Here is a 57,671-nt window from a genome sequence, read left to right as displayed (position 1 = left end):
TCACGCACGCGGGGAATCGCGATGTAAACCAAACGGTCCAAGAAGTCCCACATACGCTCAGCGCGCAGTGTTACCTTGATGCCGATTGGCCAACCTTCGCGCACCTTGAAGCCCGCGATGGACTTACGTGCCTTGGTCACCAACGGTTTTTGACCAGAGAGTTTCTCTAGGTCGCCGATGGCATTGTCAATCAACTTTTTATCGTTGACTGCTTCGCCGATACCCATATTCAGAGTCACTTTCGTGATCCGGGGTACCTGCATAACGTTGGCATAGCTGAACTCTTCTTTGAGTTGAGCTGCTACCTCGTTTTGATAACGTTCTTTCAAGTTCGCCATTTTGCTACCCGACTCGCGTTAGGCGTCGATCTGCGTCTGCGTCGACTTGTAGATACGTACCTTGGTACCGTCTTCCTTCACTTGGAAGCCGACGCGATCCGCCTTACCGGTCTCCGAATTGAAGATGGCTACGTTGGACGCGTGAATCGGAGCCTCACGCTCGACGATACCGCCCTGATTACCCGCCATGGGATTTGGCTTGGTGTGACGTTTAATCATGTTCACACCGGACACCAAAAAGCGGTTATCTAATACCCGCTTAACGGTGCCACGCTTGCCTTTATCCTTCCCGGCGATGACGATGACTTCATCGTCACGTTTGATCTTTTGCATATCCGCCTCGCTCCTTACAGCACTTCAGGCGCTAAGGAAATGATCTTCATGAACTTTTCATTACGAAGTTCACGAGTCACCGGCCCAAAAATACGGGTACCGATGGGCTGTTCGTTGGTGTTATTCAACAAAACTGCCGCATTTCCATCGAAACGGATGAGCGAACCGTCGGGACGACGGACGCCACTACGGGTCCGGACCACGACCGCTTTTAGCACCTGGCCTTTTTTGACCTTGCCACGCGGAATCGCTTCCTTAACCGTGACCTTGATGATATCACCAACGCGAGCGTAACGACGATGTGAACCGCCTAACACCTTGATGCACTGCACCCGGCGCGCTCCGCTGTTGTCGGCGACATCCAGCATTGTCTGAGTCTGAATCATCGGTTTTCTCCAAACCTAATCTGACTGCACTGATTGACAAGCCCAGGGATTAACCCTTGGCGTGTTCAACCACCTCGACCAGCGTCCAAGCTTTTTTCTTGGAAAGCGGACGGCACTCTTGAATAGAGACCGTATCGCCAGCCTTAGCCTGGTTCGCCTCATCATGGGCGTGCAGCTTGGTGGAGCGCTTAACGTATTTTCCGTAGATCGGGTGACGCTCGCGCCGCTCGATCATGACGACGATGGACTTGTCCATCTTATCGCTCACCACTTTACCGGTGAGCGTACGCTTTGTGTTTTCTTCGGCCATCTCAATCACCTGCCTTCTCGTTGAGCAAAGTCTTAACGCGGGCGATATCCCGGCGGACCTGCTTGAGCAGATGAGTCTGGCTCAGTTGGCCAGTGGCCTTCTGCATGCGCAGGTTAAACTGCTCGCGGAGGAGTTCGAGGAGTTGCTCCTGGAGCTCTCCTGCGGACTTTTCACGAATTTCCTGGGCTTTCATCACATCACCGTCCGTTTCGCAAAGGTGGTGGATAAGGGCATTTTCTGTGCGGCAAGCTCAAACGCTTCACGTGCGAGCTCTTCCGACACGCCTTCAATTTCATACAGGACCCGACCCGGTTGGATCTGGGCAACCCAGTACTCAACAGAACCTTTACCTTTACCCATACGAACTTCGAGCGGCTTCTTGGAGATCGGCTTATCAGGGAAGACGCGGATCCAGATTTTACCGCCACGTTTTACGTGACGTGTGATCGCACGACGGCCTGCTTCGATCTGACGCGCAGTGATGCGGCCGCGACCAGTAGCTTTAAGGCCGTATTCCCCGAAGCTGATCTTGCTTCCGCGATGCGCCAGGCCACGGTTGCGGCCTTTCATCATCTTGCGGAATTTCATACGCTTGGGCTGTAACATCGACTCGCTCTCCCCTTACCTGGAACCTTTCTTCTTGGGCGCGTTGCCGGTAGGCTGCTGCTGCTTAGCCTTGGCACGTACTTCCTCGATACCGCCGAGGATTTCACCCTTGAAGATCCACACTTTGACGCCGATAACGCCATAGGTGGTGTGAGCTTCGTAAGTGGCGTAGTCGATATCCGCACGCAGTGTGTGCAGCGGAACGCGACCCTCGCGGTACCATTCGGTACGTGCGATTTCAGCGCCACCAAGACGACCTGACAGCTGAATCTTGATGCCACCAGCGCCAAGACGCATTGCGTTCTGTACCGCGCGCTTCATCGCACGACGGAACATGACGCGACGCTCAAGCTGACCCGCTACGTTAGCAGCGACTAGCTTGGCATCCAGCTCCGGCTTGCGAACTTCTTCGATGTTCACATGCACGGGAACACCCATCATCTGGGTGAGATCGCGACGCAGACGGTCGACATCTTCACCTTTCTTACCGATCACGATACCCGGACGGGCAGTGTGAATGGTGATGCGGGCATTGTTTGCCGGACGCTCGATGTGGATGCGGCTTACGGAAGCGCTTTTAAGCCGCTCTTCCAGGAAGCTACGCACTTCGAGATCGTTATTGAGCTTATCGGCGTAAGCGCCGCGCTCAGCATACCAGACAGAAGCATGGTCTTTGACGATGCCCAGTCGAATGCCTGTTGGATTGACTTTCTGACCCATCGGTCGACTCCTACTTCTCGGCTACCTTGACGGTGATGTGGCACGTGCGCTTCAAGATACGATCCGCACGCCCCTTGGCACGCGGCTTGATACGCTTGAGCGTCATGCCCTCATCGACGCAGATGGTCGAGACACGCAGCTCGTCAATATCCATGCCGTTATTTTCTTCCGCGTTTGCAATCGCGGATTGCAGCACCTTCTTAACCAGCTTGGCAGCCTTCTTCGGTGAGAAGGTCAGCAGGTCGAGTGCCTCGGCGACAGGTTTACCGCGCACCTGGTCAGCCACCAAACGGGCCTTCTGGGCGGATAAACGAGCGCCAAGCAGCTTAGCTGTGACTTCCATCTCTCAATCCTCTCTGGCTTACCGTTTGGCTTTCTTATCCGCCGCATGCCCGCGATAAGTGCGAGTAGCAGCGAATTCGCCCAATTTGTGGCCAACCATTTCCTCGGATACGTGCACCGGGACGTGTTGGCGACCGTTATGGACCGCGATAGTGAGGCCTACCATATTGGGCAGGATCATAGAACGACGCGACCAAGTCTTGATCGGTTTGCGATCGTTCTTCTCCACTGCAGCCTCTACCTTCTTCAAAAGATGAAGGTCAATGAAGGGACCTTTCTTTAGTGAACGTGGCACAGCCGTTACCTCTTAATGTCTTGGCAATTTAGATCAACGCGTCTTATTACGACGACGAATGATCAGCTTGTCGGTGCGCTTGTTCTTACGCGTCTTATGACCCTTAGTCGGCACACCCCATGGGGATACCGGGTGACGACCACCACTGGTGCGGCCTTCGCCACCACCGTGCGGGTGATCGACTGGGTTCATCGCGACACCGCGAACAGTCGGACGCACACCTCTCCAGCGCTTCGCACCGGCCTTGCCAAGTTGACGCAGGCTGTGCTCAGAGTTGCTCACTTCACCCAAGGTCGCGCGGCACTCGGCCAACACTTTACGCATTTCGCCAGAGCGAAGACGCAGGGTGGCATAGTTACCTTCACGAGCAACCAACTGGGCGCTTGTACCGGCACTGCGAGCAATCTGCGCACCTTTACCCGGCTTGAGTTCGATGCAGTGCACCGTAGAACCCAACGGGACGTTACGCAGCGGCAAGGCATTGCCTTTCTTGATTGACGCGTTTACACCAGATTCCAGCACGTCACCCGCGCTGACACCTTTCGGTGCAATGATGTAACGACGCTCACCATCGGCATACTTCAGCAGCGCAATGTGCGCACTGCGGTTGGGATCGTGCTCAAGACGCTCAACTGTGGCAGGAATGCCATCCTTGGTGCGTTTGAAATCGATCAACCGATAGTGGTGACGATGACCACCGCCCACGTGGCGGGTGGTGATACGACCGTAGTTGTTACGGCCGCCGGACTTGGACTGTTTTTCTAACAGCGGTGCATAGGCACGGCCTTTAAACAGTTCCTCACCAACGATCTTGACGACGTGGCGACGACCGGCGGAAGTGGGTTTGGTCTTGACGATTGCCATTATCCGTACTCCTGCCCTTATTCGGCGCCAGAGAAGTCTTCGAGCGTTTCACCCGCAGCCAGGGTCACATACGCTTTGCGGTAACCCTTACGCAGGCCAACGCCGTTCGCAGTACGCTTCGTTTTACCCTTCATGTTCAGTACCTGAACACTGCCGACCTTCTTGCCGAAAAGTGCTTCAACGGCTTTCTTGATCTCGGGCTTGGTAGCATCAGATGCCACCTTGAAAACGTACTGGTTGCGCTCGGCTGCCATTGCGGCCTTTTCGGTCACGTGCGGCCCAAGCAGAACCTTAAATACGCGTTCCTGGTTCATGCCAGCTTCTCCTCGAATTTACGCAGGGCGGAGACGGTAATCAGCACCTTATCAAAGGCGACCAGACTTACCGGGTCAGCTGCCGCGACATCCACCACGTCAACGTGGGGAAGGTTGCGTGCGGCCAAATAGAGCTTTTCGTCAACTTCTTCAGTGACGATCAACACTTTCTCAAGGTTGAGCTCTTTTAGCTTGGCAGCTACCTGCTTGGTCTTAGGCGCATCGACGACGAACTCTTCAATCGCGACCAAACGCTCTTGACGTACCAGCTCTGACAAGATGGAGCGCATCGCTGCACGGTACATCTTGCGGTTAACCTTCTGGGTGTAGTCTTGCGGACGCGCCGCGAAGGTTACGCCGCCGCTACGCCATAGCGGAGAGCGGATGGTACCGGCACGTGCACGACCGGTGCCTTTCTGACGCCATGGCTTTTTACCACCACCACGAACGTCGGAACGACTCTTTTGTGCGCGGGTTCCCTGACGACCAGCCGCCAAATAGGCAGTGACAACCTGGTGAACGAGCGCTTCGTTGAATTCTTTGCCAAAAGTGGCGTCGGCTACTTCAACGGTACCCGCGCCTGCAGCAAGATTCAGATTCATTGGTAATTATCCCCTTCAGCCTGCTTTCACGGCGCTGCGAACGATAACGTCACTACCGGGAGCACCCGGTACGGCGCCTTTAATCAGCAGCAGGTTACGCTCGGCGTCGACACGGACGATCTCAAGGCTCTGCACGGTGCAACGGGCGTTACCCATTTGACCGGCCATCTTTTTGCCTTTGAAAACGCGACCCGGTGTTTGACACATGCCGATAGAACCCGGCGCGCGATGCGACAGAGAGTTACCGTGAGTCATATCTTGGGTACGGAAGTTCCAGCGCTTAACAGCACCCTGGAAGCCTTTACCCTTAGAGGTGCCAGTCACGTCAACCATTTGACCAGCTTCGAAGAGGGATACGGTGATTTCGCCGCCCACTTCAGGAATCTCTTCGCCTTCTGCAAGACGAAACTCCATCAGTGCACGACCAGCTTCAACACCCGCCTTGGCAAACTGACCAGCCTGCGCTTTGGTGAGGTGCTTAGCTTTGCGAGAGCCAGATGTGACCTGAATCGCTGCGTAACCGTCAGACTCGACAGATTTAACGCGTGTAACACGATTAGGATCAACTTCAATAACGGTTACGGGCACAGACGCGCCGTCTTCGGTAAAGACACGGGTCATCCCGGCCTTTTTACCGACTAAACCGATAGTCATACTCAGTCTCCTATAGTGTACGGGGCTATCACCCGCTATGGCTGCCCTTTCCAGAGCATTCCACTAGCACATTGTATGGCGCCTCACGGCGCGGCGGCTGCTGCTCATGCTAACTCTTTACGAAGAGCGATGAACGCTGGGCCGCAAAGTGACTAGTGTAATTAGTTGAGTTTGATTTGCACGTCTACGCCTGCGGCGAGATCAAGCTTCATCAAAGCATCAACAGTTTTTTCGGTCGGCTCAACGATGTCGAGCACACGCTTGTGCGTACGAATCTCATACTGGTCACGCGCATCTTTGTTGACGTGCGGCGAGATCAGAATGGTGTAACGCTCGCGATTGGTCGGCAGCGGAATCGGACCACGAACCTGAGCACCAGTACGCTTAGCGGTTTCAACAATCTCCGCTGTAGACTGATCGATCAGGCGATGGTCGAAAGCTTTCAACCGAATGCGAATCTTTTGGTTCTGCATTTGCCCTAAACTCCAATGGATGTCGACGGCGCGAGCCGTCTACCCACGCATTCAAAGGATGCGCATTATAGGCACGCCAAAAGCCCATGTCAAACATTTGCTGTTGGTGCGCAGAAAAGGGGGCTCATCAGAGCCCCCCTTCTTCATTCAAGCATGCACCTTACTTGATGATCTTGGCTACAACGCCAGCACCAACAGTACGGCCGCCTTCACGAATGGCGAAGCGCAAACCTTCGTCCATTGCGATCGGAGCGATCAAGGTAACAACCATTTGTACGTTGTCACCCGGCATGACCATTTCAACGCCTTCCGGCAGCTCACAGGTACCGGTTACGTCAGTGGTACGGAAGTAGAACTGCGGACGGTAGCCCTTGAAGAAAGGCGTGTGACGACCACCCTCTTCTTTGGACAGGATGTAGACTTCTGATTCGAAAACGGTGTGCGGAGTAATGGTACCGGTTTTCGCCAGAACCTGACCACGCTCAACGTCATCACGCTTAGTACCACGCAGCAGGGCACCAACGTTCTCGCCTGCACGACCTTCGTCAAGCAGTTTACGGAACATTTCAACGCCAGTTACGGTCGTCTTGGTGGTGTCGCGGATACCCACGATTTCCACTTCTTCGCCCGCTTTAACGATACCGCGCTCTACACGACCGGTAACAACAGTACCGCGGCCAGAGATAGAGAATACGTCCTCGATCGGCATCAGGAACGGCTGGTCAATAGCACGCTCAGGCTCAGGGATGTACTCATCCAGCGCTTTGATCAGATTGGCAACGGCGGTGGTTCCCATGCCTTTATCATCTTCACCGTTCAGAGCCATCAGCGCTGAACCAGTGATGATCGGCGTGTCGTCACCCGGGAAGTCGTACTGGTCGAGAAGCTCACGAACTTCCATCTCAACCAGCTCGAGCAGCTCTTCGTCATCGACCATGTCCGCTTTGTTCAGGAACACAACGATGTACGGTACGCCAACCTGACGAGACAGCAAGATGTGCTCGCGCGTTTGCGGCATCGGGCCGTCAGCGGCAGAACACACCAGGATTGCGCCGTCCATCTGCGCAGCACCGGTGATCATGTTCTTGACGTAGTCAGCGTGCCCCGGGCAGTCAACGTGAGCGTAGTGACGCTCTTCAGACTGATACTCCACGTGGGAAGTAGCGATGGTGATACCGCGCTCACGCTCTTCAGGAGCGTTATCGATGGTATCAAACTCACGCCAGTCGCCGCCGAAAACCTCAGCAGACACGCGGGTCAGGGCCGCAGTCAGGGTCGTTTTACCGTGGTCGACGTGACCAATGGTGCCGACGTTGACGTGCGGTTTGGAACGTTCAAATTTTTCCTTAGCCACTGCTATAACCTCTTTACGTTAGCTAACGGTTAACCGTTTTGATTGATGACGGCTTCAACGACGCTGGAGGGCGCCTCGTCGTACTTCGAGAACTCCATAGAGTAGCTCGCACGGCCCTGGGTTTGTGAGCGCAGATCGGTTGCATAACCGAACATCTCACCCAATGGCACCGTCGCACGGATGACTTTACCAGAAGAGGAGTCATCCATACCCTGCACCAGGCCGCGACGACGGCTCAGGTCACCCATGACGTCACCCATAAACTCTTCGGGGGTCACGATTTCGACCTTCATCACCGGCTCCAGCAGCACGGCCTTGGCCTTCCTGGCACCTTCTTTTACTGCCATAGAAGAAGCAATCTTAAACGCAGTCTCGTTAGAGTCCACGTCATGGAAGGAGCCATCAAACAGCGTTACTTTAACGTCGATCATCGGGTAACCCGCGATGACACCGTTTTTGAGCTGCTCAAAAGCACCCTTTTCAACCGCAGGTACGTATTCCTTGGGAACCGTGCCACCCACGATTTCTGAGTTGAACTTGAAGAACAGTTCTTCTTCGCCTTCACCCTTCTCTTCTGCTGTCAGCGGCTCGATACGCAGCCAAACGTGACCATACTGACCACGGCCACCGGACTGACGTACGAACTTGCCTTCTTGCTCAATGCTGCCGCGAATGGTTTCACGGTAGGCAACCTGCGGCTTACCGATATTGGCTTCAACCTTAAACTCGCGACGCATACGGTCAACGAGGATATCCAGGTGAAGCTCACCCATACCAGAAATAATCGTCTGGCCGGTTTCTTCGTCGGTTTTGACCTGGAAAGAGGGGTCTTCTTGAGCAAGCTTGCCCAGGGCAACACCCATTTTCTCTTGGTCAGCCTTAGATTTAGGCTCTACGGCAACCGAGATAACCGGATCCGGGAACTCCATACGCTCGAGAACAATCTTGTTATCGATGTCGCACAGGGTATCACCGGTAGTCACGTCTTTCAGACCGATACAAGCGGCGATGTCGCCCGCCAGTACTTCTTTGATCTCTTCACGGGAGTTGGCGTGCATCTGAACGATACGACCAACACGCTCTTTCTTCTGCTTAACGGAGTTGTACACACCGTCACCAGATTTTAGAACGCCCGAGTAGACGCGGATAAAGGTCAATGTACCAACGAAGGGGTCAGTGGCGATTTTAAACGCCAAGGCCGCAAAGGGTGCGCTGTCGTCAGCTTCACGGGTATCGACGGTACCGTCTTTATCGTCGAGCTCACCTTCAATCGCTTTAACTTCCGTCGGCGAAGGCATGTATTCGATAACGCCATCCAACACTGCCTGAACGCCTTTGTTCTTAAAGGCAGAACCACAGGTCACCAGAACGATATCGTTAGCCAGGGTGCGCGCGCGCAAGCCAGCTTTGATCTCTTCAATCGAGAGCTCACCGCCTTCGAGGTACTTCTCCATCAGCTCGTCAGAGCCTTCGGCAGCGGCTTCGACCATCTCTTCGCGGTACTTTTCTGCTGTTTCTTGTAGCTCAGCAGGAATATCCACGAGATCAAAGTTCATGCCCAGGCTTTCTTCGTCCCACAAGATAGCTTTCATCTCGATCAGGTCGATAACGCCCTTAAAGTCTTCTTCAGTGCCCCAGTTGATCTGGATCGGCACTGCGTTGGCACCCAAGCGTTCTTTTAGCTGATCAACAACCATGAAGAAGTCAGCACCGGTACGGTCCATCTTATTGACAAAAACCATACGTGGCACTTCGTACTTATTGGCCTGGCGCCACACTGTTTCGGTCTGTGGCTGAACGCCGGAAGAACCGCACAGAACAACGACTGCGCCATCAAGTACGCGCAGAGAACGCTCAACTTCAATCGTGAAGTCAACGTGCCCAGGCGTATCAATAATATTAATACGATGCTCGTCAAACTGGTGACTCATCCCTTTCCAGAAGGTAGTAACAGCAGCGGAGGTAATAGTAATACCACGCTCCTGCTCCTGCTCCATCCAGTCAGTTGTTGAAGCACCTTCATGCGTTTCACCAAGCTTGTGATTCAAGCCGGTGTAGAACAGTACACGCTCGGTCGTCGTGGTTTTACCCGCGTCAACGTGAGCGACGATACCGATATTACGGTAGCGATTTAGTGGAGTCTTGCGTGCCACGGTGAAACTCCCGTTTGTTGGCGATGCTCGTTAATTTAGCGGCGTATGCAAGCGAGGCTTATGCGACCGCCGCCACCCCACAAGGGTAGCGGTTAGGTATTACAACTAATCTGTTGTAACGACGCGACTCAGCAAACACTTCGCCATGCTGAACAACGCGCATATAAAAACCATAAAGCCGTACTTAAAAACGCCGTACTCAGGAACGCCGATCTTAGAAACGGTAGTGCGAGAAGGCCTTGTTGGCTTCTGCCATACGATGCACGTCTTCGCGCTTCTTAACGGCAGAACCTTTACCTTCAGCGGCATCCAGCATTTCACCCGCCAGACGCTGCACCATGGTTTTCTCACCGCGACGACGCGCCGCGTCTACCAGCCAGCGCATTGCCAGCGCTTGACGACGAGACGGACGTACTTCAACCGGCACCTGATAGGTCGCACCACCTACACGGCGCGACTTCACTTCGACCATTGGCTGGATCGCTTCCAGCGCCTTGTCGAAGATCTCCAGCGGATCTTCTTTACTACGCTCGGCAACCTTGTCCAACGCACCGTAGACGATACGCTCAGCTATGGACTTCTTGCCGCTGACCATCAGGTGGTTCATGAACTTCGCCAGACGCTCACTTCCGAACTTAGGATCCGGCAGAATCTCGCGTTTAGCTACTACTCTTCTTCTAGGCATGATAAGCCCTCAATTAAGGATCTTTCAGGTAAACCCGGAACTCCTGCAACCTGTGTACGCTTCTCAAACTCCACAAGCGCTGCCCGACCTTACTCTTATCAGACCGTCAAATTCGTAAAAATCGTTACTCAGCATGCCCGATCGATGGGCGACGCTGTACAGCCGACCTAGCCCCAGGACTTAAAACTTAGGACTTAGGACGCTTAGTACCGTATTTAGAACGACCCTGACGACGATTCTGAACGCCGGAGGTGTCAAGGGCGCCACGTACGGTGTGATAACGCACACCTGGCAAATCCTTTACACGACCGCCGCGAATCAAAACGACAGAGTGTTCTTGAAGGTTGTGACCTTCACCACCGATGTACGAAGAGACTTCAAAGCCGTTGGTCAGGCGCACACGGCAGACCTTACGCAGGGCCGAGTTAGGCTTCTTCGGGGTGGTGGTGTAAACGCGCGTACATACGCCGCGTTTTTGCGGACAGGCCTGCAGCGCTGGCACGTCACTTTTGGTGACGGGGCGCTTGCGCGGCTTGCGCACTAGCTGATTAATCGTTGCCATGGTGTTTAGCTGACTCCAATGGTTGCCTTGGCCTTTTAACAAATACATGCAGTGGATGCGGGCGCACCCACCCCACTGTTAAAGGCTGCGCATTCTAAAGGCTGACCCTAGGTTTCGTCAAGCCTTGCCGGCGGTTTTACCGGCAAGGTGACGCTTTTTCAGGTCAGCTACTCATTTTACTTACTCATGCTACCTACTGCGTTGGGTGCCAGACCTACAGCTCATCGTCAGAGTCGAGAGCGGTCAACTGAGCACCCAGCTCCTGTTCGACTTCGGTAGCCGAAGGATTGAACAGTTGCTCTACGTCTTCGCGCTTGCGACGACGCTCTGCGTGGTGAGTCAAGCCCGTACCCGCCGGTATCAGACGACCAACCACCACATTCTCTTTCAGGCCGCGCAAGTAATCGCGTTTGCCTGTCACCGCTGCTTCGGTCAGTACGCGGGTTGTCTCCTGGAAGGAGGCCGCGGAAATGAACGACTCGGTGGCCAGACTGGCCTTGGTGATACCCAGCAGCATACGCTGATACTTGGCCGGGAATTTCTTCTCTTTTTCAAGCCGCTCGTTCTGCTCCAGTACGCGAACCAGTTCTGCCTGATCACCAGTAATGAAGTCAGAGTCGCCCGAATCGGTGATCTCTACCTTGCGCAGCATCTGACGCACAATCACTTCGATATGCTTGTCATTGATTCCTACACCCTGCAGACGGTAAACGTCTTGCACTTCGGCAGTGATGTACTTGGCAAGTTCCTCAACACCCAGCAGGCGCAGGATATCGTGAGGATTACTCGGGCCATCGGAAATCACTTCGCCCTTCTCGACAGTTTCGCCTTCGAAGACGGCGATTTGACGCCACTTCGGAATCAGCGCCTCAAACGGATCGCCAGACTCCGGGGTAATCGTCAAACGACGCTTACCTTTGGTCTCTTTACCGAAGCTGACCACACCGCTGATCTCGGCCAGGATCGAGGACTCTTTCGGCTTACGTGCTTCGAACAAGTCAGCAACCCGCGGCAGACCACCGGTGATATCTTTGTTCGCCGACGCTTCTACCGGGATACGGGCAACCACTTCACCCACACCAATAGTGACACCATCGTCGACCGAAATAATCGAGTTGCCCGGAAGCAGGTACTGAACCGGGGTGTTGGAGCCCGATACAGAGACGTACTCGCCCGAGCTGTCTTGCAGCATGACCATCGGGCGCTTGTCGCGACCGGCCATGGGACGTGCTGCAGACTCGATCACCTCGATAGAGGAGAGGCCGGTCATCTCATCGACGCTGCGGTGCATGGTGACACCCTCGTCGAGATCGATGAACTGCGCCTTACCTTCTACTTCGGCAACGATCGGGTGAGTGTGCGGATCCCATTTGGCGACCGTCGCACCAGCGTCGACCACGTCGCCGTCGCGTACAGAAAGCTCAGCACCGTAAGGGAGCTTATAGTACTCACGCTCACGACCATGGTCGTCAGCAACGGCCAGGGCGCTAGAGCGGGACACCACTACCAGCTTCCCGTCGGCACGCTCAACGTGCTTAATGTTGTGCAGGCGAACTTTACCGCCGTGCTTAACCTGTACGCTATCGACCGCAGAGGAGCGCGATGCCGCACCACCGATGTGGAAGGTACGCATGGTCAACTGGGTACCCGGCTCACCAATGGACTGCGCGGCGATAACACCGACGGACTCACCGATGTTGACCTGGTGGCCACGAGCAAGGTCACGACCATAACAGGACGAACACACGCCGTGCGGGGTATCACAGGTAATGGTCGAGCGCACAATAATCTCATCCACGCCCATGGTATCGAGCTCAGCACACCACTTCTCGTCGAGCAGCGTATTGCGCGGAATCAAGACTTCCTCGCTGCCTGGATCGACAACATCCTGGGCCACGACGCGACCAAGCACACGCTGGGAAAGCGGCACGATAATATCGCCGCCTTCGATGATCGGATGCAGGGTCAAGCCATTTTCGGTACCACAGTCGACTTCCGTGATCACCAGATCTTGCGCCACGTCTACCAGACGACGAGTCAGGTAACCGGAGTTGGCGGTTTTCAACGCCGTATCCGCAAGACCTTTACGTGCACCGTGGGTCGAGATGAAGTACTGCAGTACGTTCAGGCCTTCACGGAAGTTGGCGACGATTGGCGTTTCGATGATCGAGCCATCCGGCTTGGCCATCAGACCACGCATACCCGCCAACTGGCGGATCTGGGCGGCACTACCACGGGCACCGGAGTCGGCCATGATGAAGACGCTGTTGAACGAGTCCTGCTCAACTTCGTTACCATCACGATCGACGACAGTCTCTTTAGAGATACCGACCATCATCGCTTTGGCGACTTTATCATTGGCCTTGGACCAGATATCGATAACCTTGTTGTACTTCTCACCTGCTGTTACCAGGCCAGAGGAGAACTGGTCTTCGATCTCTTTAACTTCCGCTTCTGCCGCGTCAACGATCTCGGTTTTTGCTTCGGGGATAACGAAGTCGTTAACACCGATTGAGGCGCCGGACCAGGTCGCCAGACGGAAACCGGTATACATCAGTTGGTCAGCGAAGATGACGGTCGGCTTAAGGCCAGCGCGACGGTACACTTCGTTGATCAGGCTGGAGATCGCCTTCTTCTTCATCGGCTGATCGATCAGCTCGAAGGGCACGCCTTCGGGCAGAATGCGGAACAGCAGCGCACGGCCGACGGTGGTATCGTAAATACGGCGGTGGAAGCTGCGCTCGCCACTCTCTTCTTCAATATCGATCTCGTCTAGACGCACTTTAACCCGTGCGTGTAGCGATACTGACTGGGTTCCAAACGCACGCTCAACCTCGTTGAGATCAGAGAACACCATGCCCTCGCCTTTGGCGTTGATCTTCTCGCGGGTCATGTAGTACAGACCCAGAACAACGTCTTGCGACGGCACGATGATCGGCTCGCCGTTAGCGGGCGACAGCACGTTGTTGGTGGCCATCATCAGCGCACGCGCTTCAAGCTGCGCTTCCAGGGTCAGCGGTACGTGTACCGCCATCTGGTCACCGTCAAAGTCGGCGTTATAGGCGGCACATACCAGCGGGTGCAGTTGAATGGCTTTACCTTCGATCAACAGCGGCTCAAACGCCTGGATGCCCAAACGGTGAAGTGTGGGTGCGCGGTTAAGCAGTACCGGGTGCTCGCGGATAACATCGGCAAGGATGTCCCACACTTCCGGCAGCTCGCGCTCGACCATCTTCTTGGCGGCTTTGATCGTTGAGGCGTAGCCCAGCGACTGCAGCTTGGAGTAGATAAACGGCTTGAACAGCTCAAGGGCCATTTTCTTGGGCAGACCGCACTGGTGCAGGCGCAGGGTCGGGCCCACGGTAATCACCGAACGGCCAGAGTAGTCAACGCGCTTACCTAGCAGGTTTTGACGGAAACGACCCTGCTTACCTTTGATCATGTCGGCGAGCGATTTCAGCGGGCGCTTGTTAGAGCCCGTGATCGCCCGGCCACGACGACCATTGTCGAGTAGCGCATCGACGGCTTCCTGAAGCATACGCTTCTCGTTGCGCACGATAATATCCGGCGCATTGAGATCGAGCAGACGCTTCAGGCGGTTGTTACGGTTGATCACACGACGGTAAAGGTCGTTAAGATCCGAGGTCGCGAAGCGGCCACCGTCCAGCGGTACCAGCGGACGCAGATCCGGCGGCAGCACAGGCAGCACTTCCATGACCATCCACGCCGGTGCGTTACCGGAGTGGTAAAAGGCTTCAAGCAGCTTCAAGCGCTTGGAGAGCTTCTTGATCTTGGTTTCGGAGTTAGTCTGCGGAATCTCTTCGCGCAGGTGGTTAATCTCTTCTTCCAGATCGATATCTTTGAGCAGCTCTTGAACGGCTTCGGCACCCATGCGGGCATCGAAGTCATCACCGAACTCTTCCAGTGCTTCAAAGTACTGCTCATCGTTCATCAGCTGACCACGCTCCAGCGTGGTCATGCCTGGATCGATAACGACAAAGCTTTCGAAATAGAGCACGCGCTCGATATCACGCAGGGTCATATCGAGGAACATGCCGATACGCGACGGCAGTGACTTCAAGAACCAGATGTGCGCTACCGGTGAAGCGAGCTCAATGTGCCCCATGCGCTCACGGCGCACGGCGGCTTTGGTCACTTCAACGCCACACTTTTCGCAGATGATACCGCGGTGCTTCATGCGCTTATACTTGCCGCACAGGCACTCGTAGTCTTTAACCGGGCCAAAGATCTTGGCGCAGAACAGGCCGTCCCGCTCCGGTTTAAAGGTACGGTAGTTGATGGTCTCAGGCTTCTTCACCTCGCCAAACGACCAGGAGCGAATCATGTCCGGCGACGCCAGGGTAATCTTGATCGCGTCAAACTCTTCGGACTGAGACTGCGATTTGAGTACTTTCACCAAATCTTTCATGGGACGGCTCCTAGCTCTCTAACTCGATATCGATGCCCAGCGAGCGGATTTCCTTCACGAGTACGTTGAAGGATTCCGGCATGCCTGCCTGCATGGTGTGGTCGCCATCCACGATGTTTTTATACATCTTGGTGCGGCCTTCGACGTCGTCCGACTTGACGGTGAGCATCTCTTGTAGCGTGTATGCGGCGCCGTAAGCTTCCAACGCCCACACTTCCATCTCACCGAAGCGCTGACCACCGAATTGCGCCTTACCACCCAAGGGCTGCTGGGTAACCAGCGAGTAAGAACCGGTAGAACGCGCATGCATCTTGTCGTCTACCAAGTGGTTAAGCTTCAGCATGTACATGTAGCCAACGGTGACCGGACGGTCAAAAGCGTCACCGGTACGGCCATCGAACAGGGCCATCTGACCCGATTCTGGAATGTCCGCCAGCTTCAACAGGTGCTTGATTTCGTGCTCTTTGGCACCGTCAAACACCGGTGTTGCCATCGGCACACCGCCTTTTAGGTTCTTCGCCAGGGCGATGATTTCGTCGTCGCTCAGGGAGTCAAGGTCTTCAACACGCGTACCTTGCGTATTGTAGATCTGCCCCAGGAAGTCACGAATCTCGGCCACTTGCTGGCCGCGTGCATCGCGCAGCATCGCTTCGATCTTGACGCCCAAGCCACGTGCCGCCATACCCAAGTGAGTCTCAAGGATCTGACCGACGTTCATACGCGACGGTACGCCCAGCGGGTTAAGCACCACGTCAACCGGCTCGCCTTTCTCGTCAAACGGCATGTCTTCGATAGGCATAATCGCTGAGATAACACCTTTGTTACCGTGACGACCAGCCATCTTGTCGCCCGGCTGGATGCGACGCTTAACCGCCATGTAGACTTTGACGATTTTTAGCACGCCCGGTGCGAGATCATCGCCCTGGGTCAGCTTGCGCTTCTTATCTTCAAAGCGCTCGTCCATCTCTTTGCGACGGGTTTCCAGCTGTTCGTCGGCCTGAGCCAGCAGCTCGTTGTAGGACTCATCCTGCAGGCGCAGTTTGAACCACTGCTGACGCGGCAACTCATCCAGGTACGCCTCGTCGAGCACATCACCTTTCTTGAGGTTCGGGCCGCCGTTAACGGCCTGGCCTTCAAGGGTGCGCTTTAGACGCTCGAAGGTGGCATCTTCAGCGATACGATAGGTCTCCTGAAGATCCTTACGTACCTCGTCAAGCTGGGTGCGCTCGATTGACAGGGCGCGTGAATCCTTCTCAACGCCGTCACGGGTAAACACCTGAACGTCGATGACCGTGCCTTTCATGCCGGTGGGGGCACGCAGCGAGGTGTCTTTAACATCAGACGCTTTCTCGCCGAAGATGGCACGTAGCAGCTTCTCTTCGGGCGTCAGCTGGGTTTCACCCTTCGGTGTTACCTTACCGACCAGAATATCCCCGGGGCCAACTTCAGCACCGATGTAAACAACGCCCGCTTCATCCAATTTGGAGAGCGCGGACTCGCCCACATTAGGGATATCAGAGGTAATCTCTTCTGAGCCCAACTTGGTGTCGCGAGACACACAGGTTAGTTCCTGAATGTGGATGGTGGTGAAACGATCTTCTTGAACGACACGCTCGGAGAGCAGGATCGAGTCCTCGAAGTTGTAACCGTTCCAGGGCATGAACGCGATGCGCATGTTCTGACCTAGCGCCAGATCGCCCATATCCACCGACGGGCCGTCAGCGAGAATATCGCCACGTGCCACGTTGTCGCCAGGCCGCACGATGGGGCGCTGGTTCATACAGGTGTTCTGGTTCGAGCGGGTGTACTTGGTCAGGTTGTAGATATCAACACCGGCTTCACCGCCGATAATTTCATCTTCATTAACCCGCACAACAACACGACGCGCATCAACGGAATCAATCACGCCGCCACGATTGGCTACCGCACAGACACCGGAGTCACGGGCAACAAAGCGCTCCATGCCGGTACCTACCAGCGGCTTATCGGCACGCAGGGTCGGTACCGCCTGACGCTGCATGTTCGAACCCATCAAGGCGCGGTTGGCGTCATCGTGCTCCAGGAACGGAATCAATGCCGCTGCAACAGATACAACCTGACGTGGAGATACATCCATCAGCGTCACCTGCTCAGGACGCATGAAGGTCGTTTCACCGCGGTGACGTACCTGAACCAGGTCATCACTGAGCTTGTTGGACTCATCCACCGCTGCTGACGCCTGGGCGATAATGTAGTCGCCCTCTTCAATCGCTGACAGATGCACAATATCGTCAGTCAACTGACGGTCAACCACTTTACGGTACGGCGTCTCAAGGAAGCCGTAGCTGTTAGTGTGGCTGTAAGTCGCCAGGGAGTTGATCAGACCGATGTTCGGGCCTTCCGGCGTTTCGATCGGGCATAGACGCCCGTAGTGCGTGGCGTGAACGTCACGTACTTCGAAGCCAGCGCGCTCACGGGTCAAACCACCGGGGCCGAGTGCAGACACACGACGCTTGTGGGTAACTTCCGAAAGCGGGTTGTTCTGATCCATAAACTGCGAAAGCTGGCTGGAACCGAAGAACTCTTTCACCGCCGCCGCAACCGGCTTGGCGTTGATCAAGTCTTGGGGCATTAGACCTTCACTTTCGGCCATGGAGAGACGCTCTTTGACGGCACGTTCTACACGCACCAGGCCAACGCGGAACTGGTTCTCGGCCATCTCGCCAACACAGCGAATACGGCGGTTACCCAGGTGATCGATATCGTCAACGTCACCGAAGCCGTTACGAATATTGATCAGTTCGCGCAGCACGTCGAGGATGTCTTTGCGATCCAGCACACCGGAGCCCGTGTCGGTATCACGACGCAGGCGACGGTTGAACTTCATGCGGCCAACGCCAGAGAGGTCGTAGCGATCCTCAGAGAAGAACAGGTTGTTAAACAGCGTCTCGGCAGACTCTTTGGTGGGCGGCTCGCCGGGGCGCATCATGCGGTAGATTTCCACCAGGGCTTCAAGCGCGGAGTTCGTCGCGTCCAGCTTCAAGGTGTCGGAAATAAAGGAACCGCAGTCAAGATCGTTAGTGTAGAGCGTTTCCACCAGGGTAATGCCACCCTGAGCCATACGCTCAAGCACTTCAGGCGTGATCTCGGTATTGCAGGGGCAGATCAGCTCGCCGGTCTTAGAATCAATCTGATCTTTGGCCAGGGTTTTGCCGAACAGGTATTCCATCGGCACATCCAGACGCTCAAGGCCGGCTTTTTCAAGCTGACGAATGTGCTTCTGGGTAATCCGACGCCCCTCTTCAACGATCACATTGCCTTCGCCATCCTTGATGTCGAAAGTGGCCGTTTCGCCGCGCAGGCGCGACGGTACCAGCTCCACAGAGAAACCGGATTTCTCAATGTGGAAGACGCTGGTTTCAAAGAACTCGGCGAGGATCTCTTCGGTGTTCATACCCAGCGCACGCATCAATACCGAGGCCGGAAGTTTGCGGCGACGGTCAATACGTACGAAGACGTTGTCTTTGGGGTCAAACTCGAAGTCTAACCAGGAGCCACGATAAGGAATTACGCGAGCTGAGTAGAGCAGCTTGCCGGAAGAGTGGCTCTTGCCTTTATCGTGATCGAAGAACACACCGGGCGAGCGGTGGAGCTGGGACACGATTACCCGCTCAGTACCGTTGATTACAAAGGTACCGTTCTCAGTCATCAGGGGGATTTCCCCCATGTAGACTTCTTGCTCTTTGATATCTTTGATTGCTTTGTTCGAGGAGTCGCGATCATAGATGATCAAGCGAACCTTGACGCGCAGCGGGGCGGAGTAAGTCACGCCGCGCAGCTGGCACTCCTTAACATCGAACGCCGGCGTACCAAAGCGGTAGCTGACATACTCAAGCGCTGCATTGCCGGAGAAGCTCTCAATCGGAAACACGGACTTGAATGCCGCGTGCAGACCGACCTCGTGACGCTCGTCGGGCGAACGATCTTGCTGGAGGAAGTCGTAATAGGAATCAAGCTGGATCGCCAGCAAGTAAGGCACATCCATCACTTGGGGCAGTTTGCCGAAATCCTTGCGGATGCGTTTTTTCTCAGTATATGAGTAAGCCATCTGTATTCCCCAGCTTGTTCACCATGGGTGACCGATGCGTGGTCATCTGCCCTTCGAGCTTCGTCAGACACAGACAGCAAGCTCCTAAATCGGTAGCTCGCCGTCGAAAATCTAGTTCGATAACTCAGTCGTCGATAACACTGTAGTCGATAACACTATCTTCAATAACGCCATCTTCAATAACGCTTTTACGTTTCTGTCGTGGCCACTCTCAATGAGCAGTACTGCTGTCGTTCAATATCACCGAGTGTTCGACACCAGCTACAACAGAAAAAGGCCGGCAGCGGGATATCCCGCCGCCAGCCGTGGAAGCTTACGCAGCGCGTAAAGCCGTCCGCACAAGAATTACTTGAGCTCGACGGTTGCGCCCGCTTCTTCCAGCTTGGCTTTAGCTGCTTCAGCGTCGTCTTTAGACATGCCTTCTTTGATGGTCGCCGGAGCGCCGTCAACAGCACCTTTAGCTTCTTTCAAGCCAAGGCCGGTGATCTCACGAACCGCTTTGATCACGTTAACTTTCTTGTCGCCAGCAGACGTCAGAACAACGTCAAACTCAGTCTGCTCTTCAGCAGCTTCGCCAGCAGCAGCCGGACCAGCCATTACAGCAGCAGCGGCAGAAACGCCGAACTTCTCTTCCATTGCTTCGATCAGCTCGACAACTTCCATTACGGTCATGTCGGCTACAGCATTGATGATATCGTCTTTAGACAGTGCCATTGTTTCATTCCTAACTTTGCGGGAGTCTCGGTCAGCCGAGGACTCAGGATTCATTGCTCGGTTCAGGCAGCGCACTGGTTAAACCATTGACGCCACCTGCAAGAAAACCTGCTTAGGCGGCTTCTTGCTTCTGGTCGCGCAGTGCGGCCAGAGTACGAACCAGCTTGCCAGCGGAGGCTTCTTTCATTACCGACATCAACTTGGCAATTGCTTCGTCGTGAGTCGGTAGGGTTGCCAGACGGTCGATGTCAGCAGCCGGAATCAGCTCACCTTCGTAGGCCAACGCTTTTACTTCGAAGTTCTTGTCCGTTTTAGCAAACTCTTTGAACAGACGAGCGGCAGCGCCCGGATGATCAGTAGAGAAGGCCAACAACGTAGGACCAACGAAGCTATCGTTCAAGCACTCCCACTGAGTGCCCTCGAGAGCGCGGCGAGCCAGCGTGTTACGTACAACACGTAGCTCTACACCATTCTCGCGCGCCTGCTTGCGCAGATCGGTCATTTTACCAACCGTAACGCCGCGAGAATCAGCAACTACGACGGAGAGTGCGCCCTTGGCCGCTTCACTGACCTCGGCAACAATCGCTTTCTTGCCTTCAAGTGCTAGTGGCACAGTGATCACTCCTTCGTGCCGGAACCCAAGAAGGTTCCGGTGGTTACCATCTCTCCCCACTCTGCTGTGCAAAAAACGCTGCAAAGTGGGAAGCCTTGGGGATGGTGCTCACCAGAAAGCCGTTTAAAGCTAAACCAACTGGCGGCCACACCATCTGCGCAGGCGCTTCTGAGGCAATTAAGCCGCGCTGGTGAGTACGAAAAAAGTACTGATCAAGCGCGGCACCTGCGGTCTTTGACGATGCCCCGGCCAGTGATAGCCACCAAACGGGGGACCGCAAAGTTCTTGCTCGGTTCCTACAAAAAAACCAACGATGACTCGCTTACGCGAAAGCAGAGTGATCGATTGTCAAACCCGGGCCCATGGTAGTAGACAGGGTCATTTTTTTGAAGTAAATGCCTTTAGACGAGCTCGGCTTGAGGCGCTTCAGGTCAGCAACCAGTGCTTCCAGGTTGCCGTTAATCGCTGAGGCGTCAAAATCCACTTTACCCAGGGTAGTGTGGATGATGCCGTTCTTGTCAGTACGGAAACGCACCTGACCCGCTTTGGCATTTTTAACCGCCGTCGCCACGTCAGGCGTTACGGTGCCAACTTTCGGGTTAGGCATTAGGCCGCGGGGGCCTAGAATTTGACCTAGTTGACCTACAACGCGCATAGCATCGGGCGAAGCAATAACGACGTCAAAATCCATCACGCCTTTTTTCACTTGCTCAGCCAAGTCGTCCATACCCACGATGTCGGCGCCAGCTTCTTTAGCGGCATCGGCATTAGCACCCTGAGTGAAGACAGCAACGCGTACATCTTTACCGGTACCGTTAGGCATAACAGTAGCGCCACGCACCACCTGGTCAGATTTACGCGGATCAACGCCCAGGTTGATGGCGACATCAACGGACTCTTTGAATTTAACAGTCGACAGCTCAGCGAGCAGTGCTACCGCTTCTTCAATAGAGTAGGCTTTGGTAGTGTCTACTTTTTCGCGAATAATTTTCGCACGCTTAGACAGTTTAGCCATGATCAGAGACCCTCCACGTTTAGGCCCATGCTGCGAGCACTGCCAGCAATGGTGCGTACAGCGGCATCGAGATTCGCAGCCGTCAAGTCAGGCTCTTTGGCCTTGGCGATCTCTTCAAGCTGTTCACGCGTTACGGTGCCGACCTTCTTCTTGTTCGGCTCACCAGAACCGGACTTGATGCCAGCGGCTTTTTTCAGCAGCACGGCAGCAGGCGGCGTTTTGGTAACGAACGTGAAGCTACGGTCAGAGTAGACAGTGATCACGACTGGCGTCGGCAGGCCCGGCTCAATTTCTTGAGTCGCGGCGTTGAACGCCTTACAGAATTCCATGATGTTCACGCCGTGCTGACCCAGCGCTGGGCCTACCGGCGGACTTGGATTGGCTTTACCTGCAGCTACCTGCAGTTTGATATAAGCCTGTACTTTCTTGGCCATCTTTAATACTCCAGTTGGGTAATAGCGCCCGAAGGCTCCCCGGTACCAGTGAAACGGCTGACTAGCCATCCCACACGAATTAAAACCTACCGCTTACGAACTAATTACTACTAACTATCTACTACTCACCCGTTACTCTTTCTCAACCTGAGAAAATTCTAACTCAACAGGCGTAGAGCGCCCAAAAATCAGCACACTGACATGCAGACGACTCTTTTCATAATTCACTTCTTCGACGACGCCGTTGAAATCAGCAAAAGGCCCATCGACAACGCGAACCGACTGACCCGGCTCAAACATCGTTTTGGGCCGCGGCTTATCGGTACCGTCTTTAACGCGCATCAGAATTGCATCTGCTTCGCGTGACGTAATCGGCGCTGGTTTCTCTTTTGTACCACCGATAAAGCCCATAACACGCGGCGTCTCATTGACGAGGTGCCATGTTTCGTCGGCCATCTCCATCTCGACCAATACGTAGCCGGGATAAAACTTGCGCTCGCTCTTGCGCCGCTTGCCGTCACGCATTTCAACGACTTCTTCAGTCGGCACCAGAATCTCGCCAAAGCGATCTTCCATACCGTACATTTTCACACGCTCGATCAACGAGCGCATGACATGCTTCTCAAAGCCAGAATAAGCGTGAACGACGTACCAACGTTTGGACATGAAAGCTCCTAACCAATGACGCCGGACATCGCCCAGCCAAGAAGAGTGTCGATCAACCACAGCATTAGCCCGACCACCAGAACAGCCACCAGCACAATGGCGGTGGTCTGAATGGTCTCGGGACGGGTCGGCCATACAACGCGCTGAATCTCTTTCTTGGCGCTTCTGGCAAGCTCTACTAAATCACGCCCTTTGGTAGTGGTCAGCGCAATCAAACCCGCAATCACACACAACAGCACTACGCCAAGTACGCGGTAGAGCAGGCCAATATCGGCGAAATAGGTATTACCAACAACAGCAACGACAAGCAGCGCTACGACCGCCGCCCACTTGAGCCCGTCATGGCGCGTCTGTTGCACCTCGGCGCCATGTTTTACAGAACCAGGCTTCATAAAAACGAGACTCCTCAGGGTGCGGCGAACGATAAAAGAATTTTGGAAAAAGACATACCAACCTGGGGAAGGTTGGCAGGCCAGGAGGGAATCGAACCCCCAACCTGCGGTTTTGGAGACCGCTGCTCTGCCAATTGAGCTACTGGCCTGTATCGTCGTACTGACTTTCTACTTTCTTGCTTCTTTCTACTTCTTACTCCTGCCAATAAGCGTCTTTTCGACCGCCTATACAACAGCGGGCGCCATGGTAGCGGAGAATCCCACACCTGACAACCCCTTCTTTACGCTTAAGCGTCACAAAAAACCACCTAAACGCAGAGACAAAAAAAGCGAGCTTCGCTCGCTTGATCTGCAATATGGAGCTCATGGACGGAATTGAACCGTCGACCTCACCCTTACCAAGGGTGTGCTCTACCCCTGAGCTACATGAGCCAAACACAACAACTGGAGCGGGCGGCGGGAATCGAACCCGCACCATCAGCTTGGAAGGCTGAGGTTCTACCATTGAACTACGCCCGCAGAACCTGTCTCAGAATGACGATCCGCTGCGCGCCGCCTTATAACTTCAACTCACAGGAAACAATAAGTAGAAAAGCTATAAAGTGTAGACAATGCCCGCTACCGGCTTTTCATTCAGCAGCACCGATACTATCGTTGCCACTTAATTTTGGTGGAGAGGGAAGGATTCGAACCTTCGAAGCTTTCGCGGCAGATTTACAGTCTGCTCCCTTTGGCCACTCGGGAACCTCTCCAACTGTGGCGGCACATTATGCCAGCCTTCAAAACAGTGTCAAGCTAGATATTACTTAATTTATCGTAGCTTGCGATGCCGTGGCACCTTCTGCCTGTCTTGGAACGCGCTGCATTCTGTCAAAGCAGCATGGAGAATGCAAGTCCTGCGCGAATCTTTTCTAGCGCTACCGGCTCAGGCACCCTTGGCGCGCCTGACATTTTACCCGCACGCTCGGCGAAGGTCATCGGAAAGCACGCCTCTAAGCCGCCATAGACCATGTCCGGCCACACGGCATGGGGCACTTGCACACCTCTTGAGACAACCCGCGCATCGCCCCCTGTTAACAGCATTGGCAGCGCCACACCTTCTTGATCACACACTTCACTATAAATGCGATTAATGGCACTGACAGCGGCCATATAAATACCGTGGTTAACCGCATCAACGGTTCGCCGCCCTGGCTCCAGCAGCTCATCGGCCTCGCTTTCAGGGTCGATGGCCACATTGCGTGTACCAAGCTTCAAACTCTCTTTCATCAAACGAAGCCCGGGGATAATAAAGCCACCCAGGTGCTGGCCGCCTGGCAGTACAAAGTCGATCGTTATCGCGCTGCCGCAATCCACCGCACAACAACCGCCCGCTAACTGATAGCCCGCCAGCGCCCCCATCCAGCGATCCACACCCAGGCGACCCGGCTCTTCATAGCCGTTAATCACACCTAGCGCCTCGTGGGTGGAGTGCGCCACATGGACATGGCGCACCCGGCGGCGCAGCAAGGCGACCGTTTCTTCCAGTACGGCTGCCCTGGCAACGCTGGATATCCGCACCGCCTCGACCACGTCAAGATCGGGAATATCCGCCCCTGGGCGCCACTCTTCACGGGTCCACACTGCTCCCCGGGAACGTATCTCGCTGCTCTCGGCATCCTTGAGCCGCCATTTGGACAGCGTGTTGCCGATATCAAGATCCAGAATCATAAACGCCTGCGCACGCTGATCTCACCGCCGGCTAGGCGTCGCGAGTGACCATTTTCGGTAACCCAGAGGTTACCACTCTCATCCACTTCTCCGGCGACGGCATCGCTGATCTGCTCTCCCTGAATCACCCGAATCGGCAGTCCTGCATAGGCGTGGCGTTCATTCCAGGCATCACGCCAGGCGCCAAAACCATCTTGCTCAAAGGTAGCTAACATGGCCAACAGACCTGCCACCTCCTCTGAAGCCAACTGATTGCGCGAGATGTCCGGTAGTCGCTCGAAAAGCGCTGCTACGGGTTGGTCGATAGCGGCTCTTTGCGCTTCGGGCAGCCAGAGGTTCATACCAATACCGATAACCACCTCGCAGGGGCCTGCCGCATCCCCAGTTACTTCGATAAGAATACCGGCCAGCTTGCCTAACTCATCGTCAGGCTCATCCCCCTGCTCAGAGAGCAGGATATCGTTTGGCCATTTAAGCTTTGGCGCCACACCGTGCCGCTCAAGCACTTGGGCCACGACAACGCCCACCGCCAAACTCAAGCCTTCCAGCACGGCGATACCTGACTCAAAGCGCCAGCCCAGCGAGAGCATGAGACTCTGCCCCCAGGGCGTCGACCAGACGCGCCCGCGGCGACCACGCCCCGCTGTCTGCAGCTCAACCAAGCACACTTCACCATGCCCTGCGCCCTGCTCAAAACGTTGGCGCAGATACTCATTGCTGGAGGGTAACTGATCTTCAACAAACAGCCGTGCAAGGTGGTGACGCGCCTGAGCGGGCAACTGTTCAACGATTTTAGCGCCCTCCAAGGGCTCCAAGCGTTGCGCCAGTTGATAGCCACGGCCCTTCACCGCGACAATTTCCACCCCAAGTGCTTCCAGTTTTTTTAACTGTTTCCACACCGCCGCACGAGAAATACCCAGCGTTTCACCCAGTTGCTCGCCAGAGTGAACCTCGCCATCGCTTAACAAACGCATCAGGTTGCCGATGGTCATGCTCCTGCCCCAGTGGGAAAAGCGCTAGTCTAGCGGATGCTGGATCATGGCGAAAACATTCCTAGACGAAGGTTGATATGGGAGGCAGTAATATCAGCGAAGCCTTCGACATGGTAGAATGGCTATTGGACGCAAGCCCTGAGCCAAGATGGTCGGCAAATTGCCAGCCCTTGCGACCCGCATTTTCCGACCCGTGGACGAACGGGTGTTCACAAGAGTTCTCTCTCAGCATGCAAAACCAGCAAAACTCCAGCGCGGTTAATAACCTGCGCAACGTCGCGATCATAGCCCACGTTGACCATGGTAAAACCACACTGGTCGACAAACTCCTGAGCCAGTCCGGCACCCTTGACCGTAAAGCAGAAGGTCAAGAGCGCATCATGGACTCAAACGATCAGGAAAAAGAGCGTGGCATTACCATTTTGGCCAAGAATACGGCCATTCAATGGCAAGATAGCCAAGGTAACGGCTACCACATCAACATCGTGGATACGCCTGGGCACGCCGATTTCGGCGGCGAGGTTGAACGCGTCATGTCGATGGTCGATTCGGTGCTACTGCTAGTAGACGCCGTTGATGGTCCGATGCCGCAAACCCGCTTTGTGACTCAAAAGGCCTTCGCCCAAGGCCTGCGGCCGATCGTGGTGGTCAACAAAATTGACCGTCCTGGCGCTCGCCCTGACTGGGTTATCGACCAGATTTTTGATCTGTTCGACAATCTCGGGGCTTCTGACGAACAGCTCGATTTCCCGATCATCTACTGCTCTGCCCTAAACGGCATTGCCGGTATGGATCCTGAAGAGCTGGCAGACAACATGGATCCCATGTTCCAGGCCATCGTCGATATCGTTGAACCGCCCAAGGTTGAACTTGACGGCCCTTTCCAGATGCAGATCTCCGCGCTGGATTACAACAGCTACGTGGGCGTTATCGGCCTGGGTCGCATCAAGCGTGGCGCGGTGAAACCGAACCAGCAGGTGTCGATCATCGGCGTTGACGGCAATGTGCGTAAGGGCAAAATCGGTCAGGTCATGACCCATATGGGCCTTGAGCGCGTGCAGACCAACGAAGCCACCGCGGGCGACATCGTCTGTGTTACCGGCATCGACGATCTGTCGATTTCGGATACGCTATGCGATCCGGCCAAGGTCGAAGCGCTGCCGCCACTGTCCGTCGACGAACCGACCGTTTCAATGACCTTCCAGGTCAACGATTCACCGTTCGCCGGTAAAGACGGTAAGTTTGTGACCAGCCGCAACATCAAGGATCGCCTTGATCAAGAGCTGATTCACAACGTGGCCCTGCGCGTTGAGCAGGGCGAAACCCCTGAGAAGTTCAAGGTTTCTGGCCGTGGCGAGCTGCACCTCTCGGTGCTGATCGAAACCATGCGCCGTGAAGGCTTTGAGCTGGCCGTAGGCCGCCCTGAAGTCATCATCAAAGAGATCGACGGTGAGAAGCAGGAGCCCTACGAAGAGGTCATCATCGACTGTGAAGAGCAGCACCAAGGCTCGATCATGGAAGAGCTGGGCTACCGTAAAGGTGAGATGACCAACATGCTGCCGGACGGTAAAGGACGGGTTCGCCTGGACTTCATCATTCCTGCCCGCGGCTTGATCGGTTTCCGTGGCCAGTTTCTGACCCTGACTTCGGGCACCGGCATCCTGACCAGCCGCTTTGATCACTACGGCCCGCTGAAGCCTGAAGCCTCTATCGAGCGTCGCAACGGCGTGTTGGTTTCGATGGTCGACGGTAAAGCCCTTGCCTATGCGCTGTATGCGCTGCAAGAGCGCGGCAAGCTGATTATCGATCACGCCACGGAAGTTTACGAAGGCATGCTGATCGGTATCAACAACCGCGCTAACGACATGGTGGTTAACCCCACCAAAGGCAAGAAGCTCGACAACATGCGCTCCACCGGTAACGATGAAAACATCGTCTTAACCCCGCCGGTTAAGTTCTCCCTGGAGCAGGCCATCGAGTTCCTCGACTCTGACGAGCTCGTCGAAGTCACGCCGGCGCACATCCGCCTGCGCAAAAAGCTGCTGAAAGAAACCGAGCGTAAGCGTTACAGCAAGAAGTAATCCGTTCCAAGCAGTCAGTACCCAAAAACCCGCGAAAGCGGGTTTTTTTATGCCTCGTTGCCACACTTCATGACCGCTCAATAGCTGCCAAGATACTTCCCTAAACGCAGCCTAAACGCTAATACGCTGGAAAGGTGCCGCGTTCTATCGCACAGTGACGCTAAGTTCAGCGCGTCCAAGGCACGCTGACATCGCTACATTCATACAGGTGTTTGGATACTTACCCCCATCCTGACGCCCAAACACGGACACTCTTACCCATGAGCGGTCATAACGTCTGGACGCATAAAGGCACTTTTCTTCTCGCCGCCGTTGGTTCCGCCGTCGGTTTGGGCAATATATGGCGCTTCCCCTACCTCACCGGTGAAAACGGTGGCGGTGCCTTTATATTGGTTTACGCACTGACGATCTTCGCCGTTGGCATACCGATTCTGATTGCCGAGATCATGCTGGGTCGCACCAGCCGCCAGAGCCCGATTATGGGTATGCGGCACCTGACCAAAACCCATGGCACCTCTCGGGCCTGGGAAACGATCGGCTGGCTGGGCGCTGCCTCGGCGTTTTTGATTTTAAGCTTCTATTCGGTGATTGCCGGCTGGGCGATTCACTACACTTGGCTGATGCTGACCGGCTCACTGGTCGGTGCCGACGCTCAGACCATTAGCACTGGCTTTGACGCACTACTGGCCGCCCCTGGCCTAATGACGCTCTATCACACCCTTTTCATTGCCGCGTCCGCGCTGATTGTCGGCATGGGGATTCATAAAGGCATCGAATCAGGCCTGCGCATTATGATGCCCGCGCTGTTTGTGATTCTGTTGGTAGTGCTGGCCTACGGCGTAGTGAATGGCGATATAGGTGCCGCTGCCAGCTTCCTGTTTACCTTTAATATCGCCGACCTCAGCCTTGAAGGCTGGCTGCAGGCCATGGGCCAATCATTCTTCACCCTTAGCCTGGGGATGGGGGCAATTATGGCTTACGGCGCCTACATGCCCAGCGAGGTCTCACTAACCCGCACCGCCTTTGCTGTTGCCATCGTCGATACCGCCGTGGCGATGGTGGCGGGCCTGGCCATTTTTGCTCTGGTGTTTGGCGCCGGTCTGGAAACCGGGCAAGGCCCTGGGCTAATGTTTGTTACCCTTCCGCTGGCGTTTGCCGAAATGCCGTTTGGCGCTTTGGTGGGCGGGGTGTTCTTTATTCTGGTTCTCGGCGCAGCTATCAGTTCCTCTATTTCGTTGATCGAGCCCGTCGCGGCGTTCCTGGTGGAGCGTTTCGACATGACCCGCCCACAGGCCGTTACCATTATGGTGATTGCCGCCTGGGCAATGGGTCTGTTGACGGTGGTTAGCTTCAATATGTGGGCCGAGGGGACGATTTTCCATAGCCTGTTTGGGCGCAGTGCGTTTGAGTTTATCGAGCTACTCACCAATATATTTATGCCGGTGGGCGGCCTGCTGATAGCCCTATTCGCCGGCTGGGCGCTAACCCAGAGCGAAGTGATGAAGGAACTGGGCAGCAGCGTCACTTGGTTTAAATTCTGGCGGTTTCTGGTGCGCTTTGTGGCCCCCGCCGCCGTCGCCTTTGTGTTTTTACGCACCATTCCTCAGGTGGATGGCTATCTTATCCCCACCCTCGGCGCACTGCTCATTATTGGTGCCTTTGCAGCCAGCCAGCGGTGGCTGAAAAAACCACGACAAATAACTTAATAACAGTGTGCAGGCGGCTTAATTAGCCGCCTGTATCGCGTGGAGACACCATGACCCCTCTTATTGAAGTACAGCGAGTCAACAAAGCGTTCGGCGGCCTACAGGTGATTAATGACTGCTCCATTCAAGTGGAGAAGGGCTCCATTACCGGGATGATTGGCCCCAACGGCGCAGGTAAATCAACCCTGTTTAATCTCATTGCTGGCGCCCTGACCCCTGACAGCGGCCATGTGCTGCTTGATGGAGAAGACATTACCTCGCTCAGCGCCGACCAGCGCTTTCATCGCGGCTTATTGCGCACCTTTCAGATCGCCCACGAGTTCAGCCAGATGAGCGCGCTGGAAAACCTCATGATGGTACCGCCCAAGCAAGCCGGTGAAGACCTTTTCAGTGCCTGGCTAAAGCCCGGCAAAGTGCAGCGAGAAGAGGCGGAGGTGCGCCGCCGCGCCCTGGAAGTCATCGACTTTGTTGGCCTGCACCATGTGCGCAACGAGCTGGCGGGTAATTTGTCCGGAGGGCAAAAGAAGCTGCTGGAGCTTGGCCGCACCATGATGACCAACGCCAAGGTAGTGCTACTTGATGAGATCGCCGCCGGGGTAAACCGCACCCTGCTGGGTGATTTGATCGGCAATATTGAGCGGCTCAACCGCGAAATGGGTTACACCTTTCTGGTCATTGAGCACGACATGGAGATGATTGCCCGCCTTTGCGACCCGGTTATCGTGCTGGCTCAGGGCAGTGTGATGGTGGAGGGGCATATCAACGACATCCAGAATAACCCTGAGGTCATCGAGGCCTACTTCGGTACAGATGCCGCTTAAACGTGACGTTTTCTCCCATTAGCCAATTAATATAATGATGTCGCTGCCAAGCGACCTTGCTGGAATACTTTGCTTATGTCATCAACAACCAGGCCATTAATCGACGCACGGGATGTGCACGGCGGCTATGGCGGCATGAATATCCTTAACGGGGTAAACATGACGCTGGAAGCCGATGAGGTCGGTGTTATCGTCGGCCCTAACGGGGCGGGTAAATCCACCATGCTGAAAGCGGTCTTTGGCCTGCTGCATGTTAATCAGGGCGAGATACTGCTTAACGGCCAGCCCATCCAAAACCTGCCGCCTAACCAGCTGGTGCAGCGCGGCATGGGCTTCGTGCCCCAGGAGAAGAACGTTTTCCCCAGCCTTTCGGTGCAGGAAAACCTGGAGATGGGCGCCTTTTTAAAGCCGCAAAACGTCAAGCGCATGCTCGCTCAGATCTATGAGTTTTTCCCACCGCTGTACGAAAAGCGCCGCCAGCCTGCCGGTGAGCTTTCCGGTGGACAGCGCCAAATGGTCGCCATGGGCCGCGCTCTGATGGCCGAGCCGAGCCTACTGTTGCTGGACGAACCCACCGCAGGGCTGTCGCCGCTGTATATGAATGAGATTTTCGACCGCGTCAAACAGATCAACGCCGCTGGCGTGGGTATTTTGATGGTGGAACAGAACGCCAAACAGGCACTCGCGATAGCCGATAAGGGCTTTGTGCTGGCTGCTGGCCAAAACCGCTTTACCGACACTGGGGCGGCACTGCTCGCCGACCCCGATGTCGCCAAAAGCTTTTTGGGCGGCTAGCCCCAGGGAGATAGACGTGAACGAACTGGTTTTTTTCATCAATAATGTGGTGATTTCGGGCAGCGTCAGCGGCTCTATTTATGCCATTGGGGCCATTGGGGTAACGCTGATTTTCAGCATTATGCGCTTTGCCCACTTCGCCCACGCCGACATGATGACCTTCGGCGCCTTTATGGTGCTTCTGCTTACCACGCTGTTCCCAGCAGCGGGCGCCAGCCTAGGTGTACCCACCGCCGTGCTAATGCTGCCTCTGGCGATGCTGCTCACCGCCGCTTTGGCCGTGGGGATCGATAAAACCTTCTATAAACCGCTACGTGCCCATGGGGTCAAACCGATTGTGCTGGTGATTGGCTCGCTGGGGGTCACGTTGATTCTACAGGGCTTGATCCGCCTCTTTTCCGGCACCGGCGGGCAGAGTTTATATGTCGACGACCGTAAAGAGATCTTCCGCCTTGCGCTGCCCTTCGAGGGTGCCCGTGCACCGATTGTGGTTACCGAACCGCAGATTTATCTGTTCGTGATCACTATCGTTGCGGTCGTCGCACTACACCTTTTCCTTAACCGTTCGCGGTTAGGCAAGGCAATGCGCGCCATGTCGGATAACCCTGAACTCGCCCAAGCATCGGGTATTAATACCAATACCATCGTGGCGGTGACCTGGATGATTGCCGGAGCGCTGGCGGCTATTGCTGGAACGCTGCTCTCCTTAGACGTTACCTTCAAACCCGATTTGAGCTTCTTTCTGCTGCTGCCTATTTTCGCCGCCGCTATTGTGGGGGGCGTTGGTCACCCTTACGGCGCCATTGCCGGTGGCTTTGTGGTCGGCTTTGCCGAAACCCTGGCGGTGTTTAACTGGAATGTGCTGCTACGCCCCTTCCGCGACAGCCTGCCCGCCTGGCTCGAGCTACCGTCGAATCTGGCCTTTGTGGGTACCGAGTACAAAATTGTGGTGCCGTTTTTCATTCTGGTAGCCATTTTGGTGTGGCGTCCCACCGGACTCTTTAAGGGCAAGGTGATCTAATGAGCAACTCAGAAAAAACGCGCAACCCTGCCTACACTCCCCAAGACGCCACGTCTGCCCGTCGCTTCCCGCTGCGCGAGCTGATTCTGTTTGGTGTGCTGCTCGTAGCGGTTTTGGCGGTCTACGCCATCATGGGCGCCGCCTACAGCACGCGCATGCTGGTAGAAGCTGCCTGCTACGCCATCCTCGCGCTGGGATTAACCATCCAGTGGGGCTATGCCGGTCAGTTCAACGCCGGGGTAATGGGCTTTGTCGCCCTGGGTGGCTTCTGTGCGATGTTTTTCAGTGTACCGGTCAACGATGCCTTCTGGGGCACGGCGCTACCCGGCGAATTTGGCCGCGTGCTGCTTTATGGCGCAGCCGCTATTGTATTGATTGTTGGCGCCAGCAAGCTGGATCGACTGGGCGTACCCAAGCCCCTGCGTACGTTGATCGCGGTGGTGCTGGGTGTGGTGCTTTACCTCGTGGTGATTAGCCAGCTGCGTGAAGTCACTGATGCGATTGAAAGCCAGGCAGGCTTCGTCGGTGGGCTGGGCTTACCGCCCTGGATCGGCTGGATTGTCGGTGGCGCGCTGGCGGGTGGCGTCGGCTACTTTATTGGCCATATCTGTTTGGGCTTGCGCAGCGACTATCTGGCGATAGCCACCCTCGGCATTGCCGAGATCATCAAGGCGTTTCTAAAGAACTCCGACTGGCTGACCCGCGGCACCGCTACGGTTTCCCCACTTCCCTGGCCCACACCGGGGCCTGCCGAACTGGGGTTTACGCTCTCACGAGCGATCTACCTTTCGTTTACGGCGGTGATCATCGCGGTAATCTTCTTTTTACTCAATCGCGCCTACAACGCCCCTTGGGGCCGTATGATCCGGGCGATTCGCGACAATGAAGTCTCCGCTGCGGCGATGGGTAAGGATATCAACAAACGGCGTCTGGAAATCTTCGTGCTGGGCTGCATTCTGATGGGCTTGGGCGGCGGCATACTGGGCACCTTCAACAGCCTCTTCGATCCTCAAGGCTACCTGCCGCTCAACCATACCTTCCTGGTGTTGGTGATGGTGATCCTGGGCGGACCGGGCAATAACCTGGGCACCATTTTTGGCGCCGTGGCGGTGTACATTATCTGGATTATGTCCGAGCCCCTGGCGCTGTTCTTAATGCAGTTAGCGGTGGCCTTTGGCGAAGGCGCTTTCGGCTGGGATGCACCAGGCAATATGGATAGCCGCGCCCTGCAGGCACGGGTGCTGGTGATTGGCTTATTGATCACCATGGTGCTGCGCTTCGCGCCCAAAGGGCTACTACCCGAGAAAATCAAAAGTCACAATTGATATGACCTATGAGCTAAGCCCGGCGCGCCAGATCTGGCGCGCTTTCGGGCAGCAACAGGTCACCAAGCGCCTTCAGTACGACAAGTTTTGGTAACAATCAATACTCGTATAACGAAAAGCGTGGGGTGGGGCTCACTCACTGATAATCTCCCAATGGCCCGACTTATCTGACCCTACTCTTTTCAACCTGCCCGCTTGCTGTAACTTGGCCATCGCACGGCCAATAGTACGTATGTCTTTCCCTGTGGTGTCGGCTATTTGCTGGCGAGTAATCGCCGGGTTGTGCTGAATTAACGCCATGATCGCTTCAGGTGTTTTTAGCCCAGAGACATTTACAGGGGCGTTTACAGGGACATTTACAGGGGCGTTTTGTACTAGTGTCTGAGCGATGACCGATAACATAAAATGAATAAAGGGCGTGCTCTCGGCTTGCTGATCCGCTTGTTCAAGCGCTTGGTAATAGCGCTGCTGGTTGTCTTTGATAACGCTTTCCAGCGGCAACGATAAAAACAGCGGATGCCATTGCGACAAAATCAGCGTTTGCCACAAGCGTCCCATGCGACCATTGCCATCGTTAAAAGGATGGATAAATTCAAACTCGTAATGAAATACACTGCTGGTAATTAAAGGATGGTCTTTAGCCTGTTTTAGCCAATGGGTTAAATCCTCCATTAGCCCCGATACCTGATGAGCAGGTGGCGCAACATGATGTACTACATTCCCTTTGTGGATGCCCACCGCTTTATGCCGAAACTCGCCAGCATTTACCAGAATATCCGACATCATCAAGCCATGGGCGGTGAGTAAGTCATTGATGCTATCAGGTTGCAGCTTGGGTAAGGCATCGTAAGCCTGAATCGCCCCTTTGACCTCAGCCAACTCGCGCACACTCCCCATCACGCGCTGGCCGTCTACAATCGCGGTGACCTGCTCTTCAGTCAGGGTATTGCCTTCAATCGCCAACGTTCCGGTAATGGTTTTAATGCGGTTTTGCTTGCGCAACTGAGGCGAAGCATCCAGTGCATTAGCGTTCAGTCTGCCCACTTGCTCGCTGATCTCTGCGACCAGATTGAGAATATCGGCGGTGATGGTAAACGGGGGTTTATAACTCATGGGTTTAATCATCCCCCCACACATTCAGAATTTAATTCTGATCCTATCACACGTGGAATTGCAGGGAAGATTAAGGACAACAAGGTGGGCCATGCCAAATAAAAAATGCCCGACTTAATAAGCCCGGCATTTTTAACACTAATGCTGAGAATTAAAGATCAACCTGACCTTTGCTGGTAAAGGTGCCGTCTTCCACAGCCATCTCGACCACCACGCCAGGCACGTCGCCGTTGTCATCGAACTCATGCGAACCAGAGGCGCCTTCGTAGTTGATGTCGGTGCCTGCGGCAATCAGCTCAACCGCTTTTTCCCACTCGCCGGGCAGAATGACCTCGCCGGGGGCGCTGGAAACACTGCGCAGTGCTTCGGAAAGGCCTTCACGCTCGGCGCTGCCGTTCTGCTCAATCGCCAATGCGACCAGGAAAGCGGCATCGTAGGCCTGGGCGGCAAATACTGCGCTTGGATCGAAGCCAGCAGCTTCGGCGGCTTCGATAAAGATATCGGTACCGGGCAGGTCAGGGCTGCCGGGGCGCGTGGCGATCATGCCATCCAGCACGTCTGCACCGATGGCTTCAATAAGGCTATCGCCGACCATGCCGTCAGCACCTACGTACTGGGTAAACATACCGCTTTCATAGGCTTGGCGCAGCACGGTCTGACCCGAGGTGTCGGCGTAGGCCAGCACGACGAGAGTATCCACGCCACTGACTGACAGTGAGCCTAGCTCAGAGCGATAATCCGCGCGGTTATCTTCGTGGGCAAGGTTCTCAGTAATCTCACCTCCGCCGGCTTCAAAAGCAGCGCTAAAGGCGTCAGAAAGCCCCTGACCATAATCATTGTTGACATAAGTGACCGCCACTGCGTCGATACCTTTTTCAAGCAACAGCTTGGCAAGGATCTCGCCCTGGAAAGCATCCGACGGCACGGTACGGAAGACGAGATCATTATCGTCCAGCTCAGATACCGCAGGGGCAGTCGAAGCGGGCGACACCATCAACACACCACCGGGAATGGCGGCGTTATTAGCCGCAGCAATGGTCGCACCAGTACACAGCGCACCGACAATCGCGGTGACATTTTCAGAGTTCACCATGCGGTCGGCGGCGTTAGAGGCAGCCGATGCATCGGAACAGGTGGTATCACCGGACGGCATCACCAACGTTTGGCCATCTAGAATGCCGCCCTGCTCATTGATCTGCTCTACGGCTAGTTGAGCACCTTCAAAAATGGGTGGCGTTAAACTTTCGATTCCCCCGGTAAAGCCGCCCAAGAAGCCAACTTTGACCTCTGCCTGTGCGAACCCGGTCATTGCCAGGGTTGAGGCCGCCACAGCGGTGGCTAATGCGCGCTTATTGATCATATTATTTGTCGCTCCCAGTGTCGTAAAAAGTTGTGCAATTTTTTAGTGTGCCCCAGCGGACAATCGTTAAGGCTGCTATTAATCTGGAACTGGAACGGCAAAAACACAAGCAACGCTTTCTAACGCTCCTCGCCTTCCTCAAGATATCGCCTGCGTTCAGCGAGCTGCTTTTGAAGGCGTTTGCGTCGGTAAAGCCGCACCAACGCAATCGTTAACGCAGTGACCAGCATGGCGGCCAACACCACACCCTGCCAGGGGCGAGCCGCATTGCCCATCACCGTTTCCAGAGTCATTATCAGGATCAAGCCAATCGCCTGGGATCCGATCGCTAGCGCGCGCAGCTTATCGAAAGCGGGTGAGGGCATAACGTCTCCGTAATTTTCAGCTCAAATGATATGGTCTCCTAGTGTACCTGCTTCGCAGCATGCTTAACTGGAAACCTGAATCAAAAACCTAAGCTGAAAACCTACGTTGAAAACCTGAACGGGATACCCATGAACGCCATTGCTCTCGGCCCGCTACTGATTTCGCTACCACGCCTGTACGCCGTTGGCTGTGCGCTGCTACTGCTGCTCTGCGCGCGCTTCTTGTTAGGGCTGCCCCGCCCGGCTCAGCAGCGCTGGTTTACCGGGCTTATTATTGTTTGGTTAGTGGGCGCTCGGGTGGGCCATATCCTGCTCAACCTGGATAGCTATAGCGACGCCCCGCTTGAAGCGCTCAAAGTGTGGCAACCCGGCTACCATGGCCTATGGGGGATGACGGCTGGCCTGGTATGGACGGCCTGGACGCTGCGGGCGCGGTTATTGGCTATGGGCGGTGCAATGGCCATGCTGGTCGCCGCCTCCAGCCTATGGCTGGTGCTGGTCACCCTGGCGCCCCTGGGCAATGACTTTGCGGTTGACGCCCTACCGGAGATCACCCTTGAGGATGTGGAAGGCAATGACGTGCATCTGCCCTCACTGACCGACAACGCTGACCTGATTATCGTCAACCTGTGGGCGACCTGGTGCCCTCCCTGCCTGCGTGAAATGCCGCTGCTCGAGGAGGCCGCAAAACGCGATGGTGTCAGCGTGGTGGTTGCTAACCAAGGCGAAGACCTACTGCCCATGGTGCGCTACCTGGATGAGCAGCAGCTTGAATTTCGCTACGCCCTGCGTGACCCCAGCCAGCAGCTGATGGCGCTTTTTCAAGCACCGGGATTGCCCACCACAGTGCTGTTCGACGGCCAGGGGAACACCCTGGATATCCACGTTGGCGAGCTTACTCGCGCCCAGCTGGATCGCTGGTTACAAGATTGATGCCGATACACCTTAATCCCCCCGCTGCTTTGCGTTAGAATCCCCCGCCCTGTTGCTGCCGGCGCTCACTACCGGCGGCAGTCGACCCGTTTTGCAGACTCTCCCGAGGCATCATGAGCGATTTTTCTCCCGGCCAACGCTGGATTAGCGACGGCGAAGCCGAGCTTGGGCTCGGTACCGTGCTTAACTGCGACGCCCGTAGCGTTACCATTTTGTTCAGTGCCAGTCAGGAAACCCGTACCTACAACACCCGCCAAGCCCCGCTGACCCGCGTTATGTTCGGCAGCGGCGACCGCGTACTCTCTGCTGACGGCTGGCAGATCGTTGTCGATGACAGCAAAGAGTCCAACGGCCTGATCACCTATATCGGTGAAGACAAGGAAGGCAATCTGCGCGAGCTGCCCGAGGCCAAACTCGCCGATACCATGCAGTTCGACCAGGCTCGCGACCGCCTGCTGACCGGCCAGGTCGATCGCAACGACTGGTTTGATTTGCGCTTTCGTACCCTGCACCACTATCAACGTATCGAGCAGCACAGCGCGCTGGGCTTTTCTGGGCCGCGCATCGATCTGATACCCCATCAGCTCTACATTGCCAATGAAGTTGCCAACCGCCATGCACCTCGGGTACTGCTGGCGGACGAAGTGGGCCTGGGTAAAACCATTGAAGCTGGCCTGATTCTGCACCGCCTACTGCTCAATGGCCGCGTAGAGCGGGCGCTGATTCTGGTACCCGACAGCCTCACTCACCAGTGGCTGGTCGAGCTGCTGCGACGCTTTTCGCTCAACGTCTCGCTACTGGATGAAACCCAGAGCCAGGCCCACGGCAGCGCCAACCCCTTTGAGAGCGCCCAACTGGTGCTAGCGAGCCAGGGCTGGCTATTTGCCAACCCTCAGCGTCAAGAGCAGGCACTGGCCAGCCAGTTCGACCTGCTGATTGTTGACGAAGCGCACCACCTCGACTGGAGTGAAGAAGGCAGCGGCCCCGGCTATCGGTGCGTCGAACAGCTTTCGGCGGTGATTCCCGGCCTGCTGCTGCTCACCGCGACCCCCGAACAGATGGGTATCAAGAGCCACTTTGCCCGCCTGCGGTTGCTGGATAGCGAGCGCTACCACGATCTTGAGCGCTTCAAAGCCGAAGAGAGCCACTACACCGAAGTGGCCCGCGCCATCGACGCCTTGGAGGCACTGCCTGACGACCCTAGCGCCCGTACCGACGTCTCTGCGGTAGCCGATGACCGCGACAGCCAGGCGCTGCTGGCCATCCTGTGCAACCCGGAGGCAAGCAAAGCGCAGCAGGACACCGCTCGCGACCAGCTGAGCGAAGCGCTGCTGGATCGCCACGGTACCGGTCGAGTGATGTTCCGCAACAGCCGCCGTCACGTAGGAGGCTTCCCGGAGCGGCGCTTAAACCTGGCACCGTTAGCGCTGCCTTCGGCCTACCGTCGCGTGGTGCGCCGCTTAGAGCGCGACGACGACTACCTCGACGAGCTGTTGATCGAGACCGGCATGGATCACCCCGACGTGCTGATCTACCCCGACGCGGCCTACCGCGAGCTCAGCAATGATCCCCTCAATGGCGAAGACTGGTGGCACATCGACCCGCGGGTTAACTGGCTACTGGAAAAGCTTAGCGACGACAGTGAGAGCGGCTTCGCCAACGAAAAAGTCCTGGTCATTGCCCACCACCGGGAAACCGCTGAAGGCCTTGCTGAAGGGCTACGGGTGCTGGGCGGCTACCACGCTCCGGTGTTCCACGAAGACCTCTCCCTGATCGAGCGTGACCGCGCGGCGGCGGCGTTTGCCGATGAGGATGAGGGCGTACAGGTGCTGGTCTGCTCGGAAATTGGCTCGGAGGGGCGCAACTTCCAGTTCTGCCGCCACCTAGTCATGTTCGATATGCCCCAGCACCCAGATCAGCTCGAACAGCGCATTGGCCGCCTGGATCGCATCGGTCAACGCCACGCTATTGAGCTGCATATTCCTACTTTTGAGGGCAGCCCCGGCGAGCGTCTGCTGCGTTGGTACCACGAAGGTATGGATGCGTTCAGTGCCCCCCATGGGGTCGGCAACGAGCTGTTTGATGCCTTTGGTGACGCCCTGGCTGATGCCTTGCTGGATGATGAGGCACTTGACGAGATCATCGCCGAAACCCGCACGATGTTTAGCGCCAAGCTGGCGGAGCACGATGCGGGCCGCAACCGACTGCTGGAGCTCAACGCCTGCCGCCCCGCCCGCGCTCAGCAGGTGATCGACGCGGTGCGCGAGCTTGACGATGACGCCGCCCTGCCGCGCTATCTTGAGCGAGCGTTGGATATTTTCGGCGTGGATAGCCAGGAGATCGGCAAGGGCTTAATGCACCTGCAGCCCAGCCAACATATGCTGGATGGCCTGCCGGGCCTGGTTAAAGGTGAAGAGGGCTTTACCGCCACCTACAGCCGCTCCCAGGCGCTGGCCCGTGACGATGTGCAGCGGCTCTCCTGGGAACACCCACTGCTGCGTGAAATGATGGGTCGGGTGCTGGATGGCACCATGGGCAACTCGGCGCTGGCTCTGCTGCGCCACGACGCCATTCCCAGCGGCCGCTTGATGGCCGAGCTGGTGTTTCGCACTCACTGCCCGGCACCCAAGAAGCTGCACCTTAACCGCTTCCTGCCACCCACCGCGGTGCGTTTGCTGCTGGATGAATCGGGCGCCAACCTGACCAGCAAGATCTCCTTCACCGGCTTGGGCAAAAACCTGCAGAAGGTCAACAAGTCGCTGGCGCGGGATTTGATCAAGAGCCGTCACGACCAGCTGCGTGAACTGCTAACGCAGGGTGAAGGCGAAGCCGAGCGCCAGTTGCCCAGCATCGTCGAGAACGCCGAAGCGCGTATGCGCACTCAGTTGGACGCCGAGATTGCCCGCTTAACGGCACTTGCCGAGCACAACCCGGCGGTGCGCAGTGCGGAAATCGACGCGCTAAAAGATGAGCGCAAGGCACTTAGCGAAGCCATTGAAAACACTCGCCTGCGGCTGGACTCAGTACGGGTGATTATCACCGTTGATGCCGACCGCTAAAGGATCGCCTCAAGCGCCTTGTCCAGGGTGGGGTATTGGAAGCTAAACCCTGCCTCTTCCAGGCGCACGGGGCGCATATCTGCTCCGGTCAGCAGTAACCGCGACATTTCTCCAAAGCCCGCTTTTAATACAAAAGCGGGTACTGGGAAAATGGCCGGGCGATTGAGGTGACTGGCCAGGGTTTTAGTGAAGGTGGCATTAGTCACTGGATGCGGGGCGCAGCCATTGAAGGCACTGCTCAAGCCCTCTTGATTGATGAGAAACAGGATCGCCGCGACTAAATCGTCGCGGTGGATCCACGGCATAAACTGCTCACCGCTGCCAAAGCGGCCACCCAGCCCCCACTTAAACGGCGGCAGCATCTTCTCCAGGCTGCCTCCACCCGCCTCTAGCACTAGGCCAATGCGCACAATTGCCAGCCGCACGCCCATGGCCTCAATAGGCTTAGCGGCTGCCTCCCACTGTTTGCACAGCCGATGGGCAAACTCATCGTTAGGCATGGTCTTCTCAGTCACCACGCGCTTGCCCTGATCGCCGTAGTAGCCCATCGCTGAACCCGATACCATCACCTTGGGCAGCGGCTGGCCGTTAGCTTTGAGCTGCTCGCAAAGCGCCACCAACTGCTCGGTCGCCGCCACCCGGGAGTTAATCAGCTTGGCTTTCTGCTCATCGCTCCAGCGCTTGGCGGCAATCGGCTCACCGGCCAGGTTAACCAAGGCGTCCGGAGGCGATTCAATAAACGCCTGGGCGCTATCGCGAATGTCACAATTGTTCGGCAAACGATCCCGCACTTGGTGAGGCGAGCGGGAGACCACCTGCACCTCGTGACCCTGTTCAACTAACTGCCGGCATAGTCGCTGGCCGACAAAGCCACTGCCTCCGGTGATTAATACACGCATGGGGTTTTGCTCCTGTTGGTGGCATCGTTGAAATCCTGCATAGCCGCCTGGCCGACACTTACCTATCAGGCTAGTTCACGCGGCCGGCAGGCGCACAATGATGATCAAAAGCGCTGCTTATCGCTGGCGCTATGCGCAGCCATCAACTACTTGCGCACATGATTTCTTATACAATGCAAGTGGCCTGGCTCTGTGCGGCGACAGCTTCCGCGACGGCCGCGTTGAGGATGCTTGGCTATCCGGCCACCGTTTAGGAAAGGCGCTAATAGGCCGGTCGGTTCAATAAAGAGCGAGCTTAAATGATTAAGAAGGATTCTTATAAAGGTTGTACCGGGTAGCGACAAGTTGTACAAATGGGCATACAGTATCGTGCTAATGTTTAGTTTTTAAATCAGGCAACCTTTAAATGGAACATGAATCACCTTCGCCGCGGCGAACAATAACAAGCCCCTGCAGCGCCGCGCTGCAGTCAACGAAGAGGTACTGGCGCCCATGAGTCTTAAGGCGACCCACCCCCCCGATACGCCACTCTATCCGATACGCGAGGTTTCTCGCTTAACTGGGGTGAATTCGGTCACGCTTCGCGCCTGGGAACGACGTTACGGGCTAATTCGCCCCCAGCGCACTCCGAAAGGTCATCGTCTTTACGCTCAGGACGACATCACCCGCATCGAACGCATCCTGCAGTGGCTCAATCGTGGTGTGCCGGTCAGTCAAGTCGCCGACTTGCTTGACCAGCCAGAAACAATTGAAGCCCCGTCACCTGATGCCGGAGACTGGGCGAGCCAGCGCCAGCAGTTGCAAGCTATTATCGAAGCGTTGGATCTCGCCAAGCTGGAGGCGTTTTATCATCAGAGTTTGGCGCTCTACCCACTGAGCGTGGCCATTAATGAACTCTGGCAGCCAGTTATTTTGACCTTAGAAGCCAAGTGGGCCATTCAGGCAGACCAGCTTGTTCGCCGCACGTTGGAAGCCTTTCTGCGCAGCCAGGTGGGCATCCGCTTGCACTATGCCAATCAGGCTACCCGTGGCCCGCTGATTCTACTCAACGCCATGCCCGACGACCCCGGCCCGCTGTGGGTACTGATGTCGGCGCTAATGGCCAGCGAGCAGGGCTACCGGGTGCAGATGCTTGACCACTCGCTGCCGCTTGAGGATCTTCCCCAGGCAGTGGCGCGGCTGCACTCGTCCATGGTGCTGCTCTCTAGCGGTCAGCGGGAGAGCGATAGCTATATCAACCAGGCGCTGCCTAAAGCGGCTGAGACGCTTAACGTACCCATCGGCGTATGCGGCGAAGTGGCTCGTCTGCGCGAAAACGATTTGCGCGATGGGCCAGTACACATGCTGGGCGATGACCTGCCTCAGGCGATTGCCCGGTTGCGCCCACTGTTACGCGAGTCTGGCGTACTCTAACCAGCGCGCCTTTATTCTGGCCGTTCGCCTTCGTGGCGACCGGCCATTTTTTTGTGCCGCAGGAGGCCCCTATGACCGGAAAGCCTATAAAGCATCAGTTGATATGGCTGCGCAGCGACCTGCGTATTGACGACAACAGTGCCCTCGCCGCCGCCGCGGTTAAGGGCCCTGTGATAGCGGTGTTTTTGCGCAGCATTCCTCAGTGGCAAGCGCATGGCCACGGCGCTAATAAGCTGGATTTTTGGGCGCGCGGCGTCGCTAGCGTCAAAACGGCGCTTAACGGTTTGAATATTCCGCTGCTGCATCGCGATATTGAACGTTATGACCAGGCACCCGAGGTGCTGCTTGAGATCGCTCGCGAATATGATGTTGAGCAGTTGCACTTCAATCACGAGTACGCGCTCAATGAGCGCCACCGCGACCAGGCTGTGCAAGACGCCTTCAAACAGGCCGGGATTACCGCACATGGCTACCACGATGCCATAGCGTTTGCCCCCGGCAGCCTGCTAACCGGGAAGGGCGACTACTACGGGGTATTTACACCGTTCTCCAAGGCGTGGCACAAGCAGGTCAGCGCTGATCAGTTGGCGCTGCGCGCGACGCCACAGGTACAAGCGGCGCTGGATATTCAAAGCGACCCGCTGCCTGAACTTCCCAAGCTTGATAGCTCCCCTATCGATGGGCAGCTGTGGCCAGCCGGTGAAAATGCCGCGGCGGATAACTTAGCGCGCTTCCTACGCTTTCGTGGTCGTCACTATAACGCCCAGCGCGACCTACCGAAGGTGCGCGGCACCAGTGAACTGTCGCCCTATCTGGCGCTAGGCATGATCTCCCATCGCCAATGTTTACAAGCGGTGATGAGCGAAAACGGCGACCACTTAGCCGATGGCGATACCGGCCTTACTACCTGGGTCAACGAGCTGGTCTGGCGAGAATTTTATCAGCACGTAGCGGTGGGGTTTCCGCAGGTATGCCGTTACCAGCCCTTTCAGGAGCATACCAAGCAACTAGCTTGGCGTGACGATGACGAAGGCTTTCAGGCTTGGTGCGAGGGGCGTACGGGATATCCCATTGTTGATGCCGCCATGCGCCAATTAGTGAACACCGGCTGGATGCATAACCGACTGCGCATGATCACGGCGATGTTTTTAAGCAAACATCTACTGATTGATTGGCGACGCGGTGAAGCCTTTTTTATGCGCCACTTGATTGACGGTGAATTCTGCGCCAATAACGGCGGCTGGCAATGGGCGGCCTCTACGGGTACTGATGCTGCGCCCTACTTCCGTATTTTCAATCCCACCACCCAATCCACCCGTTTTGATGCGGACGGTGAGTTTATTGCCCACTGGCTGCCTGAGCTTGCCAAACTACCCGCCAAAGCGCGCCACGCGCCACCTCAGGATCTGCTTAGCGACGTCGATTATCCAGCGCCTATTGTCGATCACAAGGCAGCACGTCAGCGCGCCTTAGAGGCATTTAAATCGCTCTCTAAATAAATCTGTTGTAGCAACTACTAGGGAGACCGTGATGGCTGAGCCTGCGGTATTAGAGGCGTTCTGCGCCTTTTTTAATAAACTAGACAATACCTGTACAGAAAAGCTATACGAGGTATATACTGAAAATATAATTTTTAGTGACCCGCTGCACCATATTGAAGGTCGCGACGCGTTAGCGCTTTATTTTTCAACCATGTATGAAAATGTCGAGCAGTGCCACTTCACTTACCACACTCGACAGTTACAGGGTCAGCAAGCATTTGTCACCTGGAGCATGACGTTTATTCATCCCCGATTGGCAGGTGGCCAGCCGGTCAATGTGGAAGGCTGTAGTGCACTTACCTTTGCCGCCGATGGGCGCGTTGAGCGTCATCGCGATTATTTTGATGCGGGCGCCATGCTTTACGAACATTTACCGCTGATGGGAAGCGCCATTCGCTGGTTAAAAAAACGCCTTGCCTAAGCGATAACATCACCGCAGGGAACCCGAGGAGGCTTAATGAGCACATGGAAAACGCCCCAACGCATTTGGTTAACCGGTGCCACCTCCGGCATTGGTGAAGCGCTTGCGCGTAAGCTCATCGCCCAAGGCCACCAGGTAGTGCTTAGCGCGCGCAGTGACGAAGCACTCGAAGCTCTGAGCCATGGCCACCCCAATGCCCACCCTCTCCCGCTGGATATCAGCGACCGTCAAGCAGTGCTCAAGGCGGGTAACGACATCCGCGAGCAGCTCGGGGCGTTAAATTTGGCGCTCTTTAATGCCGGCACCTGCGAATATCTGAATGCTCAGCAGTTCGATATGGACTTAGTCGAGCGGGTTTTGAAGCCCAATCTATTCGGCACTTTGTACGGCGTCGAAGCCGCACTGCCGCTGTTGCGCGCGGCGCGCAAAGAGGGCCTCCTGGCTCGGTTAGCCGCCACCTCCAGCGCTTCAGCCTATTTACCGCTACCTCGTGCGGAAGCCTATGGGGCGTCTAAAGCCGCGGTAAGTTACTTTTTAGAGTCGCTGCGCTTAGACCTTGATCAGGAGGGCATTGAGGTCAGCCTGATCCACCCTGGCTTTGTGAAAACGCCGCTCACCGAACGTAATGACTTCCCTATGCCGATGCAGGTAACGGCAGAGCAAGCAGCTGATGCCATTATCGCGGGGCTGGTGAAGGGGCGGCTGGATATCCACTTTCCACGCCGGTTTACCTATCTGGTCAAATTGCTGGGCATTTTGCCCCCCACTGTGCGCCGTCAGATTGGCCTGCGCATGACCCGCAGCCAAAAGGAGTCGTCATGAGCACCATGGCATCGCAAAGTTCTGGGGCATCACAACGTATTGCCATTGTTGGCAGCGGTATTAGCGGCATGGCAGCAGGCTGGTACCTCTCCGCCCAACATGACGTCACGCTGTTTGAAGCAGATTCACGCCTGGGAGGGCACACCGCCACCATGGACGTGAACGTTGCGGAAGACTCCTACGCTATTGATACCGGCTTTATTGTCTTTAACGACTGGACCTATCCGCACTTTCAGCGCCTTATGGCCACCCTGGGCGTCGCCTCACAAGCCACCGAAATGAGTTTCTCGGTACATGAAACAGCGCGGGATTTTGAGTACAACGGTCATACCTTGGGCTCGCTGTTTGCCCAACGACGCAATTTGTTTAATCCCTCTTTTTATCGCCTGCTGGGCGACATTCTGCGCTTTAACAAGCAGGCCACCAACGCGCTGGAGAGCCAACAGCTTCCCGAACATATAACCCTGGGTGAATACCTGGATCGCAACCACTACAACCGCGATTTTCAGCAGCGCTACTTACTGCCCATGGGGGCTGCCATCTGGTCGGCCAGCATCAGTGATTTACGCGCTTTCCCGCTGGCGTTTTTTGTGCGTTTTTTTCGCAATCACGGCCTGCTATCGGTCAACCATCGCCCCCAGTGGTACACCCTGGTGGGCGGTTCGAAAAGCTATATCCCCGGTCTGACGGCGCCCTATGCATCGCGTATTCACCTCAATACACCGGTCACCCGAATTACCCGCAACAGTACCGGCGTTAGTATCACCACGCCCTCCGGAACCCAGCGCTTTGACCAAGTAGTGCTCGCCTGCCACGCCGACCAGGCCCTTGCCATGCTGGGCGACGCCAGCGGCGACGAGAAAGCGATCCTCGGCGCCATGCCGTACCAGGATAACGAAGTGGTGCTACATACCGACACCGCCCTGCTGCCGCGGCGCAAGCGCGCCTGGGCGAGCTGGAATTACCGCCTGGATCAGCGCGATAGCGAAGCACGGGTATCGGTCACTTACGCTATGAATATCCTTCAACGGATAGAGAGCGACACCACTTTTTGCGTGACCCTGAACGACAGCGCCAGCATTGATCCAAACAAGGTGCTGGGCCGCTACACTTACGCACACCCCCAGTTCACCCTGGCTGGCCAAGCGGCTCAGGCACGACACGCCGACATTTCGTCTACGGCCCATCGCACCCACTTTTGCGGTGCTTACTGGCGTAACGGCTTCCACGAAGACGGCGTGTGGAGCGCACTGCGGGTGGCGCAAGCGTTAGGCTGTGATGAAGCCGCCCCGCCGCCTGCGCCACCTTCCGCGCTACCTGCCCATGAGCTGCTAACGCCGCAAGGTGTCGAGGGGCTGAGTTGATGGCTAGCATGCTGACTGAAATGACAGCTGGGATAACCACCCAGCCACGCTCGCGTATTTATCGTGGCACCCTACGCCACCGGCGCTTTACGCCCAAATCCCACGCCTTTAGTTACCAGCTATGGATGGCCTGGCTGGATCTGGACGAGCTGCCCGAGCTGTTCGACAAGGTGCCCGGCTTTAGTGCCCGTCGCCCTGCGCTGGCGCGTTTTCGTCGCGAAGACTATCTGGGGCCGGTTGATCGCCCGCTGAAAACCGCCGTTCGCGAAGAGCTAATTCGGCAGTTGGGAAGCGCGCCTAATGGCCGTATCTGCGTGCTTACCCAGCTACGCACGCTGGGCTGCATGTTTAACCCTATTTCCGTCTACTACGCTTACGACCACCTGGGGCGACTGACAGCCGTATTAAGTGAGGTCACCAATATGCCCTGGCGTGAGCGCACCTGCTACGCCAGCGCGGTGGATCCCTCACGCCATAGTCACCAAGCGCATTTCGATAAAGACCTCCACGTCTCGCCGTTTAACCCCATGGAGATGACTTACCGTTGGAAGTTTAATGCACCCGGCGAAAAGCTCTTTCTGCATATGGAAAATTGGCAGGATCAGCAGTGCCATTTTGATGCCACGTTGACCCTTGACGCCTCACCCGCCACCCGCGGCACGTTGCTAAAAGCCTTGGCTCGCCAGCCATGGATGAGCCTGAAAACCATTGCGGGTATTCATTTTGAAGCGCTTCGCCTGTGGCTTAAGCGCGTCCCCGTTTATAACCACCCCAAGCGCAAGGAGACTTCAAAGTGACGACCCTGCGTTCCACGCCCCCTAACCTTCAACCGGTTGCCGAAAGCCGCTTAACCAAGTGGCTAAAGCCACGCCTAATGGCCCAACTGGACACCTTTCGCGGCGGACGTATCACCCTGATTGAGGGCAATCAGTGTCATCACTTGGGTCAGCAAGGCCCGCTGCAGGTGACCGTGGTGATACGTCACTCCCGCGCTTGGAAACGTCTCGCCTTTGGCGGCACGGTAGGAGCTGCCGAGTCGTATATGGACGGCGATTGGGACGCCGACGATCTGGTCGCCCTGGTACGGCTGTTCGCTGCCAACCTTGAGCATGTGAATGGGAAAATGGAGAACGGCAGCGCTCGCATTGCCCGCTGGCTGCTGGGTGCCGCCTACCGCTTTCAGCGCAACAGCCTAACTGGCTCGAAACGCAATATTGCCGCCCACTACGATATTGGCAACGATCTGTTTTCGACGTTTTTAGATCGCCACCACTGGATGTATTCAAGCGCCGTGTTTCCCTATCCCGAAGCCAGCTTGGAAGAGGCCTCTACCTACAAGCTCGACTTGATGCTGGAAAAGCTCGATGTGCAGCCCGAGCATCACCTGCTAGAGATTGGCACTGGCTGGGGAGGGCTGGCGATTCATGCAGCCAAAACCCGTGGCTGCCGTGTCACCACAACCACCATTTCGGACGAGCAGCACGCCCATACAGCAAAACGCATCATGGAAGAGGGGCTGGAGGACAGAATCACCCTGCTTAAGCAGGATTACCGGGAATTGACCGGCCGCTATGACCGGCTCATTTCGGTAGAGATGATTGAAGCGGTGGGGCATCAGTACCTCGATACCTACCTCAACAAGCTGGATAGCCTGCTGACCGACGATGGGCAGGCCATGCTGCAAGCCATCACCATCCGCGATCAGCGCTTTGAAGAAGCTAAACGCGATATGGACTTTATCAAGCGCTACATTTTTCCTGGCGGCTTTCTTCCCTCGCACCACGCCATGTTAACCAGCGTTATGCGTAAAACGTCGCTGAACATCGTCGCGCTGGATGAAATTGGCCCGCATTACGCGCGCACATTACGCGAGTGGCGCCACCGCTTCGAAGCCAGCCTGGAGCAGGTGAGAACACTGGGCTACGACGAGCGCTTTATTCGCATGTGGCGTTACTACCTGTGCTACTGCGAGGGTGGTTTTATCGAGCGCTCCATCGGCACCTGCCACCTACTGCTGGCGAAACCCGCGGCGAAACCCCTTCCGCTCACAGGCGCGCTCTAAATGGTATCGTGCAAGTGGCAGACGCTGGTGTTGAATGCCCTGCGCTTTGAGGCTGGCTGGCTACTATGCGTACTCGGTGGTTCATGGGTAGCAGCCTTTGCAGGGGGCAGCCTGTTGGCCTGGCATCTATGGCGCTGCGCGTGGCCCGGAGAGTGGCGCTTTATCGCCGGATTTGCGCTGCTGGGACTAGTGATTGATGGAGGCTTGCAATTACTAGGTGGTTTCGATTTTAACGATCAAACGCTGGTGCTAGGGCTTCTGCCGCTATGGCTATGGATGCTCTGGCCGCTGTTTGCCACCCTGGTCTATCACTCACTGGCCTGGCTGTGGCGCTACCCGCTGCTAGCCGCGCTATGTGGTGCCATTAGTGGCCCACTCTCTTATTATGGCGGCGCACTACTGGCAGAGGTGACCCTGTCGGCTTGGTTACTGCCCGCTCAGGCGCTCGTTTGGGCGTTGCTTTGTGTGGGTATTAGCTATTTTAAGCCTATGAGGCAGAGGGGACGGTGACTGGTGCAGGCACCAGACGTTTTTCCAACTCAGCGGCGGCAAGCGGCCGAGCAAAGTAGAACCCCTGTACGGACGTGCACCCGGCATTAACCAAGAACTGACACTGCTCTTTGGTTTCAACACCTTCGGCAATCACTCCTAGCCCCATGCCTTCCGCCATCGCTAGCACCGCCTTAACAATCGAGGCGTCCGCCTGATCGTGCGGCAGCTCTTTAATGAAGGCCCGATCGAGTTTAATTTTGTCCACCGGCAAGCGCTTCAAATAGCCAAGCGACGAATAGCCCGTACCAAAGTCGTCGATGGCAATCGCAAAGCCTTGATCCCGTAGCGCCTGCAAGCGTGGCCCCATATCCCCCGCACGCTCGTCGAGTAGCACCGACTCCGTCAGCTCTAAGCCAATTTGCGAAGACTTCAGTTGGTAACGCTTTAGGCAGGTCGTCAGTTGGCTCTCCAGGTCACCTTGAAACAGCTGCAGTGCCGAAATATTGACCCAAATTGTTAGCTTGGGCATAGCACTATTACGCCAATGGGCTTGCTGGGCACAGGCTTTTTCGATCACCCAGGCTCCCAGTTGACTCATTAAACCATGCCTCTCGGCCAACGGAATAAAGTCGCCTGGGGAAATCATGCCATCCTTGGGATGGCGCCAACGCAGTAACGCCTCCATGCCCACCAGCTCGCCGCTGGCAGGGTCATGCTGGGTTTGATAATGCAGTTCCAACTGGTCACCGGAAATAAGCGCGGCGCGCAGGTCACTGACCAGCGCCAGTTGAGGATTATCCTGCTTATCCAGCGCCGGGCGAAAGCGCTGACTTAAGTTACGTCCTAGCCGTTTGGCGCTATAAAGCGCCGACTCTAAGCGCTGGAAGAGTACGCCGGAGTCGTTACCATCTTCAGGCACGCGACAGCTGCCAATCGTGAGCCCTAAGCGCAGCGAGTGGTCGTTAATTTCAAAGGGCCGACTCATATGCTCACGCAGGGTGGCTACCCACTGGTCGTGATCGTCAAAAGTGGTGGTACGGATTACCATAAACTCATCGCCGCCCAGGCGCCCTACCACGCTCCCTGCTACATAGCCTGTTAGCCGCTGGGCAAAACGTGCTAACAGCCGATCACCCTGCTCAACCCCCAGGCTATCGTTGACTGATTTCAAACCATCTATATCCACCAGCGCCATATCCAGGCTCTCACCTGCGCGTAAATGGTGCAGCCGAGAGGCAAGCAGATCGTGGAGACGGCGACGGTTAGGCAGCCCAGTGAGAGGGTCCTCATAGCCGATACGGCGTAAATCGCGCTCACGAGCTTTTTGTGCCGAAATATCGGCAAACAAATTAATAAAATGGGTAATGTTGCCGCGTTTGTCGGTCACGGCACGGACTTTTAGCCACTCGGGGTACTCGTCGCCGTGTTTACGGCGGCTCCACATTTCACCTTCCCAGCGGCCGGTGCTTTTTAGCGTACTCCAAAACGTTTGATAAAAGGCTTTGTCATGGCGCGGGGCTGCCAGTGTTTCCAGCTTCAGCCCTTGAATCTCTTGGCTGGCATAGCCGGTAATTTCGGTAAATGCTGGGTTAACCACCATCACGCGATTTTGCGCATCGCTAATCACCATGGCATCGCTGGCAAGTCTTAACGTATCTTGCGACAGTCGCAGACGTAGCTGCTGTTGACGCACTTGTTTCCAGGCGTCCCACAGCCCAAGCGCGACCAGCGATGCTGCCACCAGACGTAGCATCGCATCAGGTATCCAAACACAGGCGGGAAGCGCCGTCAGTGCGACCCAAACTAACGGACGATTGAGTGAAACAGGAAGCCACATGGCGATTCGCTATACCCTATACAAATTAACTCAGATAAAAATTAGCGTTAGGTGCCATGCTGATCATGCCGCCTAATAAGTCACTTGGATACTCTATATTACGGCAATGGAACACTTATTGTGCATAATCGGCTATTAATGAGCCAAGCCGCTCACTTTTAGTGCTATCGGCCAACCCGCTAAAATCTCTAGTGATGGACGATAAATAGCCTGTTACGTGCATTCAGCGGTTTCGGGAAGTAGACTAGCCACACAACCAATTTGATATTCGGAACGATTCAGTGACCAAGCAACATTCCTTTGATCGCGAAGAACTGCTGGCCTGCTCCCGCGGCGAGCTATTCGGCCCCGGAAATGCACAGCTCCCGGCTCCTAACATGCTGATGCTTGATCGCATCAAGCACATTCACGAAGAGGGCGGTGAGCATGGCAAGGGCGAGCTGATCGCCGAGCTGGATATCACGCCTGACTTGTGGTTCTTTGACTGCCACTTCCCTGGGGATCCCGTTATGCCTGGCTGTTTAGGGTTAGACGCCATGTGGCAGCTAGTAGGGTTTTACCTGGGCTGGCTAGGCCACCCTGGTCGCGGACGTGCGCTTGGCTGCGGCGAAGTTAAATTCAGCGGACAGATCCTGCCGGATGCACAAAAAGTGACCTATAGCATTAATATTAAGCGTATTATTACCCGACGTCTTATCTTGGGTATCGCCGACGGCACCGTAACCGTCGACGGACGCGACATTTATCAGGCTAATGATCTGCGCGTTGGCCTATTTACCTCCACTGCGAATTTCTGAACAGGAGGCTCCCATGCGACGAGTGGTAGTCACCGGCCTTGGCATCGTATCGTGCCTTGGCAACGACCAACGACAGGTCCTGGACGCGCTCAAAACTGGGCGTAGCGGTATTCGTTTTAAGGAAGAGTATGCCGAGCGTGGCTTCCGTAGCCATGTGGCAGGCAGCGTCGATATCGATCTTGAAGCACTCATTGACCGCAAACTACTCCGCTTTATGGGCGACGCGGCGGCCTATGCTTACGTTTCTATGGCCCAAGCCATCGAAGACGCTGGGCTAAGCGAAGCGCAGGTCTCCAACGAGCGTACGGGGCTTATTGCGGGCTCTGGCGGTGCTTCAAGCGCTAATCAGGTTGAAGCAGCCGACATACTGCGCGAAAAAGGTCTGCGCCGCGTTGGTCCTTATCGCGTCACTCGGACAATGGGTAGCACTGTGTCAGCGTGCTTGGCAACGCCGTTTAAAATCAAAGGCGTCAATTACTCCATCTCTTCTGCCTGCGCGACCTCCGCACACTGTATTGGCAGCGCGATGGAACAAATTCAGCTTAACAAGCAGGATGTGGTATTTGCCGGTGGCGGAGAAGAGGAGCACTGGACCCTCTCCTGTTTGTTTGATGCCATGGGTGCGCTCTCTACCCACTACAACGATACCCCTGAAAAGGCCTCACGCCCTTACGATAAAGCTCGTGACGGCTTTGTTATCGCCGGCGGCGGTGGCATGCTGGTGTTGGAAGAACTCGAGCACGCTAAAGCCCGCGGCGCCAAGATCTATGGCGAACTGGTGGGTTACGGCGCGACTTCTGACGGCCATGATATGGTCGCCCCTTCGGGAGAAGGTGCTACGCGTTGCATGCGTCAGGCGATGGCAACGGTCGATGGTGATATTGACTACATCAATACCCATGGCACTTCGACCCCCGTCGGCGATGTTGCCGAACTGAAGGCGATACGCGAAGTGTTTGGGAATACAACACCTGCCATGAGCTCGACCAAATCGCTCACCGGCCACTCCCTGGGGGCTACCGGTGTACAGGAAGCGATCTACTCACTGCTGATGATGCAACACAACTTTGTTGCCGCCTCAGCGAATATCACCGATTTGGATGAGCAGGCCGACGGCTTTGATATTGTCACCGAACGCCGCGATGACGTGACGATAGAACGTGCCTTGTCTAATAGCTTCGGCTTTGGCGGTACCAATGCGTGTTTAGTCTTCCAGCGTTTCAACGACTAACGCTAGTACGGCTACTCGCATGATAAGCATAAAAACGGCGCCCATTGGGCGCCGTTTTTATGCTCAGGCTTTTATGTACAGGCGTAACGTATACGCAAAAGACGGTTACCGAGAGGTAGGCCGTGGCACGTCTGAAATTTCCTGTAACTGCGCTTCAATCCACGCCTCGACGTCTGCGAGCACTTCATCGGGCATACGCCCGGCTGTTTCAATCGGCTTACCAATGCGCACACGCAGTACGCCTGGCCGCTTAACCCAGTGGCGGCCTGGCCAGCGTTCACCCGCATTATGAGCCACCGGCAATACCGGCACCCCTGCCCGACACGCCACCACGCTACCACTTTTGTTATAGCGTTTGCGGATGCCTGGATCTACCCGTGTCCCTTCAGGAAAAATCAGTACTGAAAGCCCCGTTCCCAAACGCTCGACGCCTTGAGTAAGCACTTGCTTCATCGCCCGTGCTGGTTTCGAGCGGTCCAGACTAATCGGGCGAAGCAGACGCAACCCCCAGCCAAAGATCGGCAGGCGCAGTAATTCGCGCTTTAACACGGTACATACCGGTGGCTTCATCACCTGTAGAAACACGGTTTCCCACTCACACTGGTGGTTGGCTTGAATCACACACGGGCCACTGGGCAGGTTTTCCCGCCCTTGGATGTCGTAGCGCACCCCGCAGGCAATACGAAACCACACCATCAAAAAGTAGTTATACAAATTAAGCAATCGGTAGCGGCCAGACAGTGGAAGAAACGGCGCAATGGGCAGAAACAGGATGCCGATCATCAGCATGGCCAAAAAGTAGCCAGCATAAAAGACCAAGCTGCGAACCACATTTATCAAGCCGACGCTCCTGTATTGCTGACACGGTTACTTTCACGGGTTAAACACCACGTATCCAACATACGCCCAGCCTCTAACCGCCACGGTTTTTGATGGACGCCAAACACATCCAGCACACGCCGGCAGTTCAAAACGCGCCGTAGCTTTGCATCATGATGATGTTTAAGCGGCTGAACCTCGCCGAGGGTAATCTGCTCACCGCGCCCCTCAAGGTGCGTTAACAGCTGAGTACGCACCATGGAGGTAAAGGTAAAGGCGCTGACCGGCTCGGTGCCAGCAAGATGGTAAGCCCCCCAAGCCTCAGCACCGCTGACCTGCTGCTGTAGCATGCCAATCAGCGCCATGGCAACGGCATCCGCGGAGGTCGGGCAAAAAATCACATCCTCCGCAGCGCGCACTGCCTTCCCGAGTACCAAATCACCAATGATGTCATTTAGCCACGCATGGCTTCCTTCCAGCGCAAACAGCGGGCCTAAGCGCACAATCAAATGACGCCGAAACTCCGCACGGATGCGATCACCGGTCTGCACCAGACGGCGCAAGCTATCATCCCGTGGCGCGGGCACCACATGCTCATCAATGGGGACATCCAAACCATCTTCATAGAGCTGATCGGAGACACACCATATCAACGCTACGTCTTGCGCCTGGCAGGCATCCAGACAAATATCTACCGCATCGGCATGCGCCGTCACATCCGCTGGCGCCATATTCAGTGGATGGGCCAACGGTGGAATAATCACGGCGTCGGGGGCTATCGCCTCAAGACGAGAGGCGGTAATGATTGTACCCTGTTCAATGACTAACTCCGTATCGGCGCGACGGCTTGCTTCCCGAGCCAGTGCCAAGTTTAAGCAGTGGCCGGCATCCAATATCAAAAGTTTCACAACCATCCTCTGCACAATTTACAAACATTAGTGCCAACCACCCAAGATCTAGGCACTGTCGTACAAGATAAGGCTCATGGCTGCCGCTCGGCGACAGGAGCGGTACACTTTACTGGTTCTCGCCCCCCGTAGGAAGCCTCCTCACCGCCGTGACCGACGAATTTGGCCGCTATTACGGTCAGAATAAACCGCGTGAAAAACCAATCTTAAATAGCTGCATAATGGATATTATCAGAGTAAAGCGCCTTAAACACTGGTGACGAGATGGAATCAACCACAGTCTATTGCTTAAAAAACTAATAACTCTCTAATGACATTCTTGACTATATAGGCAGTAAAAAGAGTTCAAATAGTAATCAATCATCAACTCCAAAAAACTAAAGCCTCATCATAAGATAATCATTTTTTTAGCCATATTTCTAAACAACTTACCAAACACTCATATTACATGAGCTATAACCCTCTACTTTCTAAAAATAATATTTAATAAACCAACCAGACAATACAACGACATTAGAAATTTAACCCTTGTGAGATATGAGAGGTTAACTAAGGTAGAAAATTGTAACGAGCATGGAGCCGAGGTGGCCACTACACGGCTCATGGGGATCTGATGCTCAGCACCTTCTCAATATCAACAACCCTAATATGCCAGGTGTTGCCTGCAATTAGCTAATTACATCACAGGGGTGTCTTATGTTCTCTATTTCTTGGGTCGATGCAGCGAGTGGTGAAGTCCAGCGTGGCTTAAACAGCGCGCAGACAGTGGCAGTAGATGAAATAGAAAATAGTGCAATCCGTATCATTCCTATCATTAATACCCCCCTTGATTCGTTATCTCTTACGGAATCAATCGAATTAACCATCATTAATAGCGAGGGTGAGTCACTAACGCTCACGAAAACATCTCCACCTTTTATCTTCGATAACCTCCCTAACCTTACCAATGGTGACGTTCAACTGCTGATTAGCGCACTCGACAGTGGAGGCAACTTAATTGAAGCTGGCAGTGAGGCGGTCACCTTTGAAGTCACCGAAAGCCTTCCCGTGCCCCCTGTTTTCATCCCCATCCGTATTCAGGCAGAAGATACCGACAATACAGATGGCGACAGCAACTATGCTGTTATGACAGGCGGCGTGACCACGTCCGCCGTCGGTGAACCCAATGCCGTTAATGCTGATGGCAATGCCTATGCCGATTTTGTCGGCCCGAGTGGTGAAACTCTTACCTTCAATATCGATGTCCCGGAGGCGGGTGAATATGAACTGGCGGTAAGCTACGCCTTGAGTCGAAACAACGATGCTGTCGCCAGCGAACGTAACCGCCCTCTGCGTCTAGAAGTGAATGATCAGTTGGTTGATCGCATGTTTGACCTACGCAGTACCAGCCCCGAAGGCAATAATAATGCAAGTGACTTCACTACCTTCGCTGAACGCACCATTATTGTGCAGCTTCAAGAGGGGCAAAACAGCGTCAGCTTTACGTCAAATGGCCTCAGCGGCCCCAATGTGGATTATCTCGAGATCCGCAAACCCGCGCTAGGCAGTCAGGTGATCCAAGGCGAAGAGCTTTTTTTGTCACCAGAACCCGACCTAACCCCAGATGGCATCGATACCAATCGCCCGGTGACTACCGCCAATATCGTAAGCCTCAACGACACCTTTCGAGTAGGTGCCGAAGAGGCTAGCTACCTGGATTGGGCATTTGGCAATGTAGATGCTTATGGGGAATTTGTTTATCAAGCCCCCGTCGCAGGCACCTATTCCATGACCGTGACCTATGCCAGTTCCAGCGGCAGGCCGCTTGATTTGTCGCTGGTCGAAGGCAGCGGCTTAACGAGTATTGGCACCTTTGCATTTGCAGAAACAACGCCCGCCCTTTATATGCCCGATGATCTCGATGATCTGCCCAGCGGCGTAACTACCAGTACGCCCGCTGCCACGCAATGGGAAGGTTGGACGACAGAAACACTCGAATTCACGCTAGCCGCTGGCGAAAACTTACTGCGGCTGGGCGGCCGCGCCAACGGCCCCAATATCGATAAAATTGAGATGGCGTTGGTGGCGGCAGAGCCTTCCGCACCCACCGCCCTGCTGCTAGATAACAACAGCGTGCTGGAAAACCAGGAAGGCGCCGTTATTGGTCAGCTCATTGTGGAAGACCAGGATGACGACACCCATAGTTTTACTGTCAGCGACGAGCGCTTCGAGGTAGATGTCAGCGGCGTATTGCGCTTGAAAAGCGGCACAAGCCTTGATTTTGAAACGACAACCTCGGTCAGCGTCGAGATAACCGCCACTGACCCGGCGGGTGCGAGTGTTAGCGAAACATTCGTCATTGCCGTTGGTGATGTTGAAGATAGCGTTACACCTCCTCCCGAGCCCGCCGATCCCATCCGTTTACAGGCGGAGGCGTTCGATACTGCCACAATCTTCACCATCG

The 57,671-nt window shown here is 55.6% G+C and carries 54 protein-coding genes, 4 tRNA genes and 1 pseudogene (1 of these 59 running past the window's edge); 19 read left to right on the top strand and 40 right to left on the bottom strand.

What is annotated here, in order from left to right; genetic code table 11:
• The 33 genes from rplE to K7H09_RS16205 form a co-directional block, all read right to left on the bottom strand.
• A protein-coding gene (gene rplE / locus K7H09_RS16365) for a 50S ribosomal protein L5 (protein ID WP_007111995.1) crosses the window boundary here: on the bottom strand, positions 1 to 338 show its 5' portion. 202 nt of this gene lie to the left of the window's left edge; 338 of the gene's 540 nt are visible here — the first part of the coding sequence; the start codon lies at positions 336 to 338; its stop codon lies beyond the left edge, outside the window.
• Between the two features lie 18 nt (positions 339 to 356).
• The gene (gene rplX / locus K7H09_RS16360; RefSeq protein ID WP_088702075.1) at positions 357 to 671 is read right to left on the bottom strand and encodes a 50S ribosomal protein L24; all 315 of its coding nucleotides are present in this window, start codon (positions 669 to 671) and stop codon (positions 357 to 359) included.
• Between the two features lie 14 nt (positions 672 to 685).
• Positions 686 to 1,057 (bottom strand): 50S ribosomal protein L14, encoded by a 372-nt coding sequence (gene rplN / locus K7H09_RS16355; protein ID WP_008959163.1) that lies wholly within the window; start codon positions 1,055 to 1,057, stop codon positions 686 to 688.
• Between the two features lie 49 nt (positions 1,058 to 1,106).
• A complete protein-coding gene (gene rpsQ, locus K7H09_RS16350; protein WP_007111998.1) occupies positions 1,107 to 1,367 on the bottom strand; it encodes a 30S ribosomal protein S17 in 261 nt (86 codons plus the stop codon).
• 1 nt (position 1,368) lies between these two features.
• Positions 1,369 to 1,560: a 50S ribosomal protein L29 gene (rpmC, locus tag K7H09_RS16345; protein ID WP_007111999.1), complete on the bottom strand. Its 192-nt coding sequence runs from the start codon at positions 1,558 to 1,560 to the stop codon at positions 1,369 to 1,371.
• The gene (rplP, locus tag K7H09_RS16340) at positions 1,560 to 1,973 is read right to left on the bottom strand and encodes a 50S ribosomal protein L16 (RefSeq protein WP_007112000.1); all 414 of its coding nucleotides are present in this window, start codon (positions 1,971 to 1,973) and stop codon (positions 1,560 to 1,562) included. The genes rpmC and rplP overlap by 1 nt, the downstream gene beginning before the upstream one ends.
• 15 nt (positions 1,974 to 1,988) lie before the next feature.
• Positions 1,989 to 2,693: a 30S ribosomal protein S3 gene (rpsC, locus tag K7H09_RS16335; protein ID WP_230805198.1), complete on the bottom strand. Its 705-nt coding sequence runs from the start codon at positions 2,691 to 2,693 to the stop codon at positions 1,989 to 1,991.
• A gap of 10 nt (positions 2,694 to 2,703) precedes the next feature.
• A complete protein-coding gene (gene rplV / locus K7H09_RS16330) occupies positions 2,704 to 3,036 on the bottom strand; it encodes a 50S ribosomal protein L22 (RefSeq protein ID WP_007112002.1) in 333 nt (110 codons plus the stop codon).
• Positions 3,037 to 3,054: 18 nt separating this feature from the next.
• Positions 3,055 to 3,330, bottom strand: coding sequence for a 30S ribosomal protein S19 (rpsS, locus tag K7H09_RS16325; RefSeq protein WP_009098993.1), 276 nt, complete (start codon positions 3,328 to 3,330; stop codon positions 3,055 to 3,057).
• A 33-nt stretch (positions 3,331 to 3,363) separates the two neighbouring features.
• On the bottom strand, positions 3,364 to 4,194 hold the full coding sequence (gene rplB / locus K7H09_RS16320; RefSeq protein WP_008959166.1) for a 50S ribosomal protein L2: 831 nt from the start codon (positions 4,192 to 4,194) through the stop codon (positions 3,364 to 3,366).
• 17 nt (positions 4,195 to 4,211) lie between these two features.
• Positions 4,212 to 4,508, bottom strand: a complete 297-nt coding sequence (rplW, locus tag K7H09_RS16315) for a 50S ribosomal protein L23 (protein ID WP_008959167.1) — start codon at positions 4,506 to 4,508, stop codon at positions 4,212 to 4,214.
• Complete coding sequence (rplD, locus tag K7H09_RS16310; RefSeq protein WP_007112005.1) at positions 4,505 to 5,110, bottom strand: 50S ribosomal protein L4; 606 nt, start codon at positions 5,108 to 5,110, stop codon at positions 4,505 to 4,507. Before rplD ends, rplW begins: the two co-directional genes overlap by 4 nt.
• 15 nt (positions 5,111 to 5,125) lie before the next feature.
• Entirely contained in the window at positions 5,126 to 5,764 is a 639-nt protein-coding gene (gene rplC / locus K7H09_RS16305; protein WP_035582685.1) for a 50S ribosomal protein L3, read from the bottom strand.
• Positions 5,765 to 5,925: 161 nt separating this feature from the next.
• Positions 5,926 to 6,237 (bottom strand): 30S ribosomal protein S10, encoded by a 312-nt coding sequence (gene rpsJ / locus K7H09_RS16300; protein ID WP_007112007.1) that lies wholly within the window; start codon positions 6,235 to 6,237, stop codon positions 5,926 to 5,928.
• A gap of 160 nt (positions 6,238 to 6,397) precedes the next feature.
• Positions 6,398 to 7,591: an elongation factor Tu gene (gene tuf / locus K7H09_RS16295; RefSeq protein ID WP_211594844.1), complete on the bottom strand. Its 1,194-nt coding sequence runs from the start codon at positions 7,589 to 7,591 to the stop codon at positions 6,398 to 6,400.
• Positions 7,592 to 7,620: 29 nt separating this feature from the next.
• Positions 7,621 to 9,744, bottom strand: coding sequence for an elongation factor G (gene fusA / locus K7H09_RS16290; RefSeq protein ID WP_230805197.1), 2,124 nt, complete (start codon positions 9,742 to 9,744; stop codon positions 7,621 to 7,623).
• A gap of 214 nt (positions 9,745 to 9,958) precedes the next feature.
• Complete coding sequence (gene rpsG, locus K7H09_RS16285) at positions 9,959 to 10,429, bottom strand: 30S ribosomal protein S7 (RefSeq protein ID WP_009288145.1); 471 nt, start codon at positions 10,427 to 10,429, stop codon at positions 9,959 to 9,961.
• Positions 10,430 to 10,616: 187 nt separating this feature from the next.
• Positions 10,617 to 10,991 carry a 30S ribosomal protein S12 gene (gene rpsL, locus K7H09_RS16280; RefSeq protein ID WP_008959173.1) on the bottom strand — a complete coding sequence of 125 codons (375 nt, stop codon included), beginning with the start codon at positions 10,989 to 10,991 and terminating at the stop codon, positions 10,617 to 10,619.
• 214 nt (positions 10,992 to 11,205) lie between these two features.
• Positions 11,206 to 15,420: a DNA-directed RNA polymerase subunit beta' gene (rpoC, locus tag K7H09_RS16275; protein WP_230805196.1), complete on the bottom strand. Its 4,215-nt coding sequence runs from the start codon at positions 15,418 to 15,420 to the stop codon at positions 11,206 to 11,208.
• A 10-nt stretch (positions 15,421 to 15,430) separates the two neighbouring features.
• Positions 15,431 to 19,507: a DNA-directed RNA polymerase subunit beta gene (gene rpoB / locus K7H09_RS16270; protein ID WP_230805195.1), complete on the bottom strand. Its 4,077-nt coding sequence runs from the start codon at positions 19,505 to 19,507 to the stop codon at positions 15,431 to 15,433.
• Between the two features lie 345 nt (positions 19,508 to 19,852).
• Complete coding sequence (gene rplL, locus K7H09_RS16265) at positions 19,853 to 20,221, bottom strand: 50S ribosomal protein L7/L12 (protein ID WP_088702070.1); 369 nt, start codon at positions 20,219 to 20,221, stop codon at positions 19,853 to 19,855.
• A gap of 112 nt (positions 20,222 to 20,333) precedes the next feature.
• A complete protein-coding gene (gene rplJ / locus K7H09_RS16260; protein WP_088702069.1) occupies positions 20,334 to 20,834 on the bottom strand; it encodes a 50S ribosomal protein L10 in 501 nt (166 codons plus the stop codon).
• Between the two features lie 43 nt (positions 20,835 to 20,877).
• The gene (locus K7H09_RS16255; RefSeq protein ID WP_230805194.1) at positions 20,878 to 21,114 is read right to left on the bottom strand and encodes a hypothetical protein; all 237 of its coding nucleotides are present in this window, start codon (positions 21,112 to 21,114) and stop codon (positions 20,878 to 20,880) included.
• A gap of 42 nt (positions 21,115 to 21,156) precedes the next feature.
• On the bottom strand, positions 21,157 to 21,849 hold the full coding sequence (gene rplA / locus K7H09_RS16250; RefSeq protein WP_088702068.1) for a 50S ribosomal protein L1: 693 nt from the start codon (positions 21,847 to 21,849) through the stop codon (positions 21,157 to 21,159).
• Positions 21,850 to 21,851: 2 nt separating this feature from the next.
• Positions 21,852 to 22,283, bottom strand: a complete 432-nt coding sequence (rplK, locus tag K7H09_RS16245) for a 50S ribosomal protein L11 (protein ID WP_027958795.1) — start codon at positions 22,281 to 22,283, stop codon at positions 21,852 to 21,854.
• A 132-nt stretch (positions 22,284 to 22,415) separates the two neighbouring features.
• Entirely contained in the window at positions 22,416 to 22,949 is a 534-nt protein-coding gene (nusG, locus tag K7H09_RS16240; protein ID WP_113269843.1) for a transcription termination/antitermination protein NusG, read from the bottom strand.
• 8 nt (positions 22,950 to 22,957) lie between these two features.
• Positions 22,958 to 23,341, bottom strand: a complete 384-nt coding sequence (gene secE, locus K7H09_RS16235; RefSeq protein WP_230805193.1) for a preprotein translocase subunit SecE — start codon at positions 23,339 to 23,341, stop codon at positions 22,958 to 22,960.
• Between the two features lie 73 nt (positions 23,342 to 23,414).
• Positions 23,415 to 23,490 (bottom strand) — tRNA-Trp (locus tag K7H09_RS16230).
• Between the two features lie 208 nt (positions 23,491 to 23,698).
• Positions 23,699 to 23,773, bottom strand: a tRNA-Thr gene (locus tag K7H09_RS16225).
• A gap of 13 nt (positions 23,774 to 23,786) precedes the next feature.
• Positions 23,787 to 23,860 (bottom strand) — tRNA-Gly (locus K7H09_RS16220).
• A 149-nt stretch (positions 23,861 to 24,009) separates the two neighbouring features.
• A tRNA-Tyr gene (locus tag K7H09_RS16215) sits at positions 24,010 to 24,093 on the bottom strand.
• Between the two features lie 118 nt (positions 24,094 to 24,211).
• Positions 24,212 to 25,051 carry a type III pantothenate kinase gene (locus tag K7H09_RS16210; RefSeq protein ID WP_230805191.1) on the bottom strand — a complete coding sequence of 280 codons (840 nt, stop codon included), beginning with the start codon at positions 25,049 to 25,051 and terminating at the stop codon, positions 24,212 to 24,214.
• Positions 25,048 to 26,043 carry a biotin--[acetyl-CoA-carboxylase] ligase gene (locus tag K7H09_RS16205; RefSeq protein WP_230805189.1) on the bottom strand — a complete coding sequence of 332 codons (996 nt, stop codon included), beginning with the start codon at positions 26,041 to 26,043 and terminating at the stop codon, positions 25,048 to 25,050. Before K7H09_RS16205 ends, K7H09_RS16210 begins: the two co-directional genes overlap by 4 nt.
• A gap of 230 nt (positions 26,044 to 26,273) precedes the next feature.
• Between K7H09_RS16205 and typA the strand changes: the two genes are divergently transcribed.
• From typA to K7H09_RS16175, 6 genes are all read left to right on the top strand, one after another.
• A complete protein-coding gene (typA, locus tag K7H09_RS16200; protein ID WP_180090420.1) occupies positions 26,274 to 28,124 on the top strand; it encodes a translational GTPase TypA in 1,851 nt (616 codons plus the stop codon).
• A 260-nt stretch (positions 28,125 to 28,384) separates the two neighbouring features.
• Positions 28,385 to 29,830 (top strand): sodium-dependent transporter, encoded by a 1,446-nt coding sequence (locus K7H09_RS16195; protein WP_230805187.1) that lies wholly within the window; start codon positions 28,385 to 28,387, stop codon positions 29,828 to 29,830.
• A gap of 50 nt (positions 29,831 to 29,880) precedes the next feature.
• Positions 29,881 to 30,651, top strand: coding sequence for an ABC transporter ATP-binding protein (locus K7H09_RS16190; protein ID WP_022520878.1), 771 nt, complete (start codon positions 29,881 to 29,883; stop codon positions 30,649 to 30,651).
• A gap of 75 nt (positions 30,652 to 30,726) precedes the next feature.
• A complete protein-coding gene (locus K7H09_RS16185; protein ID WP_022520879.1) occupies positions 30,727 to 31,446 on the top strand; it encodes an ABC transporter ATP-binding protein in 720 nt (239 codons plus the stop codon).
• 16 nt (positions 31,447 to 31,462) lie between these two features.
• Positions 31,463 to 32,467, top strand: a complete 1,005-nt coding sequence (locus K7H09_RS16180) for a branched-chain amino acid ABC transporter permease (RefSeq protein ID WP_022520880.1) — start codon at positions 31,463 to 31,465, stop codon at positions 32,465 to 32,467.
• Positions 32,467 to 33,792 (top strand): branched-chain amino acid ABC transporter permease, encoded by a 1,326-nt coding sequence (locus K7H09_RS16175; RefSeq protein ID WP_009288155.1) that lies wholly within the window; start codon positions 32,467 to 32,469, stop codon positions 33,790 to 33,792. Before K7H09_RS16180 ends, K7H09_RS16175 begins: the two co-directional genes overlap by 1 nt.
• A 132-nt stretch (positions 33,793 to 33,924) precedes the next feature.
• Here K7H09_RS16175 and K7H09_RS16170 read toward each other — a convergent pair whose 3' ends face one another.
• The 3 genes from K7H09_RS16170 to K7H09_RS16160 form a co-directional block, all read right to left on the bottom strand.
• Positions 33,925 to 34,905: a Fic family protein gene (locus K7H09_RS16170; protein ID WP_039860234.1), complete on the bottom strand. Its 981-nt coding sequence runs from the start codon at positions 34,903 to 34,905 to the stop codon at positions 33,925 to 33,927.
• 151 nt (positions 34,906 to 35,056) lie between these two features.
• Positions 35,057 to 36,265, bottom strand: a complete 1,209-nt coding sequence (locus K7H09_RS16165) for an ABC transporter substrate-binding protein (RefSeq protein WP_009288157.1) — start codon at positions 36,263 to 36,265, stop codon at positions 35,057 to 35,059.
• A gap of 119 nt (positions 36,266 to 36,384) precedes the next feature.
• Entirely contained in the window at positions 36,385 to 36,630 is a 246-nt protein-coding gene (locus K7H09_RS16160) for a hypothetical protein (protein ID WP_041158911.1), read from the bottom strand.
• 129 nt (positions 36,631 to 36,759) lie between these two features.
• Between K7H09_RS16160 and K7H09_RS16155 the strand changes: the two genes are divergently transcribed.
• Complete coding sequence (locus tag K7H09_RS16155; RefSeq protein ID WP_041158910.1) at positions 36,760 to 37,563, top strand: TlpA disulfide reductase family protein; 804 nt, start codon at positions 36,760 to 36,762, stop codon at positions 37,561 to 37,563.
• Between the two features lie 113 nt (positions 37,564 to 37,676).
• Positions 37,677 to 40,622, top strand: coding sequence for an RNA polymerase-associated protein RapA (rapA, locus tag K7H09_RS16150; RefSeq protein WP_027958784.1), 2,946 nt, complete (start codon positions 37,677 to 37,679; stop codon positions 40,620 to 40,622).
• Here the strand turns inward: rapA and K7H09_RS16145 are convergent.
• Positions 40,619 to 41,521, bottom strand: coding sequence for a TIGR01777 family oxidoreductase (locus tag K7H09_RS16145; RefSeq protein WP_041158909.1), 903 nt, complete (start codon positions 41,519 to 41,521; stop codon positions 40,619 to 40,621). The two genes, rapA and K7H09_RS16145, sit on opposite strands and share 4 nt — an antisense overlap.
• Before the next feature lie 492 nt (positions 41,522 to 42,013).
• On the opposite strand from K7H09_RS16145, the gene K7H09_RS16140 reads away from it, so the two are divergent.
• The 8 genes from K7H09_RS16140 (at position 42,014) to K7H09_RS16105 (ending at position 49,654) form a co-directional block, all read left to right on the top strand.
• Positions 42,014 to 42,934, top strand: a complete 921-nt coding sequence (locus tag K7H09_RS16140; RefSeq protein ID WP_009288159.1) for a MerR family transcriptional regulator — start codon at positions 42,014 to 42,016, stop codon at positions 42,932 to 42,934.
• 86 nt (positions 42,935 to 43,020) lie between these two features.
• Positions 43,021 to 44,433 carry a deoxyribodipyrimidine photo-lyase gene (phrB, locus tag K7H09_RS16135; RefSeq protein ID WP_230805216.1) on the top strand — a complete coding sequence of 471 codons (1,413 nt, stop codon included), beginning with the start codon at positions 43,021 to 43,023 and terminating at the stop codon, positions 44,431 to 44,433.
• A 31-nt stretch (positions 44,434 to 44,464) separates the two neighbouring features.
• The gene (locus K7H09_RS16130; RefSeq protein ID WP_022520889.1) at positions 44,465 to 44,896 is read left to right on the top strand and encodes a nuclear transport factor 2 family protein; all 432 of its coding nucleotides are present in this window, start codon (positions 44,465 to 44,467) and stop codon (positions 44,894 to 44,896) included.
• 36 nt (positions 44,897 to 44,932) lie between these two features.
• The gene (locus tag K7H09_RS16125) at positions 44,933 to 45,718 is read left to right on the top strand and encodes an SDR family NAD(P)-dependent oxidoreductase (protein WP_039860229.1); all 786 of its coding nucleotides are present in this window, start codon (positions 44,933 to 44,935) and stop codon (positions 45,716 to 45,718) included.
• Complete coding sequence (locus K7H09_RS16120) at positions 45,715 to 47,082, top strand: NAD(P)/FAD-dependent oxidoreductase (protein WP_041158906.1); 1,368 nt, start codon at positions 45,715 to 45,717, stop codon at positions 47,080 to 47,082. Before K7H09_RS16125 ends, K7H09_RS16120 begins: the two co-directional genes overlap by 4 nt.
• Positions 47,082 to 47,879: a DUF1365 domain-containing protein gene (locus tag K7H09_RS16115; protein WP_241254316.1), complete on the top strand. Its 798-nt coding sequence runs from the start codon at positions 47,082 to 47,084 to the stop codon at positions 47,877 to 47,879. Before K7H09_RS16120 ends, K7H09_RS16115 begins: the two co-directional genes overlap by 1 nt.
• On the top strand, positions 47,876 to 49,144 hold the full coding sequence (locus K7H09_RS16110) for an SAM-dependent methyltransferase (protein WP_027958777.1): 1,269 nt from the start codon (positions 47,876 to 47,878) through the stop codon (positions 49,142 to 49,144). The genes K7H09_RS16115 and K7H09_RS16110 overlap by 4 nt, the downstream gene beginning before the upstream one ends.
• A complete protein-coding gene (locus tag K7H09_RS16105; protein ID WP_022520893.1) occupies positions 49,145 to 49,654 on the top strand; it encodes a DUF2878 domain-containing protein in 510 nt (169 codons plus the stop codon). It begins immediately after the preceding gene.
• On the opposite strand, the gene K7H09_RS16100 is transcribed toward K7H09_RS16105, so the two are convergent.
• Entirely contained in the window at positions 49,632 to 51,473 is a 1,842-nt protein-coding gene (locus K7H09_RS16100) for a putative bifunctional diguanylate cyclase/phosphodiesterase (RefSeq protein WP_230805185.1), read from the bottom strand. The two genes, K7H09_RS16105 and K7H09_RS16100, sit on opposite strands and share 23 nt — an antisense overlap.
• Before the next feature lie 281 nt (positions 51,474 to 51,754).
• Between K7H09_RS16100 and fabA the strand changes: the two genes are divergently transcribed.
• Both fabA and fabB read left to right on the top strand, forming a co-directional pair.
• Positions 51,755 to 52,270, top strand: a complete 516-nt coding sequence (gene fabA, locus K7H09_RS16095; protein WP_022520895.1) for a 3-hydroxyacyl-[acyl-carrier-protein] dehydratase FabA — start codon at positions 51,755 to 51,757, stop codon at positions 52,268 to 52,270.
• 13 nt (positions 52,271 to 52,283) lie between these two features.
• Positions 52,284 to 53,501 carry a beta-ketoacyl-ACP synthase I gene (gene fabB / locus K7H09_RS16090; RefSeq protein ID WP_022520896.1) on the top strand — a complete coding sequence of 406 codons (1,218 nt, stop codon included), beginning with the start codon at positions 52,284 to 52,286 and terminating at the stop codon, positions 53,499 to 53,501.
• Between the two features lie 105 nt (positions 53,502 to 53,606).
• On the opposite strand, the gene K7H09_RS16085 is transcribed toward fabB, so the two are convergent.
• A complete protein-coding gene (locus K7H09_RS16085) occupies positions 53,607 to 54,341 on the bottom strand; it encodes a lysophospholipid acyltransferase family protein (protein WP_022520897.1) in 735 nt (244 codons plus the stop codon).
• Entirely contained in the window at positions 54,338 to 55,228 is an 891-nt protein-coding gene (locus K7H09_RS16080) for a sugar nucleotide-binding protein (RefSeq protein ID WP_022520898.1), read from the bottom strand. The genes K7H09_RS16085 and K7H09_RS16080 overlap by 4 nt, the downstream gene beginning before the upstream one ends.
• A 696-nt stretch (positions 55,229 to 55,924) precedes the next feature.
• Between K7H09_RS16080 and K7H09_RS16075 the strand changes: the two are divergent.
• Positions 55,925 to 57,671, top strand: a pseudogene (locus K7H09_RS16075) (carbohydrate-binding protein); the annotation flags it as partial.

The sequence above is a fragment of the Halomonas sp. IOP_14 genome, assembly GCF_021021315.1.
GTDB lineage: Bacteria > Pseudomonadota > Gammaproteobacteria > Pseudomonadales > Halomonadaceae > Vreelandella > Vreelandella titanicae.
The sequence above is the reverse complement of the archived record's forward strand: the minus strand, read 5'-3'. Positions and strand labels throughout refer to the sequence as shown.

Bases quoted from the DNA above. Each gene is read 5' to 3' on its own strand.
- rplX (WP_088702075.1), bottom strand. From the start codon at position 671: ATGCAAAAGATCAAACGTGACGATGAAGTCATCGTCATCGCCGGGAAG.
- rplN (WP_008959163.1), bottom strand. From the start codon at position 1,057: ATGATTCAGACTCAGACAATGCTGGATGTCGCCGACAACAGCGGAGCG.
- rpsQ (WP_007111998.1), bottom strand. From the start codon at position 1,367: ATGGCCGAAGAAAACACAAAGCGTACGCTCACCGGTAAAGTGGTGAGC.
- rpmC (WP_007111999.1), bottom strand. From the start codon at position 1,560: ATGAAAGCCCAGGAAATTCGTGAAAAGTCCGCAGGAGAGCTCCAGGAG.
- rplP (WP_007112000.1), bottom strand. From the start codon at position 1,973: ATGTTACAGCCCAAGCGTATGAAATTCCGCAAGATGATGAAAGGCCGC.
- rpsC (WP_230805198.1), bottom strand. From the start codon at position 2,693: ATGGGTCAGAAAGTCAATCCAACAGGCATTCGACTGGGCATCGTCAAA.
- rplV (WP_007112002.1), bottom strand. From the start codon at position 3,036: ATGGAAGTCACAGCTAAGCTGCTTGGCGCTCGTTTATCCGCCCAGAAG.
- rplB (WP_008959166.1), bottom strand. From the start codon at position 4,194: ATGGCAATCGTCAAGACCAAACCCACTTCCGCCGGTCGTCGCCACGTC.
- rplW (WP_008959167.1), bottom strand. From the start codon at position 4,508: ATGAACCAGGAACGCGTATTTAAGGTTCTGCTTGGGCCGCACGTGACC.
- rplD (WP_007112005.1), bottom strand. From the start codon at position 5,110: ATGAATCTGAATCTTGCTGCAGGCGCGGGTACCGTTGAAGTAGCCGAC.
- rplC (WP_035582685.1), bottom strand. From the start codon at position 5,764: ATGACTATCGGTTTAGTCGGTAAAAAGGCCGGGATGACCCGTGTCTTT.
- rpsJ (WP_007112007.1), bottom strand. From the start codon at position 6,237: ATGCAGAACCAAAAGATTCGCATTCGGTTGAAAGCTTTCGACCATCGC.
- rpsG (WP_009288145.1), bottom strand. From the start codon at position 10,429: ATGCCTAGAAGAAGAGTAGTAGCTAAACGCGAGATTCTGCCGGATCCT.
- rpsL (WP_008959173.1), bottom strand. From the start codon at position 10,991: ATGGCAACGATTAATCAGCTAGTGCGCAAGCCGCGCAAGCGCCCCGTC.
- rpoC (WP_230805196.1), bottom strand. From the start codon at position 15,420: ATGAAAGATTTGGTGAAAGTACTCAAATCGCAGTCTCAGTCCGAAGAG.
- rpoB (WP_230805195.1), bottom strand. From the start codon at position 19,507: ATGGCTTACTCATATACTGAGAAAAAACGCATCCGCAAGGATTTCGGC.
- rplL (WP_088702070.1), bottom strand. From the start codon at position 20,221: ATGGCACTGTCTAAAGACGATATCATCAATGCTGTAGCCGACATGACC.
- rplA (WP_088702068.1), bottom strand. From the start codon at position 21,849: ATGGCTAAACTGTCTAAGCGTGCGAAAATTATTCGCGAAAAAGTAGAC.
- rplK (WP_027958795.1), bottom strand. From the start codon at position 22,283: ATGGCCAAGAAAGTACAGGCTTATATCAAACTGCAGGTAGCTGCAGGT.
- nusG (WP_113269843.1), bottom strand. From the start codon at position 22,949: ATGTCCAAACGTTGGTACGTCGTTCACGCTTATTCTGGCTTTGAGAAG.
- secE (WP_230805193.1), bottom strand. From the start codon at position 23,341: ATGAAGCCTGGTTCTGTAAAACATGGCGCCGAGGTGCAACAGACGCGC.
- K7H09_RS16210 (WP_230805191.1), bottom strand. From the start codon at position 25,051: ATGATTCTGGATCTTGATATCGGCAACACGCTGTCCAAATGGCGGCTC.
- K7H09_RS16205 (WP_230805189.1), bottom strand. From the start codon at position 26,043: ATGACCATCGGCAACCTGATGCGTTTGTTAAGCGATGGCGAGGTTCAC.
- typA (WP_180090420.1), top strand. From the start codon at position 26,274: ATGCAAAACCAGCAAAACTCCAGCGCGGTTAATAACCTGCGCAACGTC.
- K7H09_RS16195 (WP_230805187.1), top strand. From the start codon at position 28,385: ATGAGCGGTCATAACGTCTGGACGCATAAAGGCACTTTTCTTCTCGCC.
- K7H09_RS16190 (WP_022520878.1), top strand. From the start codon at position 29,881: ATGACCCCTCTTATTGAAGTACAGCGAGTCAACAAAGCGTTCGGCGGC.
- K7H09_RS16185 (WP_022520879.1), top strand. From the start codon at position 30,727: ATGTCATCAACAACCAGGCCATTAATCGACGCACGGGATGTGCACGGC.
- K7H09_RS16175 (WP_009288155.1), top strand. From the start codon at position 32,467: ATGAGCAACTCAGAAAAAACGCGCAACCCTGCCTACACTCCCCAAGAC.
- K7H09_RS16170 (WP_039860234.1), bottom strand. From the start codon at position 34,905: ATGAGTTATAAACCCCCGTTTACCATCACCGCCGATATTCTCAATCTG.
- K7H09_RS16165 (WP_009288157.1), bottom strand. From the start codon at position 36,265: ATGATCAATAAGCGCGCATTAGCCACCGCTGTGGCGGCCTCAACCCTG.
- K7H09_RS16160 (WP_041158911.1), bottom strand. From the start codon at position 36,630: ATGCCCTCACCCGCTTTCGATAAGCTGCGCGCGCTAGCGATCGGATCC.
- K7H09_RS16155 (WP_041158910.1), top strand. From the start codon at position 36,760: ATGAACGCCATTGCTCTCGGCCCGCTACTGATTTCGCTACCACGCCTG.
- rapA (WP_027958784.1), top strand. From the start codon at position 37,677: ATGAGCGATTTTTCTCCCGGCCAACGCTGGATTAGCGACGGCGAAGCC.
- K7H09_RS16145 (WP_041158909.1), bottom strand. From the start codon at position 41,521: ATGCGTGTATTAATCACCGGAGGCAGTGGCTTTGTCGGCCAGCGACTA.
- K7H09_RS16140 (WP_009288159.1), top strand. From the start codon at position 42,014: ATGAGTCTTAAGGCGACCCACCCCCCCGATACGCCACTCTATCCGATA.
- K7H09_RS16130 (WP_022520889.1), top strand. From the start codon at position 44,465: ATGGCTGAGCCTGCGGTATTAGAGGCGTTCTGCGCCTTTTTTAATAAA.
- K7H09_RS16125 (WP_039860229.1), top strand. From the start codon at position 44,933: ATGAGCACATGGAAAACGCCCCAACGCATTTGGTTAACCGGTGCCACC.
- K7H09_RS16120 (WP_041158906.1), top strand. From the start codon at position 45,715: ATGAGCACCATGGCATCGCAAAGTTCTGGGGCATCACAACGTATTGCC.
- K7H09_RS16115 (WP_241254316.1), top strand. From the start codon at position 47,082: ATGGCTAGCATGCTGACTGAAATGACAGCTGGGATAACCACCCAGCCA.
- K7H09_RS16105 (WP_022520893.1), top strand. From the start codon at position 49,145: ATGGTATCGTGCAAGTGGCAGACGCTGGTGTTGAATGCCCTGCGCTTT.
- K7H09_RS16100 (WP_230805185.1), bottom strand. From the start codon at position 51,473: ATGTGGCTTCCTGTTTCACTCAATCGTCCGTTAGTTTGGGTCGCACTG.
- fabB (WP_022520896.1), top strand. From the start codon at position 52,284: ATGCGACGAGTGGTAGTCACCGGCCTTGGCATCGTATCGTGCCTTGGC.